Genomic DNA, 56,152 nt, shown 5'->3' with positions numbered 1-56,152 from the left:
GATCCGGTCCTCGGCGATGGCCTGCCGGCTCATGAACGGCACCGGCGGGAACAGCCGCATGGTTTCCTCCATCACCGCCTTGGTGAAGGGGAGCGCATCGGCATCGAATGCATCGCCCTCAACCGCATCGACCTCGCGCTCGACAAGGCCTCGCGCCTCATGGTCCTGCGACAGGCAGTAGAGCGCCCAGGTCAACGCGTTCGCGGTGGTCTCGTGGCCCGCGGCGATGAAGGTGACGATGTTGGCCCGCACCTCGAAATCGGTCAGGCCCTTGCCGGTCTCCGGGTCCTGCGCCTCAAGCAGCAGAGTGAGCAGGTCGGACGGTGCCGTACCGGCATCGAGTTGGCCCCGGCGGCGGGCGATGAGCGCGTTCACCACCTCCTCGAAGAAGCGGATCGCCGGCCTCGCCCGGATGCGGCCGATGCGCGGCACGAAGGCGGGCACGCCGAACACGTCCATCGGGTCCACGGGGCCGACGGATTCGAGGAAGCGCGTGATCGCGCGGCCGAGGGCGTCGGGATCGCTGGACAGACCTTCAGTGAAGATCGTCCGTTCGAGCACGTCGAGGGTGACGCGTGTCATCTCCAGCGCCACGTCGATGCCGGTGGCGTCGCGCCGGGCGAGGCGGCGGCCGATCCGCGCGCCGGCCTCGTTCATCGGGGCGGCGAATCCGAGGACGTGGCGGGCCGAGAAGATCGGCGCCAGCGTGCGGCGCTGGAGCTTCCACTCCTCGCCCTCCGCCGTGAGAAGGCCGTTTCCCAGGCCCGGCGCGAGGACACGGCGCTGCAGGTCGTCCTTGCGGTAATTGGCGGCGTTCTCGACGAACAGGTAGCGGATCAGGGCCGGATCGCTGACCACGGTGACGCGCCCCATCGCGCCCTCGCGGGCCACGACCGGCTCCACGAAATGCTCGTCGAGCCAGGTCGTGATCGGGTTGGCGCGCACCGCCTTGAGAAAGGCGAACAGCCCCGCCTGCTCGCGCCGGGGGCGCGGGACCGAGGGACGGAAGCGAGGCGGTGCGTCGGGCTCCATGGTCGCGGCGTCCACAGGCATCGGCATGGATCCTCGTTGGCATCGCTATGGGGAGGCGCCTGACTCCGGCATGGACCTGTGACGCCTTCGGCAAAAGCACCATCGCGGTTTCACGCCGCACCGTCTAAGTAGGGCCGCATAACCCGCCATCTAAGAGGCCACGATGTCGCCGCTCGAAAGCCCCACCGATACGTCCGCCACCCGGACCGAGTCCGACACGTTCGGCCCGATCGAGGTTCCGGCCCATCGCTACTGGGGTGCGCAGACCCAGCGCTCGATCCAGAACTTCAAGATCGGCACCGAGAAGATGCCGGCCCCCCTCGTCCACGCGCTGGGCATGGTCAAGCAGGCCGCCGCCCTGGTGAACCAGGATCTTGGCGCCCTCGACCCAAAGGTGGCCCAGGCCGTCGCCGCCTCCGCCGCCGAGGTGGTCTCCGGCGAGCACGACCAGGAATTCCCCCTGGTGGTCTGGCAGACGGGCTCGGGCACCCAGTCGAACATGAATGCCAACGAGGTCATCGCCAGCCTCGCCAACGAACTGCTCGGCGGCAAGCGCGGCGGCAAGTCGCCGGTCCACCCGAACGACCACGTCAATCGCGGCCAATCCTCCAACGACGTGTTCCCCACCGCGATGCACATCGCGGTCTCGCGCGAGATCAACGATCTCCTTCTGCCGTCCCTGGAGCACCTGCACGACGCACTTCAGGCCAAGTCCGAGGCGTTCTCCGACATCGTCAAGATCGGCCGCACCCACCTGCAGGATGCGACGCCGGTCTCCCTCGGCCAGGAATTTTCGGGCTATGTCGCGCAGATCGCCCTCGGCACCGAGCGGGTGAAGGCGACGCTTCCGGGCGTGCTCGCCCTGGCGCAGGGCGGCACGGCGGTGGGCACCGGCCTCAACGCGCATCCGGACTTCGCCGAGAAATTCGCGGCCAAGGTCGCCGAACTGACCGGCCTGCCCTTCACCTCGGCCGCCAACAAGTTCGAGGCGCTGGCCACCCACGACGCCCTCGTCTTCACCCAGGGTTCGCTGTCCGCGCTGGCGGCGGGCCTGTTCAAGATCGCCCAGGACATCCGCCTGCTGGCATCCGGCCCGCGCTCGGGCCTCGGCGAATTGTCCCTGCCGGAGAACGAGCCGGGCTCCTCGATCATGCCGGGCAAGGTCAACCCGACCCAGTGCGAGGCGCTGACCATGGTCTGCGCCCAGGTGATCGGCAACGGCACCACGGTGAGCTTCGCCGGCTCCCAGGGCAATTTCGAGCTCAACGTGTTCAAGCCGGTCATCGCCAACGCGGTGCTGCAATCGATCCGCCTCATCGCCGACGCGGCCGTGAGCTTCGCCGACAATTGCGTCGTCGGCATCAAGGCCAACGAGGACAGGATCGCCGACCTGATGAGCCGCTCGCTCATGCTGGTGACGGCGCTCGCCCCCTCGATCGGCTACGACAAGGCCGCCGAGATCGCCAAGACCGCTCACAAGCGCGGCACCACCCTGAAGGAAGAGGCCCTGCGCCTCGGCTACGTCACGGAGGAGGAGTTCGACCGTGTCGTCCGCCCCGAGACGATGCTGGCGCCGAGCGTCGACTGACGAGGGTCCCCATGGCCGAGATCATCAACCTGCGCTCGGTCCGCAAGGGCAAGCTTCGGGCGGAGAAAGAGGCGAAGGCGGAGGACAACCGCATCGCCTTCGGCCGGCCCAAGAAGGCGAAGACCCTGGCCGAGGCCAAGAAGGCCATCGAGTTCTCGCGCCACGAGGGCCACAAGCTCGTGGGGCCGGATTCGAAGGAATGACGCGGGAAGCGACCGTCCCTTCCCCCTCTGCGGGGGAGGGTGGCCCTCGCGTGAGCGAGGGTCGGGAGAAGGGATCGCGTTGTCCGGAGAGGTCGCCCCCTCTCCCGCCTGCTTCGCAGGAACCCTCCCCCGCATTGGGGGGAGGGCCGCGCGCGCCATGACCACCGGCATCACCAAGCATTCCGTGATGATCGCCGGCCATCGCACCAGCGTGTCCCTGGAGGATCCGTTCTGGGAGGTCTTAAGCGAGATCGCGGCGGAGCGTGGCCAGTCGGTTCAGGCGCTGATCGGCGGCATCGATGCCGGCCGGGAGGGACAGAACCTCTCCTCGGCCATCCGGGTCTTCGTGCTGAACGCCGTCCGCGATCCAAGGCCGGACCCCGCCTGAGGCGGGTTATTCCGCGGCGAGCAAAGTCCGATCCGGAAGCCCCTCCAGCACCGCCGGCTTCGGTCCGCCCGTCGCCCAGTCGAGCAGTTCCACCGTGTGGACGATCGGAATGGCGGTGCCTTTCCCGATCTGCGTGGCGCAGCCGATATTGCCGGTGGCGATCACGTCCGGGCGCATCCGCTCGATATTGGCGACCTTCCGGTCCCGCAGGCGGTTGGCGATCTCCGGCTGGAGGATGTTGTAGGTGCCGGCCGAGCCGCAGCAGATATGGCCCTCGGGCACGTCCTTCACGGTGAAGCCGGCTTTCTTCAGCAGGTTCTTCGGCTCGGTCCGGATGCCCTGGCCGTGCTGCATCGAGCAGGCGGAATGGTAGGCGACCACGAGGTCGCTCTCGAAGAGCGGCGGCATCAGGCCCAAGGTTGCCACGTATTCGGTGACGTCCTTGGCGATGGCGGAGACCCGCGCCGCCTTGTCGGCATAGGCCGGGTCGTCGCGGAACATGAAGCCGTAATCCTTGATCGTCGTGCCGCAGCCCGAGGCCGTGACGATGATCGCGTCGAGCCCCTGGCCGTCCATCTCGGCGATCCAGGCATCGATGGTGCGCCGGGCCTGGGCGTGCGAGGAATCCGCCTTGCCCATATGGTGGGTGAGCGCGCCGCAGCAGCCCTCGCCCTGCGCCTGGACCACCTCGACGCCGTGGCGCGTGAGGAGACGGATCGCCGCCTCGTTGAAATCGGGGCGCAGGACGCTCTGGGCGCAGCCGCGCAGGAGGGCGACGCGCCCGGCGCGGGCCGGCGCGGCCTCGCCCTGGAGCAGGGCGCTGGCTTCCCGCACGCGGTTGTCGGCGGGGAAGGTGCCCGGCCGGTCGGTGATGGTGCGGTTCGGCAGGAGTGCCGGCGCGAGGTCGAGCATCGCAGCGAGCCGGTTGCCGACGCGGGGAAGCTGGGCGACGAGGGGCCGGAACGGCGCGCCGATCTTGGCGGCCAGGAGCGCCAGGCGGAAGCGGTTCGGGTAGGGCAGCACGAAGGCGAGCACGCTGCGCAGGAGCCGGTCGCTCAGAGGCCGGCGATAGGTCTCCTCGATATGCGTGCGGGCGTGATCGACGAGGTGCATGTAATGCACGCCCGAGGGGCAGGTCGTCATGCAGGACAGGCAGGAGAGGCAGCGGTCCACGTGCTTGACCACCTCGGGCGTCGCCGGCTTGCCGCCCTCCAGCATGTCCTTGATCAGGTAGATGCGCCCGCGCGGGGAATCGAGCTCGTCGCCGAGGAGGAGATAGGTCGGGCAGGTGGCGGTGCAGAACCCGCAATGCACGCAGGTCCGCAGGATCTTCTCCGAGGCCGCCATCGCCGGGTCGGCGAGCTGCGTCAGGCTGAAATTGGTCTGCACGGCGTTTCCTCAGGGTCCCGACATCGTCCGGTGCCGGGCGTTCTTTCGCCGCCCGGCGCTGTTTCCCGCAGCTTAGAGAGAAACGCGACGGAAGCCGAGCCTTGGAATGGCTCTAAGCCCCGGCCTGCCACGCCCGGATAGCGGGAAAATCGTGGAGGAGCATGAGCACGTTGAGGGTGAGATTGTTGCGGATGGCGTAGCCGACGCCGATCTCCATGGCGACGCCCGCCATCACCACCACCGAGGCCGGAAGCCGGCGGGCGAGCCAGAACCCGAGGGCCATCGCGGCGATGTCGCAGAGCGAGTTGAGCACGCTGTCGCCGACATAGCCTGCGGCCATGGTCGCCTGCCGGTAATGCGCGATCACGGCCGGCGTGTTCTCGGCAATCTCCCAGGCGCATTCGACGCCGACGGCGATGAGGAAGGCGAGGCCCAGCGGCAGCGGCCGACCCGCGATCCGGCCGAGGAGGTGGATCGCGCCGTAGAACAGAAAGCCGTGGATGATGTAGGACGGCGTGTACCAGTCGGCGATCTGCTGCGAGTTCTCGGGGCCGTGGACGTTGCCGTACCAGAGGCGGATCGTTCCGCAGGTACAGATCGGCTCGCGCCCCATGGCGATGAAAATCGCCATGGGGCTTAATAAAATATCACAAACGACAGCACAATATTCGCATTATTGACTGATATTATTTTAGTTTCTATGTTTATTGGCGCCGCAGATACACGCAAATCGCGCCGCCAACCCACCATCCTTCGTCTTCAAATTTCTTAGGTTCGTCAAATTGATGATACATATTTCCTTGAGATATGTTGCTATTTTCAATATTTTCTATGCACTTTGCTTTTTTCCGTTTGATGTCATCCAAACAGTCTGATTTTGAGTGCCCTCTTCCAGAAATAAATCCACAAATCAGACCAAATTTCACAGAACCACCGGCTAAGTTATCAGAACGCTTTAAAATTCCAAAAATCCGATTTGCATCCACCGCAAATCCATCCGCTGCCGCATTTCTTTTTACTTCGATAGGTATAAGTGGCTTCCCATCTTTGCTCATTATCAAAATATCAATGCGCTTTGCACCGTTAACTAACTTAGGAATTCGACCACGTGATTTTCCGGCCCCAGACTCCGCAAAAATTTCTTTGAATGAATGCTCTAAAACTATGGACTCTTCGCTTAGAAAGCCGTCCGTATCTTTTGGAAGCATATCAAAAATTGCTTCGGCGATTTTTGTTTGGAGAAGACCTTCAACGCCAGATCCATCTATAGAGAATCCATTTGAAATCTTCTCATAAAAATCATTTGCATTTAAAATACCATAGATAGCCGCATTGATAACATTGTCTTTTGTTAGCATCTCAAATCCCTGCATACATCCGACCCGGATTGAACACGCCCTTGGGGTCGTGGGCGGCCTTGATCCCGGCCGTCATGCGCAGCAGCGGCTCGGACAGGGGCTCGAAGACGGCGGTCGCGGCACGGACCGCGTCGGGGGCCCGCACCAGAGTGGCGTGGCCTCCGGTGGCGCGAAGGGCGGCGCGGATCATCTCGGCGCCGGCATCGCCCTCGGCCGATGTGGCGAGCCAGACGAGGCCGCCGCCCCAATCGTAGAACCAGCGCGCCTCGCGCCGCGCGGCGATAGCGGCGGTGACGATGGGCCCTCGCGTCGGCGCCGTGGAAATCCGCCACACGGCGGATGCGCGCGGCTCCGTCAGCGGGATCACGTCGCGGATCGCCGCCCACAGGACCGCACCGATCTCGTCCTCGATGATCTCCGGCTCGCCGAAGCGCTTGAGCAGCTTGCGCAGCTCGCCGAGGCGATAGTCGAGGGATTCCGAGAAGCCTTCCAGGCGCATCAGGGTGCGGGGGCTCGGCCCGTCGAGGCCGCCCGGCAGATGGGCGGCCCCGGTGAGCTCGAACGGCGAACCGAGGGCGGCGCTGAGGGCGGCCACGGCGGTTCCGTCGTCAAGCCCCGAGAAGGCCAGGGTCGCCACGCGTTCCTGCACCGGGAGCACCTTGAAGGTCACTTCGGTGAGGAGGCCGAGGGTGCCCCAGGAGCCGGCCATGAGCTTGACGAGATCGAGGCCGGTGACGTTCTTCATCACCCGGCCGCCGGATTTGATCGCCTCGCCGCGCCCGTTGACGAAGCGCACGCCGATGAGGCTGTCGCGGGCGGCACCCGCATTGATCCGGCGCGGACCCGCATTGTTGGTCGCGGCCACGGCGCCGAAGCTCGGCTCGCCGGCCGAGCCCATCAGGATGCGATGGTCCATCGGCTCGAAGGGCAGCATCTGCCCGCGCTCGGCCAGGAGCGCCTGGACTTCGGCGAGGGGCGTGCCGGCGCGGGCGGCCACCACCATCTCGGCCGGTTCGTACAGGGTGATCCCGGACAGTTTCAGGGCCGAGAGGGTCGCCTCGTCCTGCGCGGGGCGGCCGATGGCGGCCTTGGTGCCCCCGCCGACGAGCCGCATCGGCTCGGACCGGCCGGCGGCATCGGCGACGATGGCTTGCGCCTCGCCCTCGTCCTGAGGCTCGTATGAACGCATCTGTCCTGCCCGCTCTTCCTGCCCGCCGCGATGCTCGACGGCACCTTGGGGTGGATCATATGCGGGAAGGGACGCCCCGCTTTCAAGCGGGCGCATGTCTCAGGCGACCGGTGTGACCGCGCGCTCTCGAAGATAGGAGGCGACGAGGCCGCGCAGCCCGGCGATGTCGAACAGGCCGACGAGGGCGGCATAGACGAGGACGCCGAGCGGCAGGCAGATCGCCAAGGCCACGGCCGGGTCCATGTGCCGGAACGGCGTGAGGCAAGCCATCATCGCCAGGGTGGCGGTGCAGGCGGCGAAGACGTCCCACCAGTCGATGCGCAGCCGGCGCGGTCCGGTGAGCGCCCGCACCGCCAGCCACAGGGTCGAGGCGACGAGGCCGGCGCTCTGCGCGATGGCGATGCCCGGCGGCCCGAAATGCGCCGGCAGGATGAACAGGCAGACGGCGTTGACGGCGAGACCGATGATGGCGGCGGCGATGACCGGCACCGTCTTGCGGCGGATCTGGAAGATCGGGTTGAGGCCGAAATTGATCAGCGTCCCGCAGAGCAGGCCGGGAATGAGCAGCATCGCGTAGAGGGCGAAGGGTCCGCGATAGGCTTCCGGCACGACGAGACCCTGGATCGCCGGAAGCACCGCCCAAAGGCCGCCGGCGCAAGGCACCATCAGCGCCACCACGATCCCGGCATTGCGCCCGATCTGGGCTTCGGCCGCGACATGGCCCTCGTGCTCGTCCACCCGCACGGCGAGCTGGAACAGGATGAGGTCCAGGGCCGTCCCGATCATGCTGAGGCTGCGCGAGGCGACATCCGCCGCGAGGGCGAAATAGCCGGCCTCCGCCAGGCCGAACGACATGGCGATGGCGCTGCGATTCAGGAACGGCGTGATCTGGTAGATCGCGTTCGCGGCGATCAGCGGAAGCCCGTAGGCGCGAAACAGCCGCCAGGTCTCGCTCATGCGCACCCGGACGATGGGCACCGGCGGATCGAGCATGGGCCTGCGCAGCAGGACCACGGGCAGGAACTGGCTGAGCCCGCAGGCGACGAGAACCCAGACCGGCTGGGGAAACAGCCAGGCCGCGCCCGCCATGAGCAGGAGCGACAGGCCGTTCTTGACGATCGTCAGCTTGAGATAGAGCCCGCCGTCGAACCGCGCCCGCGTCAGGGCCGCGTGATAATCGAACAGGCCGATACCGAAGGCGGCGAGACCGGCGCCCGCCGCGATGGCGAAGCGGCCCTCGGCATCCATCTCCACCGTTGCGCCGAGAATGGCGCAGAGGGCGGAGGCCACGAGCAAGACCAGGGCGAGGACGGCATAGGCGCGGTCGAGCCCGTGCCGGATCCAGGGCTCCTCGCGCCGGACGCGGTTGGAATAGAACCGGGTCGCCGACAGCCGCAGCCACTCGAAGACCAGGGTGTTGAGGACCACGGCGCCGGTGGTGGCGAGGCCGAAAAGACCGAAATCCGCCGGCCCCATCAACTTGGCCAGGAGCAGGCCGAGGCCGAAATTGAGCCCGGCATTCAGGATGAAGGCGACGATCACGGCCATGCGGTCGACTCTGGTCGCCGGAATCCCGGCATTGCTCCCGATCCTTGCGCACCGGCCCGCAAAGATTCCCCTAACCCCCGAGATCCTTCAAACCTCGAGATCCTTCCAAACCTCAAGGGGACCGGATCGACCGCGTTTCAGAACCACCCGCGCAGCTTGAAGAAGATGACGGGGATGATCGCGCTGATGGCGATCAGCGAGAGACCATAGGGATAGCCATAGGCCCAGTCGAGTTCCGGCATGTGCTTGAAGTTCATGCCGTAGAGCGAGGCGATCAGGGTCGGCGGCACCCCCACCACCGAGACGACGGTGAGCACGCGGAAGGTGTTGTTCTGCTCGATGTTGATCAGGCCGAGGGTGGCGTCGAGCAGGAACTGGACGTTCTCGGACAGGCGGATCTCGAATTCGTCGAGGGAGGCGATGTCCCGCCGCAGGGTCTCGAAGCGCGGGATCTCGGCCGCGCCGAGGAGGTGCTCGCACTCGCCGGCGACGAAGGGGAGGATGCGCTCGAGGCCGAGCAGGCTCGATCGGATCTTGCCCAGCGCCTTGCCCCGGCGCCCGACGCTGCGCAGGATGCGCCGGAGGGCGAGATCGCGCCGTCGCGGGGTCTTGTCGGAACCGGCGACGCCCCCTGCCCTCACGTCGAAATCGAAGATCCGGGTGGAGAGCGCGTCGAGGTCGGCGCCCATCTCCTCCAGGGCATCGGCGAGGCTGTCGACCAGCTCCTCCACCAGCAGGAGGAAGATCTCGGTGCCGGTCTGGCAATCCCCGTCGCCCTCGCCGATGCGCTTCTTCACCTCGGCGAAGGCGCGCAGATCGTTGAACCGCACGGTGATGAGCCGGTCCTTGGTCAGGACGAAGCCGAGCGGGGTGAGCTGCGAATCGACCTTGTCGAAGGTGATCATCGGCGTGGAGAGCGAGAGGCCGTTCTTGAGGCGCCGCAGGCGGCTGGAATTCTCGACCTCGCTCAAGGCCTTGCGCGAGGGCACGCGCAGGCCGGTCGCCTCCTCGATATGCGCCGCCTCCTCCGCGCTCGGATCGTTGAGATCGATCCAGATCGCGTGGCTCGGCACGGAGCCGCCTGAAGCCGCACCGGAATGCTCGACCGCGCCCTGCGGTCCCTGGAGGCTGATCATGAGGTGATTGTCATCCGTCTGTCGGCATTCGCGTAGCAGAACATGCTGCGCAAGGCGGCATGACGCGACGTCGCCATCTTGACTCGCCAGGGGCTTGAGCCTACCTCCCGCTTGTCTTTGGCACTCTTCGCTCGGGAGTGCTAACAGCTGGGTTGGGCGTGCCCTTCGGCCGCATCAACGCCATCCATGAATTCGAAGCAAGAGGGCAGCTCATGAAGTTCCGTCCGCTGCACGACCGTGTCGTCGTCCGTCGTATCGAAGGCGAAGAGAAGACCAAGGGCGGTATCATCATCCCCGACACCGCCAAGGAGAAGCCGCAAGAGGGCGAGATCGTCGCCGTCGGCCCCGGCGCCCGTGACGAAGCCGGCCGCGTGAACGCGCTCGACGTCAAGGCCGGTGATCGCGTGCTGTTCGGCAAGTGGTCCGGCACCGAGGTCAAGATCGACGGTCAGGACCTCCTGATCATGAAGGAATCCGACATCATGGGCGTCGTCGCCTAAAGCGACCCTGCCCTCTTCCTTCTTCCCCATCCGAGCCCTTCGAGCGCCGCGACGGCGTCTCGGGGCTTCCAACCTCATGAGGATCTAACATGGCAGCGAAAGAAGTACGCTTCGGCTCCGATGCCCGCGAGAAGATGCTGCGCGGCGTCGACATTCTCGCCGACGCGGTGAAGGTCACCCTCGGCCCCAAGGGCCGCAACGTCGTCATCGAGAAGAGCTTCGGCGCTCCCCGCATCACCAAGGACGGCGTCACCGTCGCCAAGGAGATCGAGCTCGCCGACAAGTTCGAGAACATGGGCGCCCAGATGGTGCGCGAAGTGGCCTCGAAGACCAACGACATCGCCGGCGACGGCACCACCACCGCCACCGTCCTGGCCCAGGCCATCGTCCGTGAAGGCGCCAAGTACGTCGCCGCCGGCATGAACCCGATGGACCTCAAGCGCGGCATCGACCTCGCCACGGCCGCCGCCGTGAAGGACATCGTCGCCCGCGCCAAGAAGGTCGCCTCGTCCGAGGAAGTCGCCCAGGTCGGCACGATCTCGTCGAACGGCGACAAGGAAATCGGCGAGATGATCGCCCATGCCATGCAGAAGGTCGGCAACGAGGGTGTCATCACCGTCGAGGAAGCCAAGACCGCCGAGACCGAGCTCGACGTCGTCGAGGGCATGCAGTTCGACCGTGGCTACCTCTCCCCGTACTTCATCACCAACGCGGAGAAGATGGTCGCCGAGCTCGAGGACCCCTACATCCTCATCCACGAGAAGAAGCTGTCGTCGCTGCAGGCGATGCTGCCGGTTCTCGAGGCCGTGGTGCAGACCGGCAAGCCGCTCGTCATCATCGCCGAGGACATCGAGGGTGAGGCTCTCGCCACGCTCGTCGTGAACAAGCTGCGCGGCGGCCTCAAGGTCGCTGCCGTCAAGGCCCCCGGCTTCGGCGATCGCCGCAAGGCGATGCTCGAGGACATCGCGATCCTGACCCAGGGTCAGATGATCGCCGAGGATCTCGGCATCAAGCTCGAGAACGTCACCCTCCCGATGCTCGGCCGCGCCAAGCGCATCCGCATCGAGAAGGAGACCACCACGATCATCGACGGTGCCGGCGAGAAGACCGAGATCGAAGCCCGCGTCGGCCAGATCAAGGCTCAGATCGAAGAGACCACCTCCGATTACGACCGTGAGAAGCTCCAGGAGCGTCTGGCCAAGCTCGCCGGCGGCGTCGCGGTCATCCGCGTCGGCGGCGCGACCGAGGTCGAGGTCAAGGAGAAGAAGGACCGCGTCGACGACGCGCTCAACGCCACCCGCGCTGCGGTGGAAGAGGGCATCGTTCCCGGCGGTGGCACCGCCCTCCTCCGCGCCCGTGAGGCCGTTCGCGTCCTCAAGAGCGACAACCCGGACGTCCAGGCCGGCATCAAGATCGTGCTGAAGGCTCTGGAAGCCCCGATCCGCCAGATCGCCGCCAATTCCGGCGTCGAGGGCTCGATCGTGGTCGGCCGGATCACCGACAACCTCGACTCGATCACCTTCGGCTTCAACGCCCAGACCGAAGAATACGTCGACATGATCCAGGCCGGTATCGTCGATCCCGCCAAGGTCGTGCGCACCGCTCTGCAGGACGCGGCTTCGGTCGCCGGCCTCCTCGTCACCACCGAGGCCATGATCGCCGACGCTCCGAAGAAGGACAGCGGCGCTCCCTCGATGCCGGGCGGCGGCGGCATGGGCGGCATGGACTTCTAAGAAGTCCAAGACGCCCACGCTTGAACCAGGATGTCCAAGCCCGGCAGGCCGGGCTTGGATGGCGGCATGGACTTCTAAGAAGTCCGGGACGCCCACGCTTGAACCAGGATGTCCAAGCCCGGCAGGCCGGGCTTGGATGGCGGCATGGACTTCTAAGAAGTCCAGGACGCCCACGCTTCGGCTAAGTTGGAAAAGGGTCGCCGCGAGGCGGCCCTTTTTCGTGTCCGGATCACTGAACCAGCACGGCCTGGTCGCAGCGCGCGCCATCGACCGTCAGGTCGGCGGTGCCGAGCCTCAAGCCGAGCGTGCGCAGGGTGTTCGCCAGGACGCCGTCGAGGGCCGGGGCGACACCGGACAGGGCCGTGGCGACGGTGCTGGTGAGGAGACCCGGCGCGATGAGGCCGAGGCCGTTCACCGAGAGGCTCATGTTCTGGATCAGGCTCGTCACGGCCGATTGGGTCATGCCGTAGGACGTGACCGTCTTCGAGGTATGCCGCGTGATCTCGTCGTCGTTGAAGCTCACCGACTGCGCGTAAGGGCTTCCCAGCGTCAGGCGGGATCGCGCGCTGACATTCAGCAACGGGGTGACCTGAAGGATGGTCGCCGCCCCCGTCAGGTCCGGCGTGGCCGCATTCGGGTCGATCAGGTTGCCCGGGATGTTGGCGATGGCGAGATCGGCGAGCCCCGGCAGCGCGTCGAGGCTGATCTGCCGGCGGCCCGTATCGGACCACGGGCAGGTGACCGTCCGCAGGGTCGCCTTCGCCTGCGCCGCCTGGACGTAGATCGGCAATGTCAGCGAACCGAGGCCGAGCGGCAGGGTGAGGCTCGCCTCGATCAGGATCCGGGTCTGGGCCGTATTCACCGTCGCCTGGGGAGAGTTCGGTTGCACGTATCCCGAACTCTGCTTCCGCTCGCCGATGCCGATGGTGATCTGCGTCTTGAGCAGGCCCGGAATCGACGGTCCGAGATTGACCGAAACCTGACGGTTTCCGTTCGCGATAGACACCGCTTCCGAGAGCGTATCGAGCACGCTGATCTGAGGACCCTTCGTTCCGGCCCCCGGCGACAGAGCCGCCAGGTCGCCGAGGCCGACCACGTCGCTGATCTGCAGGGTCTGCCCTCCGGCCTGCAGAGCCGCCGAGATCTGCGCGAGGGCGGAGGAGGCCGCCGAACCGCCGCCGGTCGACGCGGCGGCCACCTGGAGAGCGGCGGTGAACTGGCCGATCGTCGCGCTGCCCTTGATGATGTCCGAATAGCTTCCGGCCTTGAGGTTGAGGGTCGGCGCCAGCGCATCGAGGAACCGGAACGCGTCGATCCGGGTGCTCAGCAGCGCGTTGTAATCCATCACCGACAGGGACAGCGTCCGTCCCAGCATGGCGCCGAGGATCGCGTTGGCGATGCCGGCATCGACGGAGGCGAGGCCCGAGCCGATGGTGAAGGACGCGAATTGTGCCGTGGCGGCGGTGCCCTTCACACCGATGGCGACGTCGCGACCGAAACCGAGGGCCGGTGCGAAATAGGTCGGCGTGGTGGTCTGAATGGCGACCCGGACCGCGCTGGCCGGCGCGACGCCGGCGACGAAGCGGGATCCCGCGGCGAGCTTGGCGTCACCGGAATAGGTGCCGGATTCGACCACGATCTGAGCGGCCGCGTAACCGTTGTCGCTGAGGGACTGGCGTGCCAGCGCATTGGCGTTGGTGAGATTGGTGGCCGCGATCATCGCGGCGAGGTCGACCGCCCCCTGTGCGCGACGACGCGCGAGGACCATGGCGCCGAGATCGACGCCTATCGCGGCGACCGCCATCAGGGCGGTCATCCCGAAAGCCGTGAACACCGCGACGGAGCCCCGTCGATCGGTGGAGAAGGTCGAGGCCCGCATCACAGGCCCCCTCGCCGCACGCTCACCGAGCTCTTGATCAGGTCCGGCGGAATCGGGATGAGGCCGGAGAAGCCCGAAAAGCCGAGGGCCTTCGAATCGAAGGTCAACGTGACCGTGTAGAGCGACGTATCCGCCGCATCGGGACCGACTTGGACATCCACGGTTCCGGGCTTGAACATGGCGCCACCTGCCAGGGCGGAGCTGACGCGCTGACGTGCGAAATCCGCTCTCTCCTGGTCGTTGACACCCGCGATCGAAGCACGGGCAGCATCCGATGCGAGCTGCCTGAGATTGTGTGACGCGCCGAGATAGATGCCGAACACGACGATGCCCGCGAACAGGCCGAGCAGGACTGGAACGACCAGTGCGAACTCGACAGCCGAAGTACCTTGCGTGCAATCGAAAAATGATCGCTTAGTATTGCCTTGAAGTTGTTTCATAGCCATCGCCGTGACTTCAGAAAAACCGAGAATCTGATGTGGTCAGCGACGAAGGATCGGATCGAATTCATAACAGAATCTTGATACGATCTTCTAAGTTCGGCGGCGTTCGCTATCAGGCCGCGCATGTGGAATTAATCTATGTTTGATTCGAATCAGAAAACAACCTATGTATAAGTATATTATCCTTTTCGCTACCGTGTATCGGCCAGAATTATGCAACTTTTAGATTGCATGAGAAAAATCTCATATAAATTAATTTCTCGGCCAGTTCGAGAAACAAAAATTAAATGACACCGGTATGGTTGTATTCAATTCGCCTGCGGCACTGACCGAGCGTAAATCGCTAGCACTCGTCAGGTAAGTTGCGCAAAATCGTTCTGTCTTGGATTGTGCGCTTTCGAACGATTTCGCCCTAAATGCTCAAGCCTCAGGCGCATGCTGATACCGTGGCGTCAGATTTTCTTATGAGAACTTATGCTCATCATGAAAATCAATCTATGCGAGCACTCATACGCTGCTTGATTGAGTGATCATCGAGGTATCGAAGAGCCATTGGAGAATAAGCGCTTTCTCTCCAAGGCGCGGCCATCGATGCCCGCTTGCGGATGCCGCGTCGTCATTTGCTATGGGATGATGGCTGTCCGGCAATGCCAAGATATCGCGGTTTCGCGCTGTCCTCTGTAAGGACTAACGCGCGGCAGGCCGAGATTTCGGCGCTTGTCTCGCCTGGACGTCAGCCCGCGCGGCGTCCGCACCGGATATACGAGGCATCGCCTCGCGGGCTCGACCAGGTCAGCCGGTCACCGTCGACGACCAGCTTGACCTGCGACGACCAGCGCCGGCCTCCATCGCTGCACGACGCCGCCACGCTCCAACTCGCACCGAGGCGGCGCCCGTCGCGGAAGGTGCAGACCGTGTTTCCGGCCCGTGCCCCGCCCTCGGTTATCCGCGCCGGGATATACCCCCGCCGCCTCGCTCCGCGACGGCAGGCGATCTCGTTGGGTCCCCAGAGGCCGACATAGGCTGCCGGCTCGATCGGCGGAGACGCGGTTGCGCCGCCATCGATCCGCGACGCCGCCTCGAGATCCTGCTTGAGGGCCACGGCCCGGACGTTCGATGAAACGGTCGCCCCCTCGCCCGAACCCTTGATCGACCCCTTGGCCGACGTCCCTTCTAGGCCGGGCCCGGCCGTCACGTCCGACCAGGGCGCGCCGCCGCGGTTGGGGCGTGACGCGCCACCCGTATCCTCGAACGGACCCGGTTCGTTGAAGGCGGCCTGCGCCGTGCCGGTTTCGGGCCGTGCCGGCGTGTCGTTGGTGAGGAGGACGGTGCTGTAGCCGAGCAGCACGCCCCAGCCCATGGCGAGCGCCAGCGGAAGGACGAGGGTGCGTCGAGACGTGGCGCGCGCCTCCGGTGGCGCCGAGGATGGCGCTCCGTCGTCGATGATCCCCGCTGCCGTCCCTTCGATGCCCGCAGCCATCGCCGTCTCCCGTCGACCTTCACTACATTGGCGGAGCGATCCTCGCAGCGGCCTTGGCCGCGTCGATCCCTCACCGCTCCATCACGCCCTCGCCGATCCGACGTCGCTGCGTTCTTGCCGGCGTCGTTCAGTTCTCGCCGAAGTCCTTCAGTCCCTGCGGATACCGTTGTGTTCTTGCAACACCGGCCGCAGGAAAACAAGCGGACCGTTACTCTGTCTCGGCGTGATCGATAGCAGTGGATAGACTCCGTGAATACGGCGAGCGAACGGCAAGGCCTTCCCGTATCTCATCAAAACTGCCATGCTCAAGCTTGTGAGAAACAAGTCAGTGCGCCGAGCTACCGTGACGAGACGCCTCGCCATCGCCGTCTGCGTCGCCATCGCAGCCCCGGCCAGTGCTCAAGCACCCCCCTCCACTCTGCGGATGACCTGCGCGGACGCGATGGCCTTCGTGAGGAGGGACGGGTCGGCCACGATGTCGCCCCAGATCGGCAAGACCGAACGGTTCGTCCACGACCGCAGCCTCTGCGGCCTGACGGAGATCGCCGAACTCCGCTTCGTGCCGACGCGCGACAACATCGAATGTCCGGTCGGATACCGCTGTCGCGAGCCCGATTACGGTGACTGGGACTGGCCCTGATCCGTCTTCACGATTCTGAAGGCGCCCGACCCCGCCACGATCTCGCCACGACCGGCCGTCACTGCCGCCGTAACAATCCGGTCCCATACCGGAGGGCGATGACGGCATCGCATATCCGAAGCATAGACTCGAGGAGACGCGCGTGGCCGTATTCAGGACAGGCCTCGGCCTGCAGGCCGCCATCACGGCGCTCTTCGTCCTCGCACTCCTGATCCTGCCGGGCGTATCGACGCCGCTTTACGTGAGCATCAGCGGCTTTGCCATGGTGGCGATCCTCCTCGCCTCGGCCAAGCTCTCCGATTACTTAAAGGTCTTCATCTCGGTCTACGGGATCGGCTACCTGTTTCTCGCCGGTGCCAAGCAGCTGGCAGCCATGGGCGCGCTGCCGGACACGCTGGCGGCGCTGCTGCCGCCCGCCTTCGCGGCCACGGGCGCGGTGGTGTTCGGCGGTATCGTGTTCGGGATCTCGCATCTCGAGCCGATCCGCGCCATCACCCGCATCGCCGACCCGTTCTTCGCCGCTCGCGAAGAGCCGACCCGGGAGATCGGGCCGTTCCGCTTCTTCGGCACGACGGAGGGCCGGGTCGCACGCCGCCTCGTGGCGCTGTCGATCTTCATCACCTTCGCCCAGGTGGCGCTGCAGCTGCGGCTGAACTTCTGGTACCGCGATCTCTTCAACGCCCTGCAGGAATATAACGCCGACGCCTTCTGGTATCAGCTCGTCTGGATCTTCGTGCCGCTGGCGACGATCTGGGTCGTCATCGGCATGTTCGACACCTTCGTCGACGCCTCGCTTCACATCCGCTGGCGCACCTGGCTGACGCGCAGCCTCTATAGCCGCTGGCTCGATGCCGGCATCCATTACCGCATCCCCTTCACCGACGAGCCGGCCGACAACCCCGATCAGCGCATCCAGAGCGACGTCAACCTGTTCATCCAGCAGACGACGAGCCTGTCGATCCGCCTGCTGTCGCAGGCCGCCACCCTGGTCTCGTTCATGGTCATTCTCTGGGGCCTGTCGCGGGATTTCGTGCTGCCCTTCACCGACACGGTGGTCCCCGGTTTCCTGGTCTGGCTGGTCATCGTCTACGCGGTGGTCGGCACCTGGCTGACACATCTCATCGGCCGCCCGCTGATCGGGCTCGATTTCCGGCAGGAGAAGGTGGAGGCCGATTTCCGCTTCTCGCTCGCGCGGACCCGCGTCTATTCCGAGCAGATCGCGCTGCTGCGCGGCGAGCGATCGGAGACCCTGCGCCTGCGTGAACTCTTCCGCGAGATCATCGGCAATTACCTCGCCATCATCTACCGGCGGATCAAGATCGGCAGTTTCACCCTGTCGTACAACCAGATCAGCGTGGTGTTTCCCTACATCCTCGCCGCGCCCTCCTACTTCCTGAAGAAGATCACCCTCGGCCAGTTCCAGCAGACGGCGAACGCCTTCAGCAGCGTCCAGGGCTCGCTGTCGTTCTTCATCGATTCCTACACCACCATCGCGTCCTACCGCGCCAACACCAATCGTCTGACGTCCTTCAAGCGGGCGATGACCAAGGCGGACGCCCTGTCCGGTGTCGGGTACGGTCTGGTCCAGGGCAGCCAGAGCCAATCCGACGTGACGGCGTCCGGACTGACCCTCGCCCTGCCCGACGGCCGCGAGATCGTGGCAGCCGACAGGTTCGCCCTCACCAAGGGCGCCGCGACCCTGCTCACCGGTCCGTCCGGCTCGGGTAAGTCGACCCTGTTCCGCGCGATCGCCGGCATCTGGCCGTTCGGCAAGGGTCGGATCGACGTGCCGGAGGGCCAGTCTGCGCTGGTCCTGCCGCAGCGGCCCTACATTCCGCTCGGGACGCTGCGCGGCGCGGTGGTCTATCCCAGCACCACCGATCAGTTCTCCGACGCGGAGATCCGCGAGGCCCTGGTCGCCGCGCAACTGCCGCAGCTGGCCGATCGCCTCGACGAGGTCGATGCCTGGGATCAGCGCCTCTCGGGCGGCGAGCAGCAGCGTCTGGCCATCGCCCGCGCCGTGCTGGCCAAGCCGGCCTGGCTGTTCCTCGACGAATCCACCGCCGCCCTCGACGAGCCGAGCGAGGCCGGCATCTACCGCATGCTGCGCGAACGCCTGCCCGGCACCACCATCGTCTCCATCGGCCACCGCTCGACGCTGCACGCCCTCCACGACAAATGCATCGACATGAAGCCGGGCCAGGACGGGCGCTTCGTCCCGACGGATCTGGCCAAGGTCGTGCCGGCCGAATAACGCCCGTTTCAGCCGAGGCGAGTATTGCCCGCCTCAGCGCAGGAACGTCACCGCGAGCGGCGCCAGGATCGCGGTGATGAAGGCGTTGAGGCCGAGCGCGATGCCGGCGAAGGCGCCCGCCACCTCGTTGACCTGAAACGCGCGCGCCGTGCCGACCCCGTGGGCGGCGAGGCCCGCCGCGAAGCCGCGCGCCCGCATGTCGCGGATGCGCAGCAGGTTCATCAGCGGGGTGACGAGGATGCCGCCGGTCATCCCGGTGAGCATCACCAGCACGGCCGCCAGGGTCGGGTCGCCGCCGAGATTCTGGGCGATGCCCATGGCGACACCGGTCGTCACCGATTTCGGCACCAGCGCCACGATGACGTCATGCGGGATGCCGAAGGCGGTCCCGAGCGTCATCGCCGAGACCAGCGCCACGACGGAACCGACGACGAGCGCGGCCAGCATCGGCGCAAGCGAGCGCAACACCGTGGCGCGATATTCGTAGAGCGGGATCGCCAGGGCCACGGTGGCCGGCCCGAGCAGGAAGTGTACGAATTGCGCGCCCTCGAAATAGGTCGGGTAGGGCGTGCCCGTCAGCTTCAGCACGCAGGCCATCAGGATGATGGCGACGACGACCGGGTTCGCCAGCGGATGCCGGTCGGTCGCCGTGGCGATGCGATCGGCCACCGCGTAGACCATCAGGGTGACGGTGAGCCACAGCAGCGGCGTGCGCGAGAGATAGACCCAGAGGGCGAAATCGCCGGTCATGACGGGTCTCCCGGGGCGACCCAGCGTTTCACCGCCACGAAGGTGAGTGCCGTCGCCGTCAGAGTCGCCAGCGTCGAGACCACGACGACGCAGGCGAGCCCCAGGCCATGCGCTTCGAGCACGTCGAGCCGTCCGACGATGCCGGCTCCGGCCGGGATGAACATCAGCGACAGGTTGGCCAGCAGCCCCTTGCCGGAGCGCTCCAGGGTTCCGTCGACGAGGGGGGGCGCGAGGAGGCGCCCGGCCGTGGCGGGGGAGCGGTCGCGCAGCACCATGAACAGGAGCAGGAGCGCCATTCCGATGACCGGGCCGGGAACCGGGAGCGCCGTCGCCCTGGCCATCGCCTCGCCGACGAGCTGTGCCAGGAGGATCAGCGTGAAGCTGACGATCATCGCGCCCCGATCCCTAATTCCAGCATGATGCGGCACCCCGAAGCCGGGTGCCGTGGGAGAAGTCCGCCCTATGGGGCCGTCACGGCATCGGCACCCGCCCGTGCCAGCCGGATCGCCGTATCGTCGAACCGGAGCAGGCGCCCGAGGCGCCAGACCAGCGCCTCCTCGAATTCATGAACGGTGCCATCGGCATCCGCCACCGACCAGGCCATCGACAGCAGCCGGGCCCGCTCGGTCTCGCCGAATTCGTGGCCCATCATCACGACGAGCAAGGCCATGTCGCGGGTCTGCGCATCGACGCTGGCGGCGCGGGCGATCAGCGCCTCTGCCTCCTCGCGGGTTCCGGCATAGCGACCCTCGACGAGGCGGCACAATCGCTCGGATTCGGCGCCATCGAGAACGCCGTCGACCTTCGCCACATGGACGAGGAGGGCGATGGCCGCCAGACGCTCGTCGACGGCTTCCTCCTCCTGTCCGGCGGACAGGCCGAAGGCATCGGCGGCATAGGCACGCAAGCGGGCGATGAGCGACATGACGGTTCCTGACAGTGCCAGGGAGCCTTCGAAGCCGTGCCATCCCGCGTCAAGGCGGCACGGATCGCCCCGCGAGCGTGAGACCGGAGGCGTGGCACGGCTGCATCATAGGGACGGCCCCGGATCAAGGGGACGCCCCATGCCGCCTTGCCTTCGGACGAACCTGCGGATATGAACCCGCAACGATCCGACGCGCCACCAGCCGTCACTCACCGGATCTCGCCGCAATAGCTCAGCTGGTAGAGCACCTCATTCGTAATGAGGGGGTCGGGGGTTCGAATCCCTCTTGCGGCACCAATACTCAGCCCTCCTCCTGCTGACCGGAAACACTGACCGGCAAGCGCATGGTCGGCAGACTCACCACATCGCAACCGGTACCCCGCCCAGAGCCGCGGTGACGCATGCCCGGAGAATATTTGGGGGTAGCCCGGTTTCATTCGCGGTGAGTCGGACAAAGCGGCGATCGCGATCGAAATGCTTGGGACGAGTGGCAACCAGACCTGGGCCTTTCGCCTCGACGCGGACGTACCGCCCCCGACCCAACCCCGCCACAGAAGGCGACCTAGACCAAGCCCAATAGCCTCGTTCGTGCTACAGCATGGCCAGCCGAGCTTAATCAGCACCTGTTTCGCCAGTATCGAGGAATTCCGCGGATGTCCGCAGGAACAGGTCGGCACGTCGTCATCATTGGCTCCGGCGCCGTGGGGACGGTGAGCGCGATCGAATGCCTGCGGATGGGGCACCGCGTGACCGTGATCGATCCGGGTCAGCCCGGGGGTGAGCAAGCCACCAGCTACGGCAATGCCGGCTGGCTCTCCTCGCATTCCGTCATCCCACCGGGCGAGCCTGGGATGTGGAAGAAGGTCCCCTCTTTCCTTCTCGATCCGCTTGGACCGCTCTCGATCCGGTGGGCCTACCTGCCGAAGGTCCTGCCCTGGCTGATCCGCTTCCTCTTGGCGGCCAGGACCCCGGCCCTGATCGAGCAGACGGCGGCGGCCATGAGAACATTATTGATTGACGCGCCGAAGCTCCATGCAGGCCTTGCCAGCGAGGCCGGCGTGTCGCGGCTGATCGAGCGCCGCGGCGTCATGCACGTCTATCCCGATCGCGCAGCCTTCGAGGGTGAAGCTCGGTCCTGGGCCATCCGCCGCAAGGTCGGCATCGAGTGGATCGAACTTTCAACCGACGAACTACGGCAGCGAGAACCGAACTTGCATCCGCGTTACACCTTCGGCCTCGTGGTCGAGGAAGCGGGGCACTGCCGCGATCCAGGACGCTACATTGCCGCTCTGTCCGAACTGGCTCGTGAGCGCGGGGCGACCTACGTCTCGACCCGCGCGACGGGGTTCTGTCACGACGAGGGACGCCTCATTGCGGTGACGACGGACCAGGGTGAGATCGCCTGCGACTGCGCGGTGGTTGCGGCCGGCGCGCGCTCGAAAGCGCTGACCTCATCGCTCGGCGACCCGCTTCCCCTCGAGAGTGAACGTGGCTACCACGTCATGATCACCGACGCAGAGATCGGCCCGCATACGCCCATCATGGCCTCCGACGCCAAGATGATCGTCAACCACATGAACGGCGGGCTGCGCGCCGCCGGGCAGGTCGAGTTCGCAGGCTTGGCGGCCGTCCCCAACTGGAAGCGCGCGGATATCCTGCGCGATCACCTGATCTCGATGTTCCCGAGACTGGCCGACCAGCAGATACCGGCCGAGCGCTTGCGCGTATGGCTCGGGCATCGTCCGAGCATGCCGGACGGTCGCCCTTGCATCGGGACTGCGCGGAAGACCTCCGATGTCATCTACGCCTTCGGACATGGCCACGTCGGCCTTGTAGGATCGGCCAGGACCGGACGCCTCGTCGCTCAACTCGTCAGCCGCGCCAAGCCTGAGATCCCGCTGGCTCCGTTCGATCCTCGCCGCTTTCTCTAAGGGACACGAGGACAAGGCTTCCCCCAACGCCTTCTGGCCGATGAAACCGAAAGCAGACGGGCTCAAAGCCACCCGAGCCGGACATACAGCAGACCGACGAGTCCCGATCCGACCTCGGGACTGAGCACCTAGTTTCTCGTATGTAGGACGCCGTCGGTAGTCCGCTGTCCGAACTGACGGATCCGCAGTCCAATCGACGAGGCTGAGCGATATGCCACGGCAGCCCGCGCTGCACCGGCTGGTAAGCCACGGATCAACGAGGAGAAAAGTTCAATGAGGAAGCTCATTCTGATTGCCGCCGCCACGGTGTTGATGGGCTCAGCCCCGGCGCTGGCGATGGATTGCTGCGGTGGAGGCAAAAGCAAGGCGCCGATCTGCGCCAAGGGCTCGATGGCGATGGGCCATAGTGGAATGAAGGCCAGGAAGGGCGGCTGCTGCTGCGAGGGCATGTCCGGTGGCATGAGCAGGAAACGTGCCTAGGTGCGGTCGCCCTGAACTCAGTGCCCCCCCTCTGGATGTCGTCAACGGGTGATCACCCGATGCCTGCCGCCAGAGGAGGGATTGAGTAGGCGCAAATGCGCCCGTCAGCCCTTCTTCTTGTATGCCTGGATCGCGTTCTGACATCCCGGCGACAGCTTCGACATGTTCTTTTGGAAGCAGGCCTGCGTCTCGGGACCATCCTCGGGCGGCAAGCCGGCACAGAAGGTCGTGAAGTCGCCGGCGCATTGCTGCTGTAGAGCGGACTTGTCCTCGTCGGACATCGGTGCGGCTATCGCGGCACTCGCCGCGGCGGTCGCTAGGATGAGGCTCAACCCGAAACGTCCAATCATGATTTGCTCCCACGACCCCATGAGTTGCGGGTCGGAGGTAAGAACTTCGACTTGGGCTGAACCGTTGCACCAGCTAGGGTCGAAGCAGCGGTTTCGACCACGGTTGGCCGGAAGACCGGCCGAATGATCCAACCCTACGGTCCGGTTCGAGGAACACAGTGATCCTACCCAGGCCAGCATCATGAACCGACCGTCGCAACTTACGTTCGGCCTGCTGCTCACGGGGCTCGCGGGCTACATCGATGCGATAGGGTTCATCCAGCTGACCGGCCTCTACACATCGTTCATGAGCGGCAACACCACGCAGATGGGCGTGTCCATCTCCCATGGTGCGGTGGAGGGTGTCGTCAAGCCGGCGGTCTTAATCGCCACGTTCCTGCTCGGCTCCACGATTGCCAGCGGCTTGTCGATCGTCACTCCCGCGCCCTGGAAAACGACGATCGTCTTGACCTACGAAGCCATCCTCGTCTTCGGAGCGTTCGCCCTTGGGCTTCAACTGCCCGATCTCGGTCTGGTGTCGTTCTTCCTGGCTCTTGCCATGGGCGCGCAGAACGCCGTTCTGGGCTCGGTGCAAGGCTTTCGAGCAGGGACGACGTTCGTCACGGGAGCGCTGTTCAGCCTCGGTCAGAAGATCGCCGCTGCCTTCACCAAAACGGGGCCGCCGCTGGGCTGGGTGGGTGATGCAGCGGTTTGGTTGGCGCTGCTGATCGGGGCAGTGGGTGGAGCCGCGGTCTACGGCGCAATCGGTATCTTCGCCTTGATCCTCCCGGCTGGCCTGACAGCCAGCCTCGCGGTGATGGCCGCGCTCTTCGCGAGGGCGCATCGGGTCGAAGCGTGAAGGGTGCCGCCATGTTCGCGGGCGATGCGGCTCAATCATACCGACGTCCGCGCATCGCGTGTCCCGAGGCGTGGCTTGATGGTGATCAGATCGGGCAAGGCTCAGTCGTCGCCGCCGCATGACCCGCCCTTACCGGTCGATGACCCGCTGTCGGATGAAGCGCAATCGGAGGAGTGCGCGGTACGGCCACCAGCGCCTGGGATGCCGAACGGCCAAGGGTAGCTGGCGCCGATGGCTGCAGACCCGCCATCGGAGCGAGCGCGCCGGATCCTATCCTCGGCCTCCCGCTTGCGCGTCCGCTCGTCCTCGCTTCGGCGGGTGAAGATGCGGGGCCTCGCTGATTGAGGTCGTCGCAGGAACGAAGCATCCGCGCGTCAAGTCGCAGTCATTTCTCAATGATCAACGATGCAACCCAGAACACCAGGAGCACCAAGGGTAGGATAGGCCGCACCACCCTAAACCAAGCTCTCATCCCGCATAGAAATTCGCCCCTGAAGAACTCGGAGACGACGTGTTCTGGCTTGTCGATGAGCGGAAGTAGCGATCCGACGACTAGCCCGGACCAAAACCAATTGATGGTGCAACCCTCCAATGGTGGGTTCTCTAGAGCGTTTTCGGTTTGCGCTGAATCAATCGTGTGGGGTTCACGGAGAGGCGGCGGGCTGATTCACTGATCGCTCTGGAGGAGGAGCGACAGATGGGACGACCCTACAGCCAGGACCTGCGCGAGCGGGTGGTGGAAGCCGCTGCAACGACCTCCCGCCGGCAAGCGGCCGCGCGTTTTGGAGTCGGCATCGCGACCTCGATTCGCTGGATGGCCGCGCTCGCGACAACCGGGACGGTGGCCCCTCGTCCGCAAGGGCGGGCGCGCCGCTCGAAGCTCGATCCACATGAGGCGTTCCTGCGCGCCCTGATCGAGGAGAAGGGCGACATCACCCTGGAAGAGATGCGCGCCCGACTGCGGGACGAGTACGATCTCACGGTCGGGCTCGGCACCCTGTGGAGCTTCCTCGACGCACGCGATCTCACCTACAAAAAAAGACAGCTCACGCCACCGAGCAAGACCGCCCGGACGTGAAGGCCGCGCGCGAGGCATGGTTCGAGTGCCAGCTCGATCTCGACCCCGCGCGCCTCGTGTTCCTCGACGAGACCTGGACCTCCACCAACATGGCCCGCCTGCGCGGACGGTCTCCCCGCGGCGAGCGGCTGCGTTCGCCCATCCCGCACGGCCATTGGAAGACCACGACCCTGGTGGCGGCCCTGCGCCTGTCCGGGATCGCCGCACCGTTCGTGCTCGATGGGCCGATCAACCGTGACGCCTTCCAGGCTTACGTCGATCAGGTCTTGGTGCCTGAGCTCATCCCCGGCGACATCGTCGTCATGGACAACCTCGGCAGCCACAAAGGTCCGGCCGTGCGATCGGCCATCGAGGCGGCGGGCGCGCGGCTCTTGTTCCTCCCGCCTTACTCGCCCGACTTCAACCCCATCGAAATGGCGTTCTCGAAGTTGAAGGCGCTGCTGCGCAAAGCGGCCGAGCGAACCGTCGAGGGTTTGTGGTCGGCCATCGGACGCCTCGTCGACACCGTCACACCTGACGAGTGCGCCAACTTCTTCGCCGCCGCAGGATACGAACCAGATTAAACCGAAAATGCTCTAATCTCACGATTTGATTGAAGAGTGCAACCCGAGAGGCATTTTGGTACTGGCGCTCTCCCGCCTCGGTGGCGGAATGGCGGACGATGCGGGCCGCGGATGGCGGCGATCGATGCCTGTCATGCCCGTTTCGGCCGTGGAGCCGTGGTTCCGGTCCATGTCGGCCTCATGGCGAAGCGCGAGCGGATCCCGAACGTCGAGACGCGAACGCCGCGCCGCGTCACCCAGGTTGGCGAACGGCCAACGGCGGCTTCGACGTCCTCGTGAGCAGACTGGCGGATGCCAGCGATCTTTGGACGGTCTAGAGTTCATCTCAACAGAGGTCATTACATGGACGAAGAGGAACTCTCGGTGACTCCGATTTGGGGCGCTCTGACGGTCGGCATCCTGATTTTGATCCCAGGTGTGCTGATTGCTGCAGGCGGCCTGTACGGAATGTTTGGGCCACCACAGAAGCCATTCAACGGCACGGCCGGCAATTTCCTGGTGTTCGGAGGGGTGATGATCGCTTTTGCGAGCATCCTCATCGGCTGCACAATGGCTGGTGATCGCCTGCGATACAGATCCGGTAACCCGGGGCCACTCCCAGGTGTCTCCGATGGTTCCGGTAGTGGCGGCTGTGCCTCCGACGGCGGCGGTGGCGACGGCGATTCGTGTTCGTCGTGAGCTCCCCATATCGGCCGATCTATCGTCGGGACTGTCGGATGTATCGGGGAGCCGTGCCGGGGCCGCACCGTCAGGCCGCGTGCTCTGTCATCGCGATCGTGCTTGCCGGCGGCAGGACGGTCTGGAACTCCACGCGATCGCGGCCGGCTTTCTTGGCGGCGTAGAGGGCGTCGTCGGCGGCGCGCAGCAGATGCGACGCGGTCAGGCCGACATGGCGCGTCGCGCCGTGGGCCGCGGTCACGCCGACGCTCACGGTGACGACATGGCCCTCCGGCAGGCCCGGATGCGCGATCGCGAGGGTTTTCACCGCCAGGCGCAGGCTTTCACCCACGTCGCGGCTCGTCCCGGCTCCGGCCAGCGGGACGAAGGCCGCGAATTCCTCGCCGCCATGGCGACAGACCATGCCGCCCCAGCGGGTGAGATCCCTTTCCAGGGCGGCGGCGACGCTCACGAGGCAGCGATCTCCCTCGGCATGGCCGGCGGCGTCGTTGAGACGCTTGAAATGGTCGATATCGACGAGGAGCACGCAGAACCATTCGTGCCGTGAGGCGGCCAGCGCCCAGGCCTCGTCCATCCGCTCGGTGAAGAGGCGGCGGTTGGCGACGCCGGTGAGCGGGTCGGTCTCCGACAGGATGGTGAGGCGGGCGCAGGCCTGCGCCAGTTCCTCCGCCTGCGCCTTCTCGCGCAATCCGAGCAGGAAGCTCTTCTTGCGGTCCCATTCGCGGGAATAGGTGAGCTTGATCGGCACGAGGATGAGGCTCGCCACCAGGAGCGGCACGCCGGTATGGCCCTCCGGCCCGAGCCCCGAGGCGAAGACGAAGGCGACGTAGAGCAGGAAGGCGATTCCACAGAACCACATCCCGCTCCGAAACGACAGCGGCGCGATCATCCCCACGACCAGGGGAACGATGGCGGCGAGGATGAGATAGGTGTCGGCATGCTCCTGCGGCACGATCCGGGCGCTGTTCAGGACGATCGCCATGTCCACGATCGCCGTCATCATCGCGGCCGCGCCCTGTCGCCGGGCGGAAGGATGCCCGTTCAGCGCCACGATCCAGACCAGCGCCAGGGGGATGAACAGGCCGACGGTCAGGCCGGCGGGGACGGCGATCGCCTCACGGCCGAACAGGTCGAGATCGATCTTCAGGGAGATGACGTTGAAGAGGATGAAGATCAGCAGCCAGGATTGCATGTAGAGACCGCGCGGAGGCGCGTCTTCCGCATGGTACTTGGCTTCGAGCTCCTGCGGCAGGCGAAGGCGATGCCAGGGTCGGCTCAATCCGACCTCGATGGACGAGGGCGTCACGTCAGGAAGCTCCGGCACGTCGCGTTGAATCGACTCAACCCGGCATGGGAATACCATCGACCGGTTAGAGTGATGTAAACGTACCGGTACGGTCGATCCGGCGGCGCCGCCAAACCGGACCGTCTCCGCATTCCCGGCCCCGACCGCCTCGCAATGCCGGGTCAGTTCGATCCGGGGCCCTTGGCCAACCCGGCCAGGGTGAACAGGTCCACCGAGAGCTTGGCACCGACGACGAAGGCGTCGGGGATGTTCTTGCGGTAATAGGGGAACCGGGTCTGGTCCGGATTGACGATGTATTGCAGGTTCGGCGTCAGGCGAATGGCGGGCGTGACCTGGATGCCGTAATTCAGCTCCATCATCACCTGCTGGGTCGGGATCTTGCGGTCGATGCCGAGGGAGGCCTGGGCGAGATAGATGTTCTGCAGGGCGAGGTCGCTGAACTTCTGGGTGTTGACGACGAAGCCCACCGTATCGAACGGCCGGCCGGCGAAGGTACCGGTCTGGAGCGCGCCGATCTCGAGGAAGTAATCCTCGTTGAGGCGCCCCGACGTGCCGGCCATGGCGACGCCGAACAGGGTCAGGCCCTGGGGCGCGGTGGGATCGGGCCGCCAGATCATCTGGTCGAACCTGGCATACACTCCCGAGCGCCCGAACCGCGTGCCGAGAGGCAGGCCGGTGAGCACCGCCGGGCGGCCGGTCACGTCGCGCATCGGATCGGCATAGTCGGACGCGTCGTACCAGCCGCCGATGCCGTAATTGCGCGGCAGCAGGTCGTTGGCGAAAGTGGTGGAATAGCCGAGTTCGAACGGCAGGATCGCGCCGGTGGCGCCCTTGGTGGAGAAATCGAGGCCATTGTCGCCGGGCTGCTGGTGCAGCGGGTTCACCTCGTATATCCCGCCATGCAGGAACACCTTGTCGGTGAGCCAGGCCTTGGCGTGCGCCCCCCAACTCGCCACCGGCCAGAAGGTGAAGTTCGAGGTCTTGAAGACGAAGGTCGGGTTGCCGCAGGCGGAGTTCGACTGGAAATTGCAGTAGATCGGCGAGTTGAGGAAGGCGATGTTGGCGACGAGCCGCCCGAACTCGATGTCGACGCGGTTGTCGAACAGCTTCTGCTGGTAGCTGAGCAGGGTCAGCCGAGTGGTCTGGCCACCGCCGAAGATTTCCTGCACCGAGGTGTTGTTGCCGATGACGTCGTCCGCGAGGTTGCGGCCGTGGCGGTTGGTGACCGCGATGTGAAACGAGCCGCCCTGGATCCCGGCGAGGCGGTCGAGATCGCCGTCGATGCCGAAGAAGAGCTGGCCGGCATAGGCCGAGCCCTGGCGCATGCCGCCGATCGGGTTCGCGGCGGCCTGGCCGGTATAGTTCATGAGGAAGCTGAGACCGTTGCCGAGGTCGAACGTCCCGGCCGAGATCGTCGGAGGCGTCGCGGTCTGGCCGAGGGTATCGGCGGCGCCAGCCGCGGTGTCGGCGCCGGCAAAGCCCTGCCCGTCCTGCTGGCGCGCGGTCGCGCGGGGTGCCGCACGCGGACGGGCGAGGCCCGGCTCGGCAGGAGCAGTCTGCGCGAGCGCTGCGGTCTCCGTCATCCCGCACAATGCCAGCGCGGCGAGCATGGTCGATGCTGCTCTCATGGTATGGTCCCCCCTTTCGTCCCGTGTCGTGCCGCGCCGTCGTCACCGATCTCGCGCCGGTCTGGTCGTGCGACTCCCGTCCTGTGAATTTGCACTGTCCCGTCAGCCGGCGCGCTTCTTCAGCAGCCCGACCATCAGCCCGGTGATACATGTCCCGGCCACCAGCGCGATCACGGCGCCGGGCAGGTTGGTGACGGCGTTGGGGATCGGCAGCACGAACAGGCCGCCATGCGGCACCTTCAGGGTCACGCCCGAGGTGAGCGCGATGGCGCCGGCGACCGCCGAGCCCGCGACCATGGACGGGATCACCCGCAGCGGGTCGGCCGCCGCGAAGGGAATCGCCCCCTCGGTGATGAAGGCGGCGCCGAGCACCGCCGCGGCCCCGCCGGCCTCGCGCTCGGGCTTCGAGAAGCGGTTCGGGAACAGGCGGGTGGCGAGCGCGATCCCGAGGGGGGGCGTCATGCCGCCGAGCATCACCGCCGCCATCGGCGCGTCGACGCCGGAGGAGAGCAGAGCGGCGGCCGAGGCGTAGGCGGCCTTGTTGATCGGGCCGCCCATATCCACCGCCATCATGCCGCCGAGGACGAGGCCGAGCACCAATGCACTGGCGCCCTGCATCCCCTTCAGCCAGTCGGTGAGCCCGGCGAGGATCGCGGCGACGGGCACGCCGACCACGTAGATCATCATCAGGCCGGTGATCGTGGTGGCGAGCAGCGGCAGGATCAGGACGGGTTTCAGGCCCTCGAGATTCTTGTGCAGCCGGATATGCCGGTTGAGGAAGCGGGTCGTGTATCCGGCGATGAAGCCCGCCGCGATGCCGCCGAGGAACCCCGCCTGGAGGTTGGCCGCCAGCATGCCGCCGATCATGCCCGGCGCGATGCCGGGCCGGTCGGCGATGGAATAGGCGATGTAGCCGGCAAGCGCCGGGACGATGAGGGCGAAGGCCGCCTTCGAGCCGATCTCGCCGAGCGCGAAGCCGAGCGTGCCGGCATGCTCCGGCTTCATCGCGTCGATTCCGCCGAAGGCGAAGGCGAGCGCGATGAGGAGGCCACCGGCCACCACGAAGGGCAGCATGAACGAGACGCCGGTCATCAGGTGCTTGTAGGCGCCGGCCTTGTTCTCGGCGGCCGCCGGGCGGGCGGGTCCCTCGGTGGTCGCGGCGGCGCCGGTCGCGGCCTGGACCTGCGCCTCGGCGAGAGCGGTGGCGATCAGGCCCTTGCCGTCGCGGATCGCCGCCTTGGTGTTGGTGGCGTAGAGCCGCTTGCCGTCGAAGCGCGACCGGTCGACCCCGGTATCGGCGGCGATGAGGACGATATCGGCGGCGGCGATCTCGGCGGCGGTAAGCGCGTCGCGGGCGCCGACCGAGCCTTGCGTCTCCACCCTCACCTCATGGCCGAGCGCCTGGGCCGCGGCCTGGATGCCCTCGGCGGCCATGAAGGTATGGGCGATGCCGGTCGGGCAGGAGGTGATCGCGACGATCCGCGCTATGCCGCTCTCCGGCTTGGCGGCCTCCCCGGCATCGCCGCCCGCCAGGAACCGGTCGAGCACCGAAGGGGCGTCGGTCAGCACGTCCTCGATGGCGATCTTGGCGCGACGCATCGTGCCGAAGCGATCCTCGCCGAGGTCGCCCTCCCCGATCAGCAGGACGGAATCTCCCCTGGCGATCGAGGCTTCCGCGAGCTGGTTGCCGCTCACGCCCTTGCCCCGGAGCTCGAGGTCGAGGGCCTGGCCGAGGCGGGCGGCGGCCTTGCGCAGGGCCTCCCCGGCCAGCACCGCATGGGTGCCGAGATCACCGCCACCGACGACGGCCAACAATTGAGCCATGTTTTCGTCCGCCTGTTTCCCGGCCGCGCTCGGCCATTTCATTCCATGCCCGTCGCCTCATCCCGAAGCGACGGAGCGAAGCGGAGGCTTCGAGGGAGGGCTCGGCTTCGCTGGGCGATCCCCGAACCCCTCCGTCGAGGCCGCCTTGCAGCAACTCAGGACGAGGTCGAGGGCAGGATGTCCGGTACGGCGTCGAGCTCCTCGACCCGCACCGTCTCGACGATGGCGAGGATGGTCCCCCGGCTCGGCAGGTTCGGGCCGGGCTGGGTGAGCTTGCCGGCGGCGAAGGCGAGGGCGAGCCGGGCGGTCTCGGCCAGCGGCAGGCCCGCATGCAATCCGGCCACGAGCCCCGCCACCAGCGCGTCGCCGGCTCCCACGGTGCTCGTCACCTGCGTCGGCGGCGGATGGGCGAGGAGCGCCTCGTCGCGGGTCACGAACAGCGCGCCGTCCGCGCCCATCGAGACGACCACGAGGGGAATGCCGCGCAGGATCAGGCCGCGCGCCGTGGCGACGACATCCGCCAGCGTGTCGAGGGGGCGTCCGGCCCAATCCGCCAGTTCCTGCCGGTTCGGCTTGATGACGTCCGGCAGCACATCCGAGGCGAGCGCCGCGCTCAGCGGCGGCCCGGACACGTCGAGCACGACGCGGATGCCGAGCGCCTTCAGCGATCGCGTCATCGTCGCGTAGGTGTCGACGCCGAGCACGCCCGGCAGGCTTCCGGCGAGGACGACGAGGCTGCCCTCGGTTCCGACCTGGCGCAGGACCGCCTGCACCGTGGCGAGCGCCCCCGGCGTCGCCGCGAGGCCCGGAAGGTTGATGTCCGTCGTGTCCTTGGTGGCGGCGTCGAAGAGCTTCAGGTTGGTGCGGGTCTCGCCCGGTATCCAGGCGAAGCGGTCGTCGACGCCCTTGCGGGCGAACAGGGCCTCGAACGGCACGGCATTGTCGGAGCCGAGGATGCCGGTGACCGAGACCTTCAAGCCCCAATCGGCGAGGCAGGAGGCGACGTTGACGCCCTTGCCGCCCGCATCCGAGCGCACGCTGCGCGCCCGATGGACATGGCCCGGCCTCAGCGCGTCGAGGGTGACGGTCTGGTCGATGGCGGGGTTGAGGGTGACGGTGACGATGGAGGTCATGGCTGCGGATTTGGGGGCGGAACGGCTCATGCCTCGGCTCCTTCGAGGGCGCGCACGGCGGCGGCATCTTCCTGGTCGCAGGCACGGGCGGCGAGCGCGCGCAGCTCCCCGATCTCGGACGTCCTGAGCCGCGCCTTCACGGCGGGGACGTCGCGGGGTGTCATCGACAATTCGTGGACGCCGAGGCCGGCGAGCAGGCTCGCCCCGAACGGATCGCCGGCGATGCCGCCGCAGACCCCGACCCAGCGATTGTGCCGGGCCGCGCCCTGGCAGGTCATGTGGATCAGGCGCAGCACAGCCGGGTGCAGGCTGTCGGCCTCGGGGGCGAGCTCGGTGTTCTGGCGGTCGATGGCGAGGGCGTATTGCGTCAGGTCGTTGGTGCCGATGGAGAAGAAGTCGCAATATTTCGCCAGGGCATCGGCCTGGATCGCGGCGGCGGGCACCTCGATCATGATGCCGATCGGCACCTCGGGCGCGCCGATCTCGGCCCGGATGCGATCGCAATGTCCGCGCAGGGTCACGACTTCCGGGATCGAGGTGATCATCGGGAACATGATCGAGAGCGGGGCGTCCTTGCCCTTGGGCGCGTCGGCCGCGATGCCGTCCCTGGCCGCGCGGTAGAGCGCGCGCAGCTGCGGCTCCATCAGGTCCGGCCGGCGCAGCAGGAGACGGGCGCCGCGCACGCCGAGGAAGGGGTTCTCCTCCCTCGGCAGGTGGAGATGCGCCACCTGCTTGTCGCCGCCGATATCCAGCGCCCGCACGATCAGCGGCCGGCCCTCCAGGGCGCGCAGCATGGCGCGGTAGGTGGCGTATTGATCGTCCTCGGAGGGCGTGTCGCCGCGCTCCAAGAACAGGAACTCGGTGCGCATCAGGCCGACGCCTTCCGCGCCCTGGTCGAGGGCGAGGGGCACCTGTTCCGGGTTGTTGACGTTGCCGCCGATGGCGATGGAATGCCCGTCGCGGGTCCGGGCGGGGAGCGCGCGCTCCCGCGCCTCCTCCTCGGCGATGGCGCGCTGGCGGTCGCGCCAATCGCGGGCGGAGGCGAGGTCGGCCTCGCTCGGATCGAGGTAAAGCCGGCCGGTGCTGCCGTCGAGGATGGCCGAGCCGTGGTTCACCAGCGCCATCAGCGCCGGCCCGCCCGCCACCATGGCGGGGATGCCGAGGGTGCGGGCGAGGATTGCGGTGTGCGAGGTCGGGCCGCCCTGCGCCGTGGCGAGGCCGATGACGCGGGACGGGTCGAGGCCGGCGGTGTCGGAGGGGGCGAGATCGGCGGCGATGAGGATGCAGGGCACGTCCGGCAGGTCGTGGCCGCTCTTCAGGGAGGGGTCGATCTGCGCCAGCACCCTCCGGCCGACATCGCGCAGATCGGCTGCGCGGGCGGCCAGCACCGGGTTGCCGAGCGCGGAGAGCCGCCCGGCCATCCGCTCCACCGCCGCATTCCAGGCATAGGCGACGCCGTGGCCCTCGACCATGAGCTGGCAGGCGAGCGTGATCAGGTCCGTATCGGCGATGAGTTCGCCTTGGGCCCGGAAGATGCCGGCATCGGCCTTGCCGAGACGCCGCTCGGTATCGTCGGCGAGAGCCCTCAACTGCCCGCCGGTGGTGGCGAGGGCCGCGTGCAGGCGGTCGCCGCCGGAGGTGAGTGGCTCCGGCTGATCCGGCACCACGATCTCGGCGGTGGCGAGCACGTGGATCGGGCCGATGCTGATGCCGGGGCTGGCGCTGATTCCGGGGATCGTCCGCGGCGCGTCGGAGGGGTTCCAGCCGACGACCGGGCCGGCGGCCTTGGCGGCGGCGTCCTCGGCGGCCTTGGCGGATGCCTTCTCGGCGGCGCTGAGCGAGGTCACCGCGGCGCAGACCTTGGCGAGTGCGCCGGCCTCGTCGTCACCCTCGGCCGAGATCGTCACCTCGTCGCCGCAGCGGAGGCCGAGCTGCAGCAGCGCGATGAGGTTCTTGGCATCGGCGACTTCCGATCCGTGCCGGACCTGGATGCGGGCCGGGCAGAGCCGCGCGACCTCGACCCAGTGCGAGGCCGGCCGGGCATGGAGGCCGGTCGGGTAATCCACGGTCCAGTCGAAGCGCTGGCGCAGGTCGACGGCCGGTCCGGCCGCGCCCGAGACCGGCGCGTCCTCGGACAGGGCGGCGGCGATGTCCTCCTTGGCGTCGGTGCTGCGCAGGGTCGCGAGGCGCGCCTCGTCCTGGATCAGCCGCGTGAGCCGGCGCAGGATGGTGATGTGGGTGTCCGATTGGGCCGCGATGGCGACGACGAGATAGGCGATCTGGCCGTCGTGCCATTCCACGCCGTCCGGCACCTGCAGGATCGCCAAGCCGCTCTCGCGGACCAAGTGGCGGTCGTCGACCATGCCGTGAGGGATGACGACGCCGTGGCCGAGATAGGTGTTGGCGACCGTCTCGCGGCGGAGCATGCTCGCGCCATAGGCGGCATCGATGCAGCCTCCGGCGACCAGAAGTTGCGAGGCCTCTCGGATCGCCTCCTCCTTGGTCGCGGGCTTGGCGCCGAGGCGGATCAGCAATCGGGGTGTCAGGACCGGCGTCGGTGCGAGCATGGCGTGCCCTCCCTGTTTTCGTTGACTATAATGAAAACGTTTTCACAATCGCTGTCAACAAATTCCGGTACGATAGTTCATAAAATCCGCTTGCCGGTCACACAAACGGGTGACAGAACGGCGGCATGATGCTGAAAACGTTTCCTTGGCCGTGAGGTCGTTCCCATGACGATCGGCATTCGCGACGTGGCCCGCGCGGCGGGCGTCTCGACGGCGACGGTGTCCCGCGCGCTCGGCCGGGGACCGGTCAGCGATGCGCTCAAGCGCCAGGTCGAGGAGGCCGTGCGCCTGACCGGCTATCGGCCGAACCTGTCGGCGCGCCGTCTACGGTCGCAATCGACACAGACGATCGGATTGATCGTCGCCGATATCCGCAACCCGTTCTTCACGGCGGTGAGCCGCGCCGTCGAGGATGCGGCCTATGCGGCCGGCATGCGGCTGATCCTGTGCAACACCGACGAGGATCCCGACCGCGAGGCGATGTACCTGCGCCTGATGGAGGAGGAGCGCGTCACCGGCGTGATCTTCGCCCCGACCCGGATGACGGCCGAGGCGCTCGCCATCCGCGATCTCAACGTCCCGGTCGTGTTCATCGACCGCACCGGGCCGCCGGGCAGCCATGACAGCGTCGTCCTCGACAACGCCGCCGCCGCCTCCCTGCTCGTGGACCATCTGGTCGGTCGCGGCTATCGCCGGATCGGCGGCCTGTTCGGCTCGACCTCGTCGACCGCGCAGGAACGCCTCGCCGGCTACGAGATGGCGATCCGCCGTGCCGGCCTCGTACCGGAGATGCGCTCGGTGCCGCCGAACGCCGCCGCGGCCGAGGCGAGCGTCTGCCGATGGCTGGGAGAGGCGCAACGCCCCGACGCGCTGGTTCTCTCCAACGGGCTGATGCTGATGGGGGCGGTGCGCGCGGCCCGGCATGCGGGACTCGGCGTCCCCACCGACCTCGGCCTCGCCGGGTTCGACAACGATGCCTGGACCGACCTCGTGGAGCCCGGCCTCACGGTCATCGAGCAGCCCGTCGCCGAGATCGGCGCCCAGGCCATGGCGCTCCTCTTCGACCGCCTAAAATCGCCGGACCAGCCGGTCCGCAAGGTCACCCTGAGCGGCCGCCTCGTGGTGCGGGGATCGTCGGGCATGCAGGGATGAGCATGGCGGACCGGGCCGCGCCACAGGATGCGACGCCGGCCCGACCGATGCTTCAACGATCACGTGATCAAAAAGTCGCTGTTGTAGAGCGGCCGTGCGTTGTCCAGAACGGCAAACAGAACAGCCTTTTCCGCACCACTTCCATCGGAATCGTAATAGAGCGCGCCGCTGTTATGATTGTATAAGATCCGATCGTTGCTATCGATCGTGTCATAGGACAGATCTTTGAAAGCCTCAGAGCTCAGCGTTCCTGCTTTGAGGCCTTTGAAGATCGCGTTTTCGAGGACGATTTCGTCGGCATCAGAGAGATAACTGGTGATGTGATCGACGTTGGTCGAACCGAGCGTGGTGTCGAAGACGAACTGTGTCGCGCCGCCCGAACCTCCATCGCTGAGCGTGTCCCTGCCGAGACCACCGTTCAGGATGCTGTGGCCTTCCCCTCCGACGATCGTATTGTCGAGTTCGTTCCCGGTCAGACTGATGCGCTCCGGCAGAACCTTGCCCGGTTCGACGCTATAGGTGTCGGCCCGCAGGAACTCGATGGATTGCCCGTCGGGCAGCTTGTAATCGCTTCGGGCATAGACCGTATCGCTCCCCTCCCCGCGCGCCTCGATCACCTTGTCCTTCGCGTCGCGCACGAAATAGAGATCGTCGCCGGCATGCCCCCTCAGGATGTCGGTTCCGCCGCATCCGTCGAGCCAGTTATCGCCGGAATTGCCATCGAGGACGTTCGCCTGGCGGTTGCCAAGCGCATAGGTGTCGTCCGTTCCCGTCAGCCTCAAATTCTCGACATTCGAGGACAGGCTCATGCTCACCGACGACAGGACCAGATCGGTGCCCTGGTCGCGTCCCTCGATGATCACGTCACCGAAGTGATCCACGATGTAGGTGTCGCTGCCGAGACCTCCCTGCATGCGATCGGCGCCCGTTCCGCCGTCGAGCGTGTCGCGACCTTCACCGCCGACGAGCCGGTCGCTGCCGCCATATCCGAAGAGCGTGTCGTTGCCGGCGAGGCCGGAGATCGTCTCGGCGACATCGCCGGTGACGGAGCCCTTCAGCACGTCGCTGCCGGATGTCGCGCCTGCGATTACGACGGATTTGGTATCGGAGAACGTGTAGACCTGCAGATCTTCGAGGAAAGTTTGATCTGTTCCGCTCTGGAGTAACGTGGTCCTCGTCAAGGCGAAACGACCATCGGACAGCGCCTCGGCGGAGACGCCGGAGTTCCAGATATGGTTCGTGGCCATCTGCGAGTAGAACTGGATGTGTTCGCCGGTATAGGCTCCGTTCGCGTCGTAGAGATAACCGTGCAGCGTCTTGATCGACAGGTCGCCGGATAACTCGGTGCGTTCCTCGACGATTTCCAGAATCTGCCCGTTCGAGAGACCGATGCGATCCTCGATATCGGGATTGTCCAGATCGTCATGGGAGGGGAATTCCAGGCCCGCCACGAACGACGATCCACGACCCGGATTCCAGATCATCGTCTCCGTGCCGGACGACAGAGAGGTCGTATTGCCGGGTTGATACTCTCGGCCAAGGAATTCGACCGCGAAACTCCCGTTGGCGAGGGAGTCGATGCTGTACTTGATGGTCGGAGCACCAGGGAAGGCCATGTCGTCCACATGGCCGATGACGAATGTCGAACCGGCCGGCTTGCCGGCGCTCGTCACCAAGCGTGCCACCACGTCCGAACCGTCCTCCGTCGCCTGGACCCAGGTCGCGAGGTAGCGTCCGTCCGAGAGAGCGACGACTTTGGTCGAGTTCGCCTGATCCCCGGTCATATCGCGGTCGACGATGGCCGAGGCGACGAATTTGCGGTTGGCGTCGACGATGTCGACGGTCCGGTACACACCGCTGCTTCCCTTCGCCAGGTGGGCGAGCGCGGTCGTGCCGTCGCTTCCATACGCGACGTCATATTCATACTGCGCGTAAACCTTGGCGCTCTCGTCGAGGGCCGCCAGCTTGGCGGTGTAGAAGGTTCTTTCGCTCCCATCCTCGGTGGCCACGACGAGATCGACCTTGCCACTTTGCTTCCAGGTGGCGGTGCGAAAGTCGTACTCGTGGTTGATGAGATCGACGGATCCGACAAGGACGCCGTTCTTTGCCAGATGCACGGAATCGAGAACCGGATCGCCGTAATCGCGCGTCTGTCCAACTTGTGAACCCGCGGCATCGAAGGTGGCGGACTTGAACGTTGTATCGAAATAGTATCCCCAACTCGTCGTGATCTTCTCACCGGACGTGAACAGGACGGAATACTGACCGTTCTGATTGGGGACGATCTCGAGAATGTTTGTTCTGCTCCCGCCGTCATCGAGACGGATCGCATCACCGATAGTCAACAGATTCAACGTCATCGATCGCTCCGGGAACCGCTTGAACCTCTGCTACGGACCGAAGGAACGAGTTTCAATCGACGCGAGCGACGCGCAGGATTTCGCGACGAACGGTGATATTTATACAACCAGACCAAGAATAGGCTTAAAATCCACCCGTCGATTCTAGCGTTCCACGAACAATTCCGGCCGGCGCAGGCGCAGGGCGAGGAGGAGGAGCAGGGTCTTCATGTCGGTGATCTCGCCCCGGTCGCTCATGGCCGCGAGGGTCGCCAGCGGCATCTCGTGCACGGTGATGGCCTCGTGCTCCTCGGCCAACCCGCCGCCGGGGCCCGAGCGGTCGGCGGCTTCGTAGGCGCCGAGGAACAGGTCCATCTGCTCGGTGGAGATGCCCGGCATGGACCAGCCGGTCGTCAGCCGCTCCAGCGTGCCGAGCCGGACCCCGGTCTCCTCGAAGGCCTCGCGGCGGGCGCCGTCCTCGGGCTCCGATTCGTCGAGCAGCCCGGCCGGAACTTCGAGCAGCGACAGGGTGCCGGCGGCAAAGAAGGTGGGTGGCCGGAATTGCTCCACCAGCAGCGCCACGCGCCGCTCGGGATCGTAGGGCAGCACCGCGACCGCGCGGCCGTGGTCCTCGATCTCGCGGGTGAGGCGCGTGCCGTCCGGCATCGTCACCTCGGCCACGAGGAAGCGGCTCCAGCCGTCGTGCAGGATGCGCGTGCCACGGATCACCGGCGCCATATACTCGTTCCCGTCTTCCGGCCGCGGGCGGTCGCGCGGCCCTGTTCGGGATCACCTAACCGGGAGTTGCCGCATCATTGAGGCAAAGGCGGTGCCGAATGCGCGGCATGTCACGCGCCGGCGCCGCCTTTCTCGATGGTGAAGCAGAAGACACCCTCCTCCCGGCCCTGTCCCACCAGGCGGTCGCCTTCCTGGGAGACCAGGTGAGGGATGTCGATCACCGAGACGGGATCGGTGCAGAGGATGGTCAGCCTCGCCCCGGGTTCCAGGGCGCGCATCGCCTTGCGGGTGCGCAGGACCGGGAGCGGGCATTTCAGGCCGCTGAGGTCGAGAATGGGCAATGCGTCGGTCATTCGGCCCCTCACGACGAAAAAACCCCACCCGCGGCGTCGGCCGTGGGCGGGGCTGCGTCACGATCGCCGATGCGTCGCGAGAGACGCATCGGCCGATGGATTCGGTCAGTACCCGTAGGCGGGGTAGCCGTAAGCCGGCGCATAGCCATAGGCCGGGGCGGCATAGCCGTAGGCGGGTGCATAGCCGTAACCGGGGGCGTAACCACGGTCGTAATAGCCGTAGCGCGGGGCCTGGCTCGCGGCGATCGCGCCGCCGATGATGCCGAGCGCGGCGCCGGCCGCGAGGGCCCCGCCGATTCCCGGTCCACGGCGGTAACCGCCGCCGTAATAGCCACGGCGATAGCCGCCACCGCCATAATAGCGGCCGTAGCGCACAGTCTCGACGGCCGAACCGCCGCCGGCCACCTGCGCCGAGGTCAGGGCGGGCATCGGCGCGGCCGTTGCACCGGAAACAGGAGCCGCCGCGAGACCGATGGCGGTCGAACCGGCGAGGACCAGGGACATGATGCGCGACATGCGGGCGATCTCCTATTTCGAATGAACCTGAACCGTAAAAACACCATCTCCGATGAACCGTTCCGGAACAGCTCAAGCACTATCGGCCCAACCTGCCCCGTCGCACAATCGTCCCCGAGACGACACGTGGTATTAGAGTCAATACGACCGGGTCAGAATACGCATTCGGTGAAGGCGGGCTCTACCGAGCGGCGCCACGGCCCTTCGTAATCGGCGAGCCTGTCCTCCGCCCGCGAGCGACCGTCGGCGACGATGGCTTCCAGCGGCTGGAGATAATGCGCCTCGTCCCGCCCCTGCGAATCGCGGCGGGCGCGCGCTTCGAGACCCTTGCGGGAGATGGCGAGCGCTTCGGCGGCCACCGTTCCGAGGCTGCGGCCCGCGATCGGGGCGGCGAGGCCGAGGCGCGGAACCGTGGCGCGCAGGCATTCGCGCTCGGCGGCGCTCCAATGTTTGGCGATGTCCCAGGCGGCGGCGAGGCCGGCCTCGTCGTAGAGGAGCCCGACCCAGAACGCCGCCTGAGCGACGATCATGCCGGCATCGCCGACATCCGAGCCGCGCATCTCGATGAAGCGCTTGAGCCGCACTTCGGGAAACGCGGTGGAGGCGTGGTTCGCCCAGTCGGAGACCGTCGCCCGCTCGCCGGGAAGGGCGGCAAGCCGGCCATCCATGAGATCGCGGAACGAGGCGCCACTGACGTCGTGATAGGTCTCGCCGCGCTTGACGAAATACATCGGCATGTCGAGCAGCCAGTCGGTATAGGCCTCGTAGCCGAACCCGGCCTCGAAGGAGCGCGGCAGCATGCCGGTCCTGGCGGCGTCGGTGTCGCGCCAGATCTCGGAGCGGCGCGAGAGGAAGCCGTTGGGACGGCCGTCGGTGAAGGGCGAGTTGGCGAAGAGCGCCGTCGCCACCGGCTGCAGCGCCAGGGCGACCCGCATCTTGGCGGCCATGTCGGCTTCGGAGGAGAAGTCGAGATTCACCTGGACGGTCGCCGTGCGCAGCATCATGTCGAGGCCGAGGGACCCGACCTTCGGCATGTAGCCCGCCATGATCTTGTAGCGGCTCTTCGGCATGACCGGCGTGTCCTCGCGGGTCCATTTCGGGCTCATGCCGAGGTCGAGGAAGCCGATGCCGAGAGGATCGGCCGCGCGTGCCGTCGCTTCGAGATGGAGGCGCAGTTCGCGCTCGGTGCCGTGGACGTCGGGGAGCGGCGCGCCGGACAGTTCGAACTGTCCGCCGGGCTCGAGCGAGATCGCCCCGCCATCGGCGCCCGCGAGCCCGATCAGGTTGCCGGCATCCTCGATCGCCTCCCAGCCCGTCTCGCGCGCCACGCCTTCGAGAAGCGCGCGAATCCCGGTCTCGCCCGCATAGGGGACAGGGCCGTTGCCGTTCTTGTAGAACGGGACCTTCTCGTGCTCGGTGCCGACGGCGAAGCTCGCGCGCGGTTTCTCGCCTTCGGCGAACCACGCGATCAGCTCGTCCCGCTTCGTCAGCGGTGTGGTGTCGGACGTATCGCGCGCCATGCGCTGCCTCGTGGTGAAGGTCGTGTGTGGTGAGAGGCAGGCCGGACCGCAGCGGAGGAGCCCCTTCGGAGATGGCGACTCCTTAGTCCAGGCGCGAGGTAGGGACAACGCGGGGCATCGGGGGGCTGCTCAGCGTGTGTCCCCGAGCACAGACTGGACCAGGGCGAGCGCCACCACGGCGGCGGTGTCGGCCCGCAGGATCCGGGGGCCGAGAGAGAGGGCCACGGTGTTGGGCCGCGCGGCGATCATCGCCCTCTCCTCCTCCGAGAATCCGCCCTCCGGCCCGATCAGCACCGCCAGCGGCGGAGGCGCCGAGGGATCTGCGGCCTTGCGCAGGGCCGCGACCGGGTCGGCGACGGGCGCGTCCTCGTCGCAGAAGACGAGGAGCCGTTCGGCGGCGAGGTCGGCGAGCGCCAGCGGCAAGCGGACCGCCTCTGGAAGTTCGGGAATCGCCACGATGCCGCATTGCTCGGCCGCCTCGATGGCGTTGGCGCGCAGGCGATCCTGGTTGATCCGCTCACCCTGCGTGTAGCGGGTGAAGACCGGGCGGATCGTGCCGGCGCCCATCTCCACCGCCTTCTGCGCCAGGTAATCGAGGCGGGCGGTCTTCAGCGGCGCGAACAGGTAATGCAGGTCGGCCCGCTCGGGCTGCGGCCGCAGGCGCTCCACCGCGATCAGCTCGGCGCTCTTGCGGCCGCTCTGGACGATGCGGGTGCGCCATTCGCCGTCGCGGCCGTTGAAGACGAGGACCGGGTCGTCGGGCCCGCGCCGCAGGACGTTCAGCAGGTAATTCGCCTGGGCACGCTCCAGGGGGAGAATCGTGCCGTCGCGGAGATCCGGCTCGACGAAGAGGCGCGGGGCGGTGAAGTCGTAGGCTGCCATGGTTCCGCGTGGTCGCCCGCGGCTCCGCGCCTGTCAACGCGGGGCCGAAAGCCGCATGTTGCAGCGGAGCCACAAGGCCGGACTTTGTCGCGTTTCCCCAAACGCATTCCTTGCCGCCGGTTTACGTCTCGAATGACGCCACATTCCTATGGCGAGACGTCTCACAGGAGAGGCAATCGCACCGGCGGCCCTGAAATGGCTCCGGCGTGGATTGGGGGAGAGGGAAGCCTAGCTCATGTCATCGAAGACCATCGCGGCGTTTGCCGGAGCCCTTCTCGGGTCCGCCCTCATCGCCGGACCTGCCTTTGCGCAGAACGCGGAATGCGGCGAGATCCAGAAGACGCTCCAGTCGCGCAAGGAACTCGTGGCCAAGGCGAATGCCGCCTCGAACTCGAAGAAGAAGATGACCCCGGGCGAAGCCTGCGCCCTGTTCGGGAAGCTGCAATCCAACGGCTCCGAGGGTGTCAAGTGGATCGCCGCCAACAAGGAATGGTGCTCGATCCCCGATGCCTTCGCCGAAGGGTTCAAGGCCGATCACATCAAGGTCTCGGGCATCCGCACCAAGATCTGCGGCGTCGCAGCCCAGGCCTCCAAGATGGAAGCCCAGGCCCGCGCCCAGGCCCAGAACGGCGGCGGTGGCGGCGGCATGCTCGGCGGTCCCGGTCTCACCGGCAGCCTGAAGATGCCCCAGGGCGCGCTCTGAGCATTGGCTGACGCTGTCTCCGACGTTCGCGCCCGCGCATGGCGGGCGTGACCTCGCCGGACGGGAAGGTCGCGGACGCGGTCGCCGGGCACTGGGTCGATCGCCTCGCGCCGCGCGCCCTCCGCCCCTATCTCCGGCTGGCGCGAATCGACCGGCCGATCGGCTGGTGGCTGCTGCTACTGCCCTGCTGGTGGTCGGCCGCGTTGGCGGCCCTCGCCGGCCGCGCGGCGTTCCCGGACCCGGTCCATCTCGCGCTGTTCCTCATCGGCGCCGTCGCCATGCGGGGCGCGGGCTCGACCTATAACGACATCGCCGACCGCGACCTCGACGCGCAGGTGGAGCGCACGCGCTCGCGCCCCCTCCCTTCGGGACAGATCGGGACCCGCGCCGCTGCGCTGTTCCTGGTGCTACAGGCCCTGGTCGGCCTCGCGGTGCTGCTTCAATTCAACCGCACCGCCATCCTCGTCGGCATGGCGTCGCTCCTGCCGGTGGCGATCTATCCGTTCATGAAGCGGGTGATGTCGATGCCCCAGGCGGTGCTCGGCCTCGCCTTCTCGTGGGGCGCGCTGATGGGCTGGGTCGCGGCGTTCGGCGATCTCGCGGCGCCCGCCTGGCTGCTCTATCTCGGTACCGTCGCCTGGGTCGTCGGCTACGACACGATCTACGCGGTGCAGGATATCGAGGATGACGAGATCGCCGGAATCCGGTCTTCGGCGCGCCTGTTCGGTCGTGGGCTGAAGCCGGCCATCGGCCTCTGCTACGCCGTCTCGGTCACCGCCATCGCCATCGCCGCCGCCTTGGCGGGCGCGGGTGCCCTGGGCTGTCTCGGAGTCGTCCTCTTCGCCTTCCATCTCGGATGGCAGGTCTACCGCCTGAAACCCGGCGACGGGCGCGGGGCGCTCACGCTCTTCCGCTCCAACCGCGATGCCGGGCTGATCCTCTTCGCCGGACTGGCGGCCGATGCCGTCTGGCGGGGTCTGTCCTAGGCACCTCGTCCTGGCATTTGTGGATTGGATCGACGCTGAACTGTTCGGGTTCTGCTGTCAGGGCTTTAGGGCCGAACTCGCAGGGCGCGGGTCGGCGATCTCTACCTCGGCGCTGTCACAATGTGGGCCGAGCCTATTCGGCCGGCTTTGAAGCGCTTCTTGGCAGGCTTACCGCGGTCCACATTCGGCAACCCGGAAGTGCCGTGGCGCGCGAGACAGCGGCACAGTGACGAATGCGTCAGGTGCGGAATCGCTTCCTGCAACGCGTCGGGATAATGGTCTAGGGGCGATGGCGTGTGCCGCTGGAACGCCGCAGTCGTCCTGGCGCTCCGGTGGTGAACCAGACCATGGAGCATTCCTCCAGGCGCCGGACACAACCAAACCATCAAAATCCGGGATCAAACACCCAGGGCAGGCGCCCTGTCCTCCGGGGACACCTCGCGGCCGCGCCTCAATCTGGACATGGTCGGCTTCGACATGTCGGGCCTCGATCGATATCATCGGCCACGGATCGAAGTCCTCCGGTTCTGGACCAACGAGACCGGGTCGATCCTTTGAGAAGACCAGGCACATTTGAGAGGGAATCACGTGGCGCGCGGCCGTCTCAGGATCGGAGCTCCGACGAACAACGCCGAGTCGCGCCAGGTCCCTCCAAGCCGGGCAAGCGATGCCCCTCTCGACCTCTTCGTCACCGATTCCGCCAGGATCGACCGTCGTGAGGTCAATCTGCGCTGGCTCTGCGCGAGCGCTCTGACCGGGCTCACTGGAGCGGGGCTCATCGGCGCCGCGATCTACGTCTCCCTCCAGGGCGACGTCTCTTTCGCCGCCGTTCCGGAACATGCCGAGATCATGGTCCGCCCCGCCCCCAGTGACGATGTCGCCAACATCGCCAGGAAAGGCGACCGGCTCGTCCGCAATGTGATGATCGCCTCGGCCAAGCAGACCTTCCGCTCGCCGGTGACGGTGCGCCTCGGCGAACGCGAGATCATCAAGGTCCGGCCCTTCGTCCGGATCTCGACGGCGCTCTCCATGTCGACCGGGGTCTTCTCCGCAGAGATGCCGCGCTTCGACCCGATGAAGTTCGTCTCCAGCGAGCCGCTCGAACGGGCGACCGAGCCGAGCGCCGCCGATGCCCCCGGCGCGGAGGTCACCGTGATCAAGCGGGATCTGACCACGATAGCGATCGAGGCGGATACGCCCGCCCTCGGCGACGATGCCGTCACCGCGCAAGTCGAGGAAGAGAAGCGACTGGCCGCCGAGGCCGGGCGCCGCACAGCGATCCCGATCGCCCCGCAGCTGATGCTGTCGCGGGCCCTTCAGCAGGGCATTGCCGGTCCCGATTTCGGTGGGCTCACGCCGCCATCGGGCGATGCGAGCCCCTTCAAATCGATCGACGTCCTCGTGGTCCCCGAGAACGTCACCAATCTCGCAAAGACCAGCCTCCGGCAGGGCGAGACGCCGCTGGTGGAGGATCGCGACTTGGCGATCAAGCGCGGCGATACGCTGGAGGCCTTGCTGAAAGCCACCGGCCAGGCGAGCGACGAGCAGATCAAGGGCGTCGTCGCCGCTCTCGGCGGGCGCGCGCGGGTCGGCGAGCTTGCCGAAGGCCAGCAATTCCGCATCCAGATCGCGCCCGGCCCGAAGCCCGGCGATCCACGGCAACTGACGCGGGTCACGCTCTACGGCGAGACCGGGGTCGAGGTGACCGCGGCCATCAACGATCGCGGTGTCTTCGTTTCGGTGGCGCAGGCGGTGGAGGACAAATCGGCGCGCAAGGCGCCGGTCGTTGCCGATACCGGGGATGACGACGAGGACGAGGATGGCGGCTCCGGTCCGCGTCTGTACCAGAGCCTCTACGAGACGGCGGCCCGGCATGACCTGCCGCGCGCGACCGTGGAGGATATCGTCCGGATCTTCAGCTACGACATCGATTTTCAGCGACGTATCTCGAATGGCGACAGCCTCGACGTCTTCTATACCTACGACGAGGATGGCGGTCAGGCCGCCCTCGACCGGCCGGAACTCCTCTACGCGTCGCTCAACCTGGGCGGAGAGGCGCGCAAGGTCTTTCGCTTCCAGTCGCCGGACGACGGCTCCATCGACTATCTCGACGAGCAGGGTCGCTCGCTGAAGAAGTTCCTCATCCGCAAGCCCATCGCCGACGGCATCATGCGTTCGGGGTTCGGCTACAGGCGTCACCCGATCCTCGGCTATGCCAAGCTGCATACCGGCGTGGACTGGGCCAACCCGATCGGCACGCCGATCGTCGCCGCCGGCAATGGCACCGTCATCAAGGCGGATTGGGATTCGGGCTACGGCCGCCGTGTCGAGCTGCAGCACATCAACGGCTACGTCACGACCTACAACCACATGTCGCGCTTCGCCCGCGGGGTCACGTCCGGCGCCAAGGTGCGCCAGGGACAGGTGATCGGCTATGTCGGGTCCACCGGCCTCTCCACCGGCGCGCACCTGCATTACGAGGTCATCATCAACGGTCACTTCGTCGATCCGATGAAGATCCGCGTGCCGCGCGGGCGCGAGCTCGACGGGCGAATGCTCACCGAGTTCACGCGCCAGCGCGAGCAGATCGAGGGCACGATGCAGAAATCGCGCACCGGCAATGCCATGGCCCAGCGCGACGCACCGCGCTGAGGCCCTCTCCCCTCATCCGAACCCGAGACGGCGGCGGATCTCCGCCGGCGTGACGCCCTGCGCCCTCAGGTCGCCGAGGGATTCCGAGCCGCGCGACTTGGCGAGCTTCGTCCCGTCCGGCCCGAGGATGAGGGAATGATGACGATAGGCCGGGCTCGCGACGCCGAGCAGCGCCTGCAACAGGATGTGGAGATCGGTGGAGGCCAGGAGATCGGCACCGCGAACCACGTGGCTGACCTCTTGGACGGCATCGTCGATCACGACGGAGAGATGGTAGCTCGTCGGCACGTCGCGGCGGGCGATCAGCGCATCGCCCCAGCGGACCGGATCGGCGGCATGCACCGTTTCGGCGCCAGCCGCGTCGAGACTGCGGAAACGATGCGGGCCGGGGACGCGCGCGAGGGCGCGACCGATATCGAGTCGCCAGCCATGCAAAAGCCCGGCGGCGAGGCGTGACGCCCGGTCGGCGGGATCGAGCGAGTGGCAGGTGCCGGGATAAAGCGGCGCCCCGTCCGGGTCACGGGCCGGGTCAGGCCCTGCGGCCGAGATCACCGCGGCGCGAGAGCAGAAGCAGGGATAGGCGAGGCCGCGCGAGCCGAGCATCTCGACGGCATCGCGATAGGCCGGCAGATGCCGTGACTGACGCCGGACCGGGCCAGCGAATTCGATTCCGAGCCAGGCGAGGTCGTCCTCGATGGCGGCGATCAGTTCGGGGCGCGACCGCACCGGGTCGATATCCTCGATGCGCAGAATGAGTTCGCCGCCGAGCCGCCTGGCGTAATCCCGATTGACCAGCGCCGAATAGGCATGGCCGAGATGGAGGCGCCCATTGGGGCTCGGCGCGAAGCGGAGGCGGATCGGAGCGGACGACCCGGTCATCCCCCGGAATGGCGAAGGCAATGCTGTTCTTGCGGAACGCAGGCGATGCCCGGCAGGGAGCAGGCCAACCCTTCCGCGTGCCGCTGGCAGATCGTGCACCCGTCGCTCCACTCGGCGCAGGTGGCGTCGTCGGCCGAAGACGAAGGCCCGGAGCGGCCGTGCGACGACGGCGCGAAGGTGCCTATCAGGACAGTGACCACCACGACGGCTGCCACGCCCCAGGCCACGAGACCATCCCGGTTCGGCGATGGCGGCATCGGCGCCTTGGCGTCGGACGGTGGCGAGGCTGGTGCTTGCATGGGGCCCGTGTTCGCTCGCGCGCCGCGCCCTGTCAACGCGAGGCTGGGAGCGGGAAACTCCTGCCTCTCAAATCCGGCTGGAAGCGGCATGATGTGTGGGATGCTGCGAATCCGTGTTCGCGGCGCAGGACGATGCGACCGGGCCGCCTCGCTGGCGGGGCAACCCTGTCGTGCAGGACGTACCGCCCCGGCGAGGTCACGCCCGGCACGGTGAGAAGCCATGCTTCGGGGGTCACGAGCATGGAGCTGCCAGCCCGGCTCCGAAACGCCTCATCCCCCCGGGGCGACCTTCATCACCGGTGTGTCTCCAAAACAGGATCGCATGGCTGTGACGAGGATCGACCAGGGGTCGTGGCATCGGGCGTCGCCGGCCAGCGAGGTCGCCAAGGCGCATTCCCGGGCTCCCGCGTCTCCCCCAGACCGGGATGCGTTCCGGCCGTGTCGGAGTCGACAGAGAGACATTGATCGGTCGATCGTCAGGTCTGGTTCAAGCCTCCGGGCCGGGCGACGCGGAGGCTGTCTCGCCGAGGGAGCTTCAGGCCGCGGCGGCGGTGGTCCTGTCGAGGATGGCCGGCAGGGTCTTGAGGTCGAGGGGCTTTGGCAGGAAGGCGTCGAACCCGGCTTCGCGTGCGGCCCGCTCGTCCTCGCGGCCGGTATTGGCGGTGAGCGCCACGAGGTGGAGCGGTGCGAGGCCGTGCTCGGCCTCGCTTACACGGATGCGCCGCGCCGTTTCGAGGCCGTCGATCCCCGGCATTCGGATGTCGATCAGGGCGAGGTCGAACCGGGAATTGGGACGATCGAGCTGGACCAGCGCTTCGAGTCCGTCCCGCGCGAGCACCACCTCGGCGCCGAGCCGTTCCAGCGCCCTGGTCGCCAGGAGGGCGTTGATCGGGTTGTCCTCGGCGAGAAGAACGCGGATGCCCGGCACTCCGCGAGCCTTCACCTTGGGAGGCGAGACCGCGTCAAAGCCGGGCGCCGGTCCCACGGCCGGATCGGAGCTGGCTGTGATTGAAGTCGGTTCGAGGAGGCGGTCGAAGAGCGAGCGGGCTCGCACCGGCTTGATGAGATAGCTGTCGAAGCCGGCAGCCCCCGGTGCGCCGAATTCGCGGCGGTCGAAGGGAGAAAGGAGGATGAGGCTGCAGCGCACGCCGCATCTCCTGGCTTCCGCCGCGAGGCTGCGCACGCTCTCATCGCCGAGCGAGCGGTCGGCGATGACCGCATCGAAGTAGACGCCCGACAATGCGTCGAGCCCGGCATCGAGACTGGGTACCACCACCGCCGATGCGCCCGAGCGGGACAGGCGCCGGGCAAGGAACGGCGCCTGATAGGGCGACTCGGCGACGATCAGGATCCGGCGGCCGTCGAGGGAGATTCGGGGCAAGGCGCTCTCGCTGACAGCGCCCGCCGGCAGGGGCAGATGGACGGTGAAGGTGCTGCCGCGACCGACCACCGACCTCGCATCGATGCGCCCCCCCATCTGCGAGACGAGGCGTCGGGTGATGGCGAGGCCGAGGCCGGTTCCCTCGTGGCGCGTGCTGGCGCTGTTGTCGCCCTGCTCGAATTCCTCGAACAGGATGGGGATGCGCGCGTCGGGAATTCCCGGTCCCGTATCGGCGATCGCCAGGACGATCTCTCGCTCGACCCAGCGCATGGTGACGCCGACGCCGCCACGGTTGGTGAACTTGATCGCGTTGCCGGCGAGATTGACCACGATCTGGCGGACCCGGTCGGCGTCGCCGACGACCTCCGTGGGCACGTCGTCCGCCACGTCGATGGCGATCTCGATACCCTTGTCCTGGGCGCGGGGCGCGAGGAGTTCGACCACGCCCTCCACCACCGCACGGACGTCGAACGGCTCGGCCGACAGGTCGAGACGGCCGGCCTCGATCCGCGAAAAGTCGAGGATGCCGTCGATGAGCGTCAGCAAGGCCCGGCCGGACGTCTGCACCGCCTCCACATAGGTCCGCTGTTCGGCGTCCAGCCCGGTCTCCAGAACGAGGTCGGCCATGCCGAGGATGCCGTTGAGCGGCGTGCGGAACTCGTGGCTGACGGTCGCGAGAAAGCGGGACTTGGCCACGTTGGCCGCCTCGGCGCGGTGCCGCGCCTCGTCGAGGGAGCGGGCGGATTCGATCCGTTCGGTGATGTCGGAGCCGGCGCGTAACCATTGAGTCCGTCCGCCCGGTCCGGTCACGGGCGTCTCGATGAAGGAGAACCAGCGCGGGATGCCGTCGACGGGTCGCACCTGCATCTCGATCCGGCTGACGCCGTCGGCCTGTTGATGACGAAGCCCCTGTTCGAGGATTTCGAGCTGAACCGTCGAACCGAGCAGCGTCAGCGGCTCGGCTCCGAGGAGGTGGCCGAACCCGTCATTGGCGAAAGTGATCCGTCCGTTGGCGTCGCGCTGGACGATGACGTCGGTGGTCGCCTCCACCAGGGCGCGGTAGCGCTCCTCGCTCTCCGACATCCGCCAGATGCGGTCCTGGAGCCGTTCGATCTCGGTCCCGTCGCCGATCGGTCGGCGACGGAGCCAGGCGAGGACGCAAGCCGTGGCCAGGACGGCGAACAGGATGAGAGCGAGGGCGACCTCCAGTGTGACCACCGACTTCTCCGTTGGATGGCGCGGAACGGTCGAGACCGGCCTCGCCGCAGGGCGAGCCGCCGCACTTCGCGACACGTCTCCGGACACTCCCTTCGTCTCTCTCGCATGCGGGATTGAAGGACGGCTTTCGAAACGAGATTAAGGCTTGGTTGACACGATGCCCGACGATGCCCGCTCCTTCGCCGACGGGGTCGCGCCTGGGTCGGACCCGCGTCCCCTCGGCACGTCGCGCTTCACGGGCAGGCCGCGATGGTGTAGGCGCGACGGCTTGTTCCTGGGCCGCCTCTTCTCGGAGGGCGGGCCGCGAGACGCAGGCGCCATGACCCTTTCGCCGTCAGAGACCCTTTCGACCTCGGTCAGCCCCACCGGTTCCGTGGAGACGCGCATCGAGGCCACCTTCGCCCGCTGCCGTGCGGAAGGGCGCGCCGCCCTCGTGACCTACGTGATGGCGGGCGATCCCGATGCCGAGACCTCCTTGAAGGTGCTTCAGGCGCTGCCGGAGGCCGGTGCCGACATCGTCGAGTTCGGTCTCCCGTTCACCGACCCGATGGCGGACGGACCGGCGATCCAGGCCGCGGCGCTCCGCGCCCTGAAGGGCGGACAGGATCTGATCAAGACCCTCGGTCTCGTCCGCCGCTTCCGGGAAGGCAATGCCGGAACCCCGGTCATCCTGATGGGCTATTACAACCCGATCCATGCCTATGGCGTCGACCGCTTCATCGACGATGCCGTCGCGGCAGGCATCGACGGCCTGATCGTCGTCGACCTGCCGCCGGAAGAGGACGACGAACTCTGCCTGCCGGCACTCGCGAAAGGTCTCGCCTTCATCAGGCTCGCGACTCCCACGACCGACGAGCGCCGGCTTCCCGCCGTCCTCGCGAACACCGCCGGCTTCGTCTATTATGTGTCGATCACCGGCATCACCGGTACGGCGACGCCCGATTTCGGACGCGTGGCCGAGGCGGTGGCGCGGATCCGGCGCCATACGGAATTGCCGGTCGTCGTGGGTTTCGGTGTGAGAACGGGCGCTCAGGCGGCCGCGATCGCGAAGGGCGCGGACGGTGTCGTCGTCGGCTCGGCCCTGGTCGATGTGATCCACCGGGCGGTGGTGGACGGCCGGGACGCCGCCGAGACGGTGAGCGCCCTGGTGCGCGAACTGGCCCAGGGCGTGCGCGGCCAGACCGCCTGAGCGAGCTGCGCCGGAACGATCCACCCGAGAGCCGATCTTCGGCTCATCCGAGACCCCTTTCCTCAAGAATGGTCCGTCGACGATGGTTGAACCCATGAACTGGATCTCGGAGGTCGTGCGCCCCAAGATCAAGACCCTGTTCAAGCGCGAGACCCCCGAGAATCTCTGGGTCAAGTGCCCGGATACCGGGCAGATGGTGTTCCACAAGGAGGTGGAGGGGAACCACTGGGTCATTCCCGGCTCCGAGCACCATCTGAAGATGAGCGCGCAAGCGCGCCTGAAGATGATGTTCGACGAGGGCACCTGGATCGACGTGCCGCTGCCGGAGGTGGCCACCGACCCGTTGAAGTTCCGCGACGAGAAGCGCTATGCCGACCGCCTGAAGGACGCTCGTGCCAAGACCGGCATGCCGGACGCTTTCAAGATCGGCTTCGGCCGGGTCTCGGGGCTGCCGATGACGCTGGCGGTGCAGGATTTCGCCTTCATGGCCGGTTCGCTCGGCATGGCGGCAGGCGAGGCCTTCGTCCGCGGCGCCGAGACGGCTCTCGACAAGCGCACGCCCTACATCCTGTTCTCGGCCTCCGGCGGAGCGCGCATGCAGGAGGGCATCCTGTCGCTCATGCAGATGCCGCGCACCACGGTGGCCGTGCGCCGGCTGAACGCGGCGAAGCTTCCCTACATCGTGGTGCTCACCAACCCGACCACGGGGGGCGTGACGGCGTCGTATGCCATGCTCGGCGACGTTCATCTCGCCGAACCCGGCGCCCTGATCTGTTTTGCAGGTCCGCGCGTCATCGAGCAGACGATCCGAGAGAAACTGCCCGACGGTTTCCAGCGCGCCGAGTACCTGCAAGAACATGGCATGGTCGATCAGGTCGTGCACCGGCACGCCCTGAAGGAGACGATTTCCCGGCTCTGCGGCCTGCTGATGAAGCAGCCCGCGACGACGGCACCGGCGCGCACGACCGCCGTCGCCGAGCCGGCCTGAGCCCACGCGATACGGCGAGCCGATCCATGGATTCTTCCGACGCGCTGATGGCGCGCTTCCTGGCACTCCACCCCCGCACGATCGACTTGTCGCTCGGGCGGATCCAGCGGTTGCTCGAGCGGCTCGGGCATCCCGAACGCAAGCTGCCTCCCGTGATCCATGTGGCCGGGACCAACGGCAAGGGATCGACCATCGCGTTCATGCGGGCGATTCTCGAAGCGGGCGGGCTTGCCGCGCACGTCTACACGTCGCCGCACCTCGTCCGTTTTCACGAACGCATCCGCATCGGTGCGATCGGCGGCGGCAGCTACGTGCCCGAGGACCAGCTCGCGGACGCCCTGGCCCGCTGCGAGGCGGCCAATGCCGGCGAGCCGATCACGGTGTTCGAGATCACCACGGCCGCGGCCTTTCTCCTATTCTCGGAAACTCCGGCTGACGTCCTGCTTCTGGAGGTCGGACTCGGCGGCCGGGTCGACGCCACCAACGTCATCGACAACCCCGCCGCGGCCGTCGTCACGCCGATCGGGCGCGACCATGCGGAATATCTCGGCGATACGGTCGAAGCGGTCGCGACCGAGAAGGCGGGGATCTTCAAGCGCGGCTGCCCGGCCATCATCGCGGCCCAGGATTACAAGGAGGCGGATTCGGTCCTGTGCCGCTTCGCCGAAGAGATCGGGGCCACTCCGATCCGTGTCGGCAACCAGGATTTCTCCGTCCATGCCGAGCGTGGGCGCATCGTCTATCAGGATGAGGTCGACCTGTTCGACCTGCCGCAGCCTCGCCTCAACGGTCGCCACCAGTTCACTAATGCCGCTACCGCGATCGCGGCCCTGCGCGCGGCCGGCTTCGGCGATATCGGCGTGGCGGCGATCGAGACCGGTCTCAACAAGGTGGAATGGCCGGGGCGCCTGCAACGGCTCAACCGCGGCCGCCTCGCCGAAATGACACCGGACGGCGCCGAGCTCTGGCTCGACGGCGGCCACAACATCGATGGCGGTCGCATCCTGGCGACGGCGATGGCGGATCTCGGAGAGCGCAGCGACGTGCCGCTCGTCCTCGTAGTCGGCCTGCTCGGCACGAAGGACGCGGAAGGTTTCCTGCGCAATTTCGTGGGGCTGGCCCGCGGCCTGATCGCTGTCCCGATCGGAGGTCAGATGGCCGCCCGTCCCGCCGAGGAGGTCGCGCAGATCGCCGCCGATGTCGGCCTTACCGCCCATGTCGCCTCCAGCGTCGAAGCCGCCCTGGAGAGTCTCGCCGATTTCGCTTTCGAGCAGCCGCCGCGTGTCCTGATCTGCGGCTCGCTCTACCTCGCCGGCAATGTTCTCACGGCCAACGGCACACCGCCGACCTGATCGCGAAGCGCCGGCCCAGACTCATTCAGCGTCCGCACCGGCTCGCCCTGAAATCGGCGATTCGTCGGAAAAATGGTCCAACGTAGCGTCGCTATTGGACAAATATCGGCAATTGCGGTCACCCGCGCCGCGCTGAGGGTTCATGAGACGTTATGATTTGGTGTTCGTCCCGATCAAACCGTACGGACGATCCCCTAATTCCACCGGAGCTGCCACGGTTGTGGCGTCTAGCTTTGGGTGTGGCCCCAGCGCTACATCTCGGCTGTGGAAAATCGTCTAGTTTCACCATCGATCGGGCACTTCGCTGGGGATCAATGATGAAAAAGCTTCTTACGTCTTTCGCGGCCTTTACGGCCCTCACGGCGGCGGCAACCGCCGCCGACCTTCCGCGCCGCGCTGCGCCGCCGGTCTTCGTGCCGGTGCCGGTGTTCACCTGGACCGGTTTCTACTTCGGTATCAACGCCGGTTACGGCTTCGATGCCAGCGACAGCAACCGCTTCAACCTGCCGACCGGTTCCGTGCTGAATTCCGGCGCGACCAACGGCGTGCTGGTCAGCAGCGGCGGCAACAACCTCGAAGGCTTCACTGGCGGTGGCCAGGTCGGCTACAACTACCAGTTCACCCCGGGTTCGGGCCTGGTTGTCGGTATCGAAGCTGACGCTCAGTACACCGACTTCGGCAACAGCGCTCGCCGCGGCACCTACACCTTCACCGGCACCCCCGGTGCGGCCTTCGCTGCTCCTGCCGCTGCTGCTGTCCTCCCGGGCAACCAGATGAACTTCTTCGGCACGGTCCGTGGCCGCGTCGGTTACGCGTTCGACCGCGTCCTGTTCTACGGCACCGGCGGCTTCGCCTACGGCGACGGCGGTTCGGGCGGCGAAGACTTCCGCACCGGCTACACCGCTGGTGGTGGTATCGAGTACGCTCTGCCGGTCGACTCGTTCCTGAACTTCTTCCGCTCTTCGGCCGTCACGCTGAAGGTCGAAGGCCTGTACGTGAACCTCGAGCAGGATGGCAACGGCGCCCGCTCGGTGTTCAACCCGCGCACCAACGTCATCGCGCTCAGCCCCTCGGCTCGCGAGACCGAGTTCGCTGTCGTCCGCGCTGGTCTGAACTACAAGTTCGGCTCGTACTAAGCCGCTACGTCGCAACGTCGACAAAGGTCTCGAAACGGAGAAGCCCGGCCTCACGGCCGGGTTTTTTCGTTTCCGGGCGCCGATCGGTGACGGCGCTTGTCGGAGAACCGGCCAAAGAAAAAGCCCGGCTTCTCAGCCGGGCTTTTTCACATCGCGTCGGAGCATCGTCCTTTCCGAATGCCGGTTCACACCTTTCGGGGTAACGCTCCGGGTGCCGCGATCAGGCGCTGGCCTCGATCCAACGGGTCAGGTCACCCTTGGGAGCGGCGCCGACCTTCTGGCTGGCAAGCTGACCGTCTTTGAAGATCAGGAGCGCCGGGATCGAGCGGATGCCGTACTGGGCGGCGATCTCCGGGTTCTCGTCCACGTTCACCTTGGCGATCTTCACGCGACCCTGCATGTCAGCGGAAATCTCTTCGAGGGCCGGGCCGATCTGGCGGCAAGGACCGCACCATTCCGCCCAAAAATCGACGACTACGGGCTCCACGGACTTGAGAACGTCCTGCTCGAAGCTCGCGTCGGTTACTTTTACCGTCGCCATCATGATCCCTTTCACGTTGCACGGTCCGCGAGACCACGTCCGCGCCGGCTTGCAGAGACAGTTGGCAACGCGAACCGGGACGGTCAAGGCGTAAGAATAACAGTGCAGAGCAGCCGTTAGACCCGCACATGGCTCATCCACAGGTGCTCGGCAGCGTCACGCGAGCACGGTCCCACTCGTACGCCGCAGGTCGGGCAGCGGCATCCGGCGCGATGTGCGAAGCTTGATGCAGGTCGCCCCTCGCCAAAGCCGTCGCGTCGCCCCATCTCCCCCTCGAACGGTAATCGGTCAGGTGCGCATCCACGCGCGCCCGTACACCGCCGGTTCAACGCGGACTCGGCCGCCACCCGGCGATTGAATCCCGCAAAAGGCCGAGAGCCGGTCTCCTGAACGCCGGCCATGGAGGATATCACCACGTGACGCGCATCTCTCCGACCTTGCTCGCTTCCGTCGCCGTCCTGAGCCTCGGCACCGGCGCCTTCGCGCAGGACGGCAATTCCGGGACGCCTCAACCGCG

At 66.8% G+C, this 56,152-nt stretch carries 50 protein-coding genes, 1 tRNA gene and 1 pseudogene (2 of these 52 running past the window's edge); 23 read left to right on the top strand and 29 right to left on the bottom strand.

Features of this window, described 5'->3' with window-relative positions; all coding sequences use genetic code 11:
- Positions 1-1,053, bottom strand: the 5' portion of a protein-coding gene (locus tag A3OK_RS0121615) for a cytochrome P450 (protein ID WP_019906982.1). Its footprint begins 342 nt before the window's first position; only the first 1,053 of its 1,395 coding nucleotides appear in the window; the start codon lies at positions 1,051-1,053; its stop codon lies beyond the left edge, outside the window.
- Positions 1,054-1,195: 142 nt separating this feature from the next.
- On the opposite strand from A3OK_RS0121615, the gene fumC reads away from it, so the two are divergent.
- The 3 genes from fumC (at position 1,196) to A3OK_RS0121600 (ending at position 3,211) form a co-directional block, all read left to right on the top strand.
- Positions 1,196-2,620: a class II fumarate hydratase gene (gene fumC / locus A3OK_RS0121610; RefSeq protein WP_019906981.1), complete on the top strand. Its 1,425-nt coding sequence runs from the start codon at positions 1,196-1,198 to the stop codon at positions 2,618-2,620.
- Positions 2,621-2,631: 11 nt separating this feature from the next.
- Complete coding sequence (locus A3OK_RS0121605; protein WP_019906980.1) at positions 2,632-2,823, top strand: DUF4169 family protein; 192 nt, start codon at positions 2,632-2,634, stop codon at positions 2,821-2,823.
- Positions 2,824-2,980: 157 nt separating this feature from the next.
- A complete protein-coding gene (locus A3OK_RS0121600; RefSeq protein ID WP_019906979.1) occupies positions 2,981-3,211 on the top strand; it encodes a ribbon-helix-helix domain-containing protein in 231 nt (76 codons plus the stop codon).
- 6 nt (positions 3,212-3,217) lie between these two features.
- Here the strand turns inward: A3OK_RS0121600 and A3OK_RS0121595 are convergent, their stop codons facing one another.
- The 6 genes and pseudogenes from A3OK_RS0121595 to A3OK_RS0121575 all read right to left on the bottom strand — a co-directional run bounded on the left by A3OK_RS0121595 (position 3,218) and on the right by A3OK_RS0121575 (position 9,831).
- Positions 3,218-4,600: a heterodisulfide reductase-related iron-sulfur binding cluster gene (locus A3OK_RS0121595; RefSeq protein WP_019906978.1), complete on the bottom strand. Its 1,383-nt coding sequence runs from the start codon at positions 4,598-4,600 to the stop codon at positions 3,218-3,220.
- A 112-nt stretch (positions 4,601-4,712) separates the two neighbouring features.
- Positions 4,713-5,255 (bottom strand): annotated as a pseudogene (locus A3OK_RS0121590) (DUF2585 family protein); the annotation flags it as partial.
- A gap of 49 nt (positions 5,256-5,304) precedes the next feature.
- The gene (locus A3OK_RS24225; RefSeq protein ID WP_155912086.1) at positions 5,305-5,958 is read right to left on the bottom strand and encodes a hypothetical protein; all 654 of its coding nucleotides are present in this window, start codon (positions 5,956-5,958) and stop codon (positions 5,305-5,307) included.
- Between the two features lies 1 nt (position 5,959).
- A complete protein-coding gene (locus A3OK_RS0121585) occupies positions 5,960-7,147 on the bottom strand; it encodes an FAD-binding protein (RefSeq protein ID WP_019906976.1) in 1,188 nt (395 codons plus the stop codon).
- A 99-nt stretch (positions 7,148-7,246) separates the two neighbouring features.
- The gene (locus A3OK_RS0121580) at positions 7,247-8,695 is read right to left on the bottom strand and encodes a polysaccharide biosynthesis C-terminal domain-containing protein (RefSeq protein WP_019906975.1); all 1,449 of its coding nucleotides are present in this window, start codon (positions 8,693-8,695) and stop codon (positions 7,247-7,249) included.
- 137 nt (positions 8,696-8,832) lie between these two features.
- Complete coding sequence (locus tag A3OK_RS0121575) at positions 8,833-9,831, bottom strand: magnesium transporter CorA family protein (RefSeq protein ID WP_019906974.1); 999 nt, start codon at positions 9,829-9,831, stop codon at positions 8,833-8,835.
- Positions 9,832-10,043: 212 nt separating this feature from the next.
- Here A3OK_RS0121575 and groES point away from each other — a divergent pair, with 212 nt between their 5' ends.
- Entirely contained in the window at positions 10,044-10,331 is a 288-nt protein-coding gene (groES, locus tag A3OK_RS0121570; protein ID WP_026597525.1) for a co-chaperone GroES, read from the top strand.
- Between the two features lie 89 nt (positions 10,332-10,420).
- The gene (groL, locus tag A3OK_RS0121565) at positions 10,421-12,064 is read left to right on the top strand and encodes a chaperonin GroEL (protein WP_019906972.1); all 1,644 of its coding nucleotides are present in this window, start codon (positions 10,421-10,423) and stop codon (positions 12,062-12,064) included.
- Positions 12,065-12,293: 229 nt separating this feature from the next.
- Here groL and A3OK_RS0121560 read toward each other — a convergent pair whose 3' ends face one another.
- The 3 genes from A3OK_RS0121560 to A3OK_RS0121550 all read right to left on the bottom strand — a co-directional run bounded on the left by A3OK_RS0121560 (position 12,294) and on the right by A3OK_RS0121550 (position 15,866).
- Positions 12,294-13,943: a TadG family pilus assembly protein gene (locus A3OK_RS0121560; protein WP_019906971.1), complete on the bottom strand. Its 1,650-nt coding sequence runs from the start codon at positions 13,941-13,943 to the stop codon at positions 12,294-12,296.
- On the bottom strand, positions 13,943-14,383 hold the full coding sequence (locus A3OK_RS0121555; RefSeq protein WP_019906970.1) for a TadE/TadG family type IV pilus assembly protein: 441 nt from the start codon (positions 14,381-14,383) through the stop codon (positions 13,943-13,945). Before A3OK_RS0121555 ends, A3OK_RS0121560 begins: the two co-directional genes overlap by 1 nt.
- A gap of 736 nt (positions 14,384-15,119) precedes the next feature.
- Positions 15,120-15,866 (bottom strand): hypothetical protein, encoded by a 747-nt coding sequence (locus A3OK_RS0121550; RefSeq protein ID WP_019906969.1) that lies wholly within the window; start codon positions 15,864-15,866, stop codon positions 15,120-15,122.
- Between the two features lie 343 nt (positions 15,867-16,209).
- Here A3OK_RS0121550 and A3OK_RS0121545 point away from each other — a divergent pair, with 343 nt between their 5' ends.
- Together A3OK_RS0121545 and A3OK_RS0121540 are read left to right on the top strand one after the other, a co-directional pair.
- The gene (locus A3OK_RS0121545; protein ID WP_026597522.1) at positions 16,210-16,506 is read left to right on the top strand and encodes a hypothetical protein; all 297 of its coding nucleotides are present in this window, start codon (positions 16,210-16,212) and stop codon (positions 16,504-16,506) included.
- A 142-nt stretch (positions 16,507-16,648) separates the two neighbouring features.
- The gene (locus A3OK_RS0121540) at positions 16,649-18,760 is read left to right on the top strand and encodes an ABC transporter ATP-binding protein/permease (RefSeq protein ID WP_019906966.1); all 2,112 of its coding nucleotides are present in this window, start codon (positions 16,649-16,651) and stop codon (positions 18,758-18,760) included.
- Between the two features lie 33 nt (positions 18,761-18,793).
- Here A3OK_RS0121540 and A3OK_RS0121535 read toward each other — a convergent pair whose 3' ends face one another.
- The 3 genes from A3OK_RS0121535 to A3OK_RS0121525 all read right to left on the bottom strand — a co-directional run bounded on the left by A3OK_RS0121535 (position 18,794) and on the right by A3OK_RS0121525 (position 20,435).
- A complete protein-coding gene (locus A3OK_RS0121535) occupies positions 18,794-19,510 on the bottom strand; it encodes an LrgB family protein (protein ID WP_019906965.1) in 717 nt (238 codons plus the stop codon).
- The gene (locus A3OK_RS0121530; protein WP_019906964.1) at positions 19,507-19,902 is read right to left on the bottom strand and encodes a CidA/LrgA family protein; all 396 of its coding nucleotides are present in this window, start codon (positions 19,900-19,902) and stop codon (positions 19,507-19,509) included. The genes A3OK_RS0121535 and A3OK_RS0121530 overlap by 4 nt, the downstream gene beginning before the upstream one ends.
- A 68-nt stretch (positions 19,903-19,970) precedes the next feature.
- Positions 19,971-20,435: a TerB family tellurite resistance protein gene (locus A3OK_RS0121525; RefSeq protein ID WP_019906963.1), complete on the bottom strand. Its 465-nt coding sequence runs from the start codon at positions 20,433-20,435 to the stop codon at positions 19,971-19,973.
- A 221-nt stretch (positions 20,436-20,656) separates the two neighbouring features.
- Between A3OK_RS0121525 and A3OK_RS0121520 the strand changes: the two genes are divergently transcribed.
- The 3 genes from A3OK_RS0121520 to A3OK_RS0121510 all read left to right on the top strand — a co-directional run bounded on the left by A3OK_RS0121520 (position 20,657) and on the right by A3OK_RS0121510 (position 22,846).
- Positions 20,657-20,732 (top strand) — tRNA-Thr (locus A3OK_RS0121520).
- A 356-nt stretch (positions 20,733-21,088) separates the two neighbouring features.
- Positions 21,089-22,366 (top strand): FAD-dependent oxidoreductase, encoded by a 1,278-nt coding sequence (locus A3OK_RS0121515; RefSeq protein ID WP_019906962.1) that lies wholly within the window; start codon positions 21,089-21,091, stop codon positions 22,364-22,366.
- 273 nt (positions 22,367-22,639) lie between these two features.
- Positions 22,640-22,846 carry a hypothetical protein gene (locus tag A3OK_RS0121510; RefSeq protein WP_019906961.1) on the top strand — a complete coding sequence of 69 codons (207 nt, stop codon included), beginning with the start codon at positions 22,640-22,642 and terminating at the stop codon, positions 22,844-22,846.
- Positions 22,847-22,950: 104 nt separating this feature from the next.
- On the opposite strand, the gene A3OK_RS0121505 is transcribed toward A3OK_RS0121510, so the two are convergent.
- Positions 22,951-23,196, bottom strand: a complete 246-nt coding sequence (locus A3OK_RS0121505) for a hypothetical protein (protein ID WP_026597521.1) — start codon at positions 23,194-23,196, stop codon at positions 22,951-22,953.
- 181 nt (positions 23,197-23,377) lie between these two features.
- Here A3OK_RS0121505 and A3OK_RS0121500 point away from each other — a divergent pair, with 181 nt between their 5' ends.
- The 4 genes from A3OK_RS0121500 to A3OK_RS24220 all read left to right on the top strand — a co-directional run bounded on the left by A3OK_RS0121500 (position 23,378) and on the right by A3OK_RS24220 (position 26,353).
- The gene (locus A3OK_RS0121500; RefSeq protein WP_019906959.1) at positions 23,378-24,034 is read left to right on the top strand and encodes a YoaK family protein; all 657 of its coding nucleotides are present in this window, start codon (positions 23,378-23,380) and stop codon (positions 24,032-24,034) included.
- A 697-nt stretch (positions 24,035-24,731) separates the two neighbouring features.
- Positions 24,732-25,675, top strand: a protein-coding gene (locus tag A3OK_RS23785) for an IS630 family transposase (RefSeq protein WP_155912050.1) whose coding sequence is annotated in 2 segments (ribosomal slippage) — positions 24,732-25,068 and positions 25,068-25,675 — 945 coding nt in all. Because the reading frame shifts where the segments join, the coding sequence is not laid out codon by codon here.
- 111 nt (positions 25,676-25,786) lie between these two features.
- Positions 25,787-25,954, top strand: a complete 168-nt coding sequence (locus tag A3OK_RS24425) for a hypothetical protein (protein ID WP_019906957.1) — start codon at positions 25,787-25,789, stop codon at positions 25,952-25,954.
- 63 nt (positions 25,955-26,017) lie between these two features.
- Positions 26,018-26,353 carry a hypothetical protein gene (locus tag A3OK_RS24220; protein ID WP_155912085.1) on the top strand — a complete coding sequence of 112 codons (336 nt, stop codon included), beginning with the start codon at positions 26,018-26,020 and terminating at the stop codon, positions 26,351-26,353.
- Between the two features lie 70 nt (positions 26,354-26,423).
- Here the strand turns inward: A3OK_RS24220 and A3OK_RS0121475 are convergent, their stop codons facing one another.
- The 5 genes from A3OK_RS0121475 to ptsP all read right to left on the bottom strand — a co-directional run bounded on the left by A3OK_RS0121475 (position 26,424) and on the right by ptsP (position 34,811).
- Positions 26,424-27,659: a GGDEF domain-containing protein gene (locus A3OK_RS0121475; protein ID WP_019906956.1), complete on the bottom strand. Its 1,236-nt coding sequence runs from the start codon at positions 27,657-27,659 to the stop codon at positions 26,424-26,426.
- Between the two features lie 161 nt (positions 27,660-27,820).
- Positions 27,821-29,287 carry a carbohydrate porin gene (locus tag A3OK_RS0121470; protein WP_026597520.1) on the bottom strand — a complete coding sequence of 489 codons (1,467 nt, stop codon included), beginning with the start codon at positions 29,285-29,287 and terminating at the stop codon, positions 27,821-27,823.
- Between the two features lie 102 nt (positions 29,288-29,389).
- Positions 29,390-31,111 (bottom strand): fructose-specific PTS transporter subunit EIIC, encoded by a 1,722-nt coding sequence (locus tag A3OK_RS0121465; RefSeq protein WP_026597519.1) that lies wholly within the window; start codon positions 31,109-31,111, stop codon positions 29,390-29,392.
- A 155-nt stretch (positions 31,112-31,266) separates the two neighbouring features.
- Positions 31,267-32,274 (bottom strand): 1-phosphofructokinase, encoded by a 1,008-nt coding sequence (pfkB, locus tag A3OK_RS0121460; RefSeq protein WP_019906953.1) that lies wholly within the window; start codon positions 32,272-32,274, stop codon positions 31,267-31,269.
- Entirely contained in the window at positions 32,271-34,811 is a 2,541-nt protein-coding gene (gene ptsP, locus A3OK_RS0121455) for a phosphoenolpyruvate--protein phosphotransferase (protein WP_019906952.1), read from the bottom strand. Before ptsP ends, pfkB begins: the two co-directional genes overlap by 4 nt.
- Positions 34,812-34,976: 165 nt before the next feature.
- Between ptsP and A3OK_RS0121450 the strand changes: the two genes are divergently transcribed.
- Positions 34,977-35,963: a LacI family DNA-binding transcriptional regulator gene (locus A3OK_RS0121450; RefSeq protein ID WP_019906951.1), complete on the top strand. Its 987-nt coding sequence runs from the start codon at positions 34,977-34,979 to the stop codon at positions 35,961-35,963.
- A gap of 59 nt (positions 35,964-36,022) precedes the next feature.
- Here the strand turns inward: A3OK_RS0121450 and A3OK_RS23395 are convergent, their stop codons facing one another.
- From A3OK_RS23395 to A3OK_RS0121420, 6 genes are all read right to left on the bottom strand, one after another.
- Positions 36,023-38,323: a calcium-binding protein gene (locus A3OK_RS23395; RefSeq protein WP_019906950.1), complete on the bottom strand. Its 2,301-nt coding sequence runs from the start codon at positions 38,321-38,323 to the stop codon at positions 36,023-36,025.
- A gap of 144 nt (positions 38,324-38,467) precedes the next feature.
- Positions 38,468-39,040, bottom strand: a complete 573-nt coding sequence (locus A3OK_RS0121440) for an NUDIX hydrolase (protein ID WP_019906949.1) — start codon at positions 39,038-39,040, stop codon at positions 38,468-38,470.
- Positions 39,041-39,150: 110 nt separating this feature from the next.
- Positions 39,151-39,393 carry a sulfurtransferase TusA family protein gene (locus tag A3OK_RS0121435; protein ID WP_019906948.1) on the bottom strand — a complete coding sequence of 81 codons (243 nt, stop codon included), beginning with the start codon at positions 39,391-39,393 and terminating at the stop codon, positions 39,151-39,153.
- A 105-nt stretch (positions 39,394-39,498) separates the two neighbouring features.
- The gene (locus A3OK_RS0121430) at positions 39,499-39,909 is read right to left on the bottom strand and encodes a hypothetical protein (RefSeq protein WP_019906947.1); all 411 of its coding nucleotides are present in this window, start codon (positions 39,907-39,909) and stop codon (positions 39,499-39,501) included.
- Between the two features lie 152 nt (positions 39,910-40,061).
- Entirely contained in the window at positions 40,062-41,429 is a 1,368-nt protein-coding gene (locus A3OK_RS0121425) for a glutamate--cysteine ligase (RefSeq protein ID WP_019906946.1), read from the bottom strand.
- A gap of 129 nt (positions 41,430-41,558) precedes the next feature.
- On the bottom strand, positions 41,559-42,311 hold the full coding sequence (locus tag A3OK_RS0121420; RefSeq protein WP_019906945.1) for a 16S rRNA (uracil(1498)-N(3))-methyltransferase: 753 nt from the start codon (positions 42,309-42,311) through the stop codon (positions 41,559-41,561).
- 235 nt (positions 42,312-42,546) lie between these two features.
- Between A3OK_RS0121420 and A3OK_RS0121415 the strand changes: the two genes are divergently transcribed.
- The 3 genes from A3OK_RS0121415 (at position 42,547) to A3OK_RS0121400 (ending at position 46,652) form a co-directional block, all read left to right on the top strand.
- Positions 42,547-43,014 carry a hypothetical protein gene (locus tag A3OK_RS0121415; protein ID WP_019906944.1) on the top strand — a complete coding sequence of 156 codons (468 nt, stop codon included), beginning with the start codon at positions 42,547-42,549 and terminating at the stop codon, positions 43,012-43,014.
- A 38-nt stretch (positions 43,015-43,052) separates the two neighbouring features.
- On the top strand, positions 43,053-44,000 hold the full coding sequence (gene ubiA / locus A3OK_RS0121410; RefSeq protein ID WP_019906943.1) for a 4-hydroxybenzoate octaprenyltransferase: 948 nt from the start codon (positions 43,053-43,055) through the stop codon (positions 43,998-44,000).
- A 609-nt stretch (positions 44,001-44,609) separates the two neighbouring features.
- The gene (locus A3OK_RS0121400; RefSeq protein WP_245259459.1) at positions 44,610-46,652 is read left to right on the top strand and encodes a M23 family metallopeptidase; all 2,043 of its coding nucleotides are present in this window, start codon (positions 44,610-44,612) and stop codon (positions 46,650-46,652) included.
- Positions 46,653-46,664: 12 nt separating this feature from the next.
- Here the strand turns inward: A3OK_RS0121400 and gluQRS are convergent, their stop codons facing one another.
- The 3 genes from gluQRS to A3OK_RS0121390 form a co-directional block, all read right to left on the bottom strand.
- Positions 46,665-47,531, bottom strand: coding sequence for a tRNA glutamyl-Q(34) synthetase GluQRS (gene gluQRS / locus A3OK_RS0121395; protein ID WP_019906940.1), 867 nt, complete (start codon positions 47,529-47,531; stop codon positions 46,665-46,667).
- A complete protein-coding gene (locus A3OK_RS23780; protein ID WP_245259396.1) occupies positions 47,528-47,830 on the bottom strand; it encodes a hypothetical protein in 303 nt (100 codons plus the stop codon). Before A3OK_RS23780 ends, gluQRS begins: the two co-directional genes overlap by 4 nt.
- A gap of 535 nt (positions 47,831-48,365) precedes the next feature.
- On the bottom strand, positions 48,366-50,429 hold the full coding sequence (locus A3OK_RS0121390) for an ATP-binding protein (RefSeq protein ID WP_019906939.1): 2,064 nt from the start codon (positions 50,427-50,429) through the stop codon (positions 48,366-48,368).
- Between the two features lie 373 nt (positions 50,430-50,802).
- Here A3OK_RS0121390 and trpA point away from each other — a divergent pair, with 373 nt between their 5' ends.
- The 4 genes from trpA to A3OK_RS0121370 all read left to right on the top strand — a co-directional run bounded on the left by trpA (position 50,803) and on the right by A3OK_RS0121370 (position 55,094).
- Positions 50,803-51,618, top strand: a complete 816-nt coding sequence (gene trpA, locus A3OK_RS0121385) for a tryptophan synthase subunit alpha (protein WP_026597517.1) — start codon at positions 50,803-50,805, stop codon at positions 51,616-51,618.
- Between the two features lie 82 nt (positions 51,619-51,700).
- Positions 51,701-52,606 carry an acetyl-CoA carboxylase, carboxyltransferase subunit beta gene (gene accD / locus A3OK_RS0121380; RefSeq protein WP_026597516.1) on the top strand — a complete coding sequence of 302 codons (906 nt, stop codon included), beginning with the start codon at positions 51,701-51,703 and terminating at the stop codon, positions 52,604-52,606.
- Positions 52,607-52,632: 26 nt separating this feature from the next.
- Positions 52,633-53,958: a folylpolyglutamate synthase/dihydrofolate synthase family protein gene (locus A3OK_RS0121375; protein ID WP_019906936.1), complete on the top strand. Its 1,326-nt coding sequence runs from the start codon at positions 52,633-52,635 to the stop codon at positions 53,956-53,958.
- 317 nt (positions 53,959-54,275) lie between these two features.
- Positions 54,276-55,094: a porin gene (locus A3OK_RS0121370; protein ID WP_026597515.1), complete on the top strand. Its 819-nt coding sequence runs from the start codon at positions 54,276-54,278 to the stop codon at positions 55,092-55,094.
- Positions 55,095-55,314: 220 nt separating this feature from the next.
- Here A3OK_RS0121370 and trxA read toward each other — a convergent pair whose 3' ends face one another.
- Positions 55,315-55,635 (bottom strand): thioredoxin, encoded by a 321-nt coding sequence (gene trxA / locus A3OK_RS0121365; RefSeq protein ID WP_026597514.1) that lies wholly within the window; start codon positions 55,633-55,635, stop codon positions 55,315-55,317.
- A 416-nt stretch (positions 55,636-56,051) separates the two neighbouring features.
- Between trxA and A3OK_RS0121360 the strand changes: the two genes are divergently transcribed.
- Positions 56,052-56,152, top strand: partial view of a PQQ-dependent sugar dehydrogenase gene (locus A3OK_RS0121360; protein WP_019906933.1) — the beginning only. The gene runs 1,174 nt beyond the window's last position; only the first 101 of its 1,275 coding nucleotides appear in the window; it begins with the start codon at positions 56,052-56,054; the stop codon falls past the right edge of the window.

Origin of the sequence: Methylobacterium sp. 77 (assembly GCF_000372825.1) — a bacterium.
In the GTDB taxonomy this organism is placed as follows: Bacteria; Pseudomonadota; Alphaproteobacteria; order Rhizobiales; family Beijerinckiaceae; genus Methylobacterium.
Note: the sequence above shows the minus strand (reverse complement) of the source record. Positions and strands in the feature narration are given on the sequence as shown.

What these genes read in the sequence shown, in the direction of transcription:
- A3OK_RS0121435 (WP_019906948.1), bottom strand. Translation starts at nt 39,393, where the DNA reads ATGACCGACGCATTGCCCATTCTCGACCTCAGCGGCCTGAAATGCCCG.
- A3OK_RS0121500 (WP_019906959.1), top strand. Translation starts at nt 23,378, where the DNA reads ATGAACCGACCGTCGCAACTTACGTTCGGCCTGCTGCTCACGGGGCTC.
- A3OK_RS0121510 (WP_019906961.1), top strand. Translation starts at nt 22,640, where the DNA reads ATGAGGAAGCTCATTCTGATTGCCGCCGCCACGGTGTTGATGGGCTCA.
- A3OK_RS0121600 (WP_019906979.1), top strand. Translation starts at nt 2,981, where the DNA reads ATGACCACCGGCATCACCAAGCATTCCGTGATGATCGCCGGCCATCGC.
- A3OK_RS0121430 (WP_019906947.1), bottom strand. Translation starts at nt 39,909, where the DNA reads ATGTCGCGCATCATGTCCCTGGTCCTCGCCGGTTCGACCGCCATCGGT.
- A3OK_RS0121550 (WP_019906969.1), bottom strand. Translation starts at nt 15,866, where the DNA reads ATGGCTGCGGGCATCGAAGGGACGGCAGCGGGGATCATCGACGACGGA.
- ubiA (WP_019906943.1), top strand. Translation starts at nt 43,053, where the DNA reads ATGGCGGGCGTGACCTCGCCGGACGGGAAGGTCGCGGACGCGGTCGCC.
- A3OK_RS23780 (WP_245259396.1), bottom strand. Translation starts at nt 47,830, where the DNA reads ATGCAAGCACCAGCCTCGCCACCGTCCGACGCCAAGGCGCCGATGCCG.
- A3OK_RS0121465 (WP_026597519.1), bottom strand. Translation starts at nt 31,111, where the DNA reads ATGGCTCAATTGTTGGCCGTCGTCGGTGGCGGTGATCTCGGCACCCAT.
- A3OK_RS0121420 (WP_019906945.1), bottom strand. Translation starts at nt 42,311, where the DNA reads ATGGCAGCCTACGACTTCACCGCCCCGCGCCTCTTCGTCGAGCCGGAT.
- A3OK_RS24225 (WP_155912086.1), bottom strand. Translation starts at nt 5,958, where the DNA reads ATGCTAACAAAAGACAATGTTATCAATGCGGCTATCTATGGTATTTTA.
- A3OK_RS0121415 (WP_019906944.1), top strand. Translation starts at nt 42,547, where the DNA reads ATGTCATCGAAGACCATCGCGGCGTTTGCCGGAGCCCTTCTCGGGTCC.
- gluQRS (WP_019906940.1), bottom strand. Translation starts at nt 47,531, where the DNA reads ATGACCGGGTCGTCCGCTCCGATCCGCCTCCGCTTCGCGCCGAGCCCC.
- trxA (WP_026597514.1), bottom strand. Translation starts at nt 55,635, where the DNA reads ATGGCGACGGTAAAAGTAACCGACGCGAGCTTCGAGCAGGACGTTCTC.
- A3OK_RS0121375 (WP_019906936.1), top strand. Translation starts at nt 52,633, where the DNA reads ATGGATTCTTCCGACGCGCTGATGGCGCGCTTCCTGGCACTCCACCCC.
- A3OK_RS24425 (WP_019906957.1), top strand. Translation starts at nt 25,787, where the DNA reads ATGGCGGCGATCGATGCCTGTCATGCCCGTTTCGGCCGTGGAGCCGTG.
- A3OK_RS0121555 (WP_019906970.1), bottom strand. Translation starts at nt 14,383, where the DNA reads ATGAAACAACTTCAAGGCAATACTAAGCGATCATTTTTCGATTGCACG.
- A3OK_RS0121515 (WP_019906962.1), top strand. Translation starts at nt 21,089, where the DNA reads ATGTCCGCAGGAACAGGTCGGCACGTCGTCATCATTGGCTCCGGCGCC.
- pfkB (WP_019906953.1), bottom strand. Translation starts at nt 32,274, where the DNA reads ATGAGCCGTTCCGCCCCCAAATCCGCAGCCATGACCTCCATCGTCACC.
- A3OK_RS0121530 (WP_019906964.1), bottom strand. Translation starts at nt 19,902, where the DNA reads ATGATCGTCAGCTTCACGCTGATCCTCCTGGCACAGCTCGTCGGCGAG.
- A3OK_RS0121525 (WP_019906963.1), bottom strand. Translation starts at nt 20,435, where the DNA reads ATGTCGCTCATCGCCCGCTTGCGTGCCTATGCCGCCGATGCCTTCGGC.
- A3OK_RS0121450 (WP_019906951.1), top strand. Translation starts at nt 34,977, where the DNA reads ATGACGATCGGCATTCGCGACGTGGCCCGCGCGGCGGGCGTCTCGACG.
- A3OK_RS0121425 (WP_019906946.1), bottom strand. Translation starts at nt 41,429, where the DNA reads ATGGCGCGCGATACGTCCGACACCACACCGCTGACGAAGCGGGACGAG.
- A3OK_RS0121535 (WP_019906965.1), bottom strand. Translation starts at nt 19,510, where the DNA reads ATGACCGGCGATTTCGCCCTCTGGGTCTATCTCTCGCGCACGCCGCTG.
- A3OK_RS23395 (WP_019906950.1), bottom strand. Translation starts at nt 38,323, where the DNA reads ATGACGTTGAATCTGTTGACTATCGGTGATGCGATCCGTCTCGATGAC.
- A3OK_RS24220 (WP_155912085.1), top strand. Translation starts at nt 26,018, where the DNA reads ATGGACGAAGAGGAACTCTCGGTGACTCCGATTTGGGGCGCTCTGACG.
- A3OK_RS0121580 (WP_019906975.1), bottom strand. Translation starts at nt 8,695, where the DNA reads ATGGCCGTGATCGTCGCCTTCATCCTGAATGCCGGGCTCAATTTCGGC.
- A3OK_RS0121370 (WP_026597515.1), top strand. Translation starts at nt 54,276, where the DNA reads ATGAAAAAGCTTCTTACGTCTTTCGCGGCCTTTACGGCCCTCACGGCG.
- fumC (WP_019906981.1), top strand. Translation starts at nt 1,196, where the DNA reads ATGTCGCCGCTCGAAAGCCCCACCGATACGTCCGCCACCCGGACCGAG.
- ptsP (WP_019906952.1), bottom strand. Translation starts at nt 34,811, where the DNA reads ATGCTCGCACCGACGCCGGTCCTGACACCCCGATTGCTGATCCGCCTC.
- A3OK_RS0121605 (WP_019906980.1), top strand. Translation starts at nt 2,632, where the DNA reads ATGGCCGAGATCATCAACCTGCGCTCGGTCCGCAAGGGCAAGCTTCGG.
- A3OK_RS0121585 (WP_019906976.1), bottom strand. Translation starts at nt 7,147, where the DNA reads ATGCGTTCATACGAGCCTCAGGACGAGGGCGAGGCGCAAGCCATCGTC.
- A3OK_RS0121560 (WP_019906971.1), bottom strand. Translation starts at nt 13,943, where the DNA reads ATGCGGGCCTCGACCTTCTCCACCGATCGACGGGGCTCCGTCGCGGTG.
- A3OK_RS0121440 (WP_019906949.1), bottom strand. Translation starts at nt 39,040, where the DNA reads ATGGCGCCGGTGATCCGTGGCACGCGCATCCTGCACGACGGCTGGAGC.
- groL (WP_019906972.1), top strand. Translation starts at nt 10,421, where the DNA reads ATGGCAGCGAAAGAAGTACGCTTCGGCTCCGATGCCCGCGAGAAGATG.
- accD (WP_026597516.1), top strand. Translation starts at nt 51,701, where the DNA reads ATGGTTGAACCCATGAACTGGATCTCGGAGGTCGTGCGCCCCAAGATC.
- A3OK_RS0121575 (WP_019906974.1), bottom strand. Translation starts at nt 9,831, where the DNA reads ATGATCAGCCTCCAGGGACCGCAGGGCGCGGTCGAGCATTCCGGTGCG.
- A3OK_RS0121470 (WP_026597520.1), bottom strand. Translation starts at nt 29,287, where the DNA reads ATGAGAGCAGCATCGACCATGCTCGCCGCGCTGGCATTGTGCGGGATG.
- A3OK_RS0121505 (WP_026597521.1), bottom strand. Translation starts at nt 23,196, where the DNA reads ATGATTGGACGTTTCGGGTTGAGCCTCATCCTAGCGACCGCCGCGGCG.
- groES (WP_026597525.1), top strand. Translation starts at nt 10,044, where the DNA reads ATGAAGTTCCGTCCGCTGCACGACCGTGTCGTCGTCCGTCGTATCGAA.